This is a genomic window from Nocardia albiluteola (genome assembly GCF_018860155.1).
GTDB lineage: Bacteria > Actinomycetota > Actinomycetes > Mycobacteriales > Mycobacteriaceae > Nocardia > Nocardia albiluteola.
On sequence record NZ_JAHKNI010000016.1, the window covers coordinates 113,948 to 171,618 of the forward strand.

A 57,671-nucleotide genomic window follows, 5' to 3' on the forward strand; every position below is an offset into this window, starting at 1 on the left:
GCCGAGCCGCCCGAGGCCGAACCGGCGGCCGTCCACGCCGTCGTCGAGATGCTGAGCCGGTGGTGCGCCGAGGGCCCGATGGTGGTGCTCCTGGACGATATTCAGTGGGCCGATGCCGCAAGTCTGTCGGTGCTGCGGCGCCTCGGGGAGCTCGTCGATGCGCTGCCGATCATGGTCATGGTCACCTTGCGGCCGTACCCGGTCCGCGAGGGGTTGCCGCGGCTGCTGGAGGAATTCGAGGCCCGGGGCGCGCAGCGATTCGTCCTGGACCGCTTGACGGATGCCGAGGTGGAGTTGCTGATCGAGCGCTCGATCGGAGCGCCGCCCCCGGTAGAGCTGGCGGCGGTGGCGGCCGAGGCCGGTGGTAATCCGCTGTACGTCATCGAGTTGGTGACCGGATTGCTGGCGTCCGGCGCGCTCACCGTCGACCGCGCCGACGATCGGGCGGCATCGGCGCGGCTCAGTGCCGCCGGTGCGACCGAATTGCCGGCGCGCCTGATCGAGACGGTGACCCAGCGGCTGGACGGGCTGCCGGAATCGGCCGCGCACGTGCTCGCGGTCGCGGCGGCGCTGATTCCGCAGGTCGAAACCGCCGACCTGGCCCTGGTCCTGGGCACCTCGCCCGCCGAGGTGCTGACCGCGGTGCGCGCCGCGCAGCAGGCCCGGCTGCTGACATACCAGGACGGTGAGCTGACCTTCCGGTACGGCATCGTGCGCCGGGTGCTCGGCAGAACCGTGTCGGCCTCGGTCCGGACCGCACTGCTGCGCCATACGGCGACCCAGCTCATCGCGCGCAGCGCGTCGGTGGTCCGGATCGCGCGGTATGTGTACGCCGATCTCGGGCCGCCGAGTCAGTGGATGATCGACTGGCTCGCGTCCTCGGCCCCGGCCCTGATCGCTCTCGAGCCCGCCCTGGCGGCGGACCTGATCGGCCGGTCCGTCACCGCGCCCAGCGTCGCGATGGCGGATCGAGATCGGCTGCGGCCGCATCTGATTCGAGCACTGATGCGAAGCGGGCGGTCGGATGCGGCCGCGCTCATGCTCGCAACGGCCCGGGCGGAGGCAGGCGGCCGCGCGGTCGATGACGAGCTGCAGACGCTGGCGATCCAGCTCAGCTGTGTGCGTGGCCGGTGGGACCAGGTGCTCGAAGATATCCGAGAGGCCCTGGCGCGCAACGAGTTGCCGCCCGAGGTCGGGCGCCGGTATAGCTGCCTGGCCGCCGCCGCGCTGTTCTATCTGGGGCGGTACGACGATGCCCGGCGAGAGGCCGAGCGCGTCATGGAACTCGGTGCGGCAGCACAGGATTACCTGACCGTGCGCAGCGGCAGGCTGGTGCTGGGCATGCTGTACTACGCCGAAGGACAGGTCGATCTGGCGCTACGGGAGAGCGAGCAGCTCATCGAGGCGGCCAACAGCGGCTTTGCGGTCCCGGAGCAGTGGGATATGCACGTCGACGCGCAGCTCCTGCGGGCCTTCAGCCTGGTCGACGCGGATCGGCTGGCCGAGGCCGACGCGGCGTTCGAGAATGTCGTGCTGCGTGCCGGGCGAAGCTACGGCGTGTACCAGGCGATCAGTCTGCTGACGCAGGCCCGCGTGCACTTCCTCGCGGGACGCTGGGACGCCGCGCTGGATACCGCTCAGGAATGTCTGAAGATCCCGGATTCTCGCGGTCTGGACGTGTCCGCGCGTGGCCTGATCGCCGTCATTGCCATCATGCGCGGTGCGGCCCCGGCCGATGTCGTCACGGACGAGATTCGCGAGAAGACGGGAGTCCGTGGATACCAGCAGTATCGAGCCTGGGCGATCGCCTTCGAACACGAGTCCCGCGGAGATCTGCACGAGGCGCTGCGCGTGCTGGTGCACGCTCTCGACACGGCCGCCGCCGACCCCACGTCCGTGACGCTGTCCGACCTGTATCCCAGCGTGGCGCGGTTGGCCATGCAGACGGGCGATGCGCAGGCCGCCGCGACGATTGCCGCCCGGGCGGAGAAGATGGTCGCCATCCAGCCCACGACCGGCAGGCAGGCTGTTGCCTGGCTGTGCCGGGGGCTGGCGGAGGGCTGCGCCGATCTGGTGGAGCAGTCGGTCGAGGCCTTCACCGCGGCGGGCCGCCCGGCGTATGCCGCCGAGGCGCAGGAATGCCTCGCGGTCATGCTGATCGGCGCCGACCGCAAGGACGAGGCGAAGGCGGCCGGGAGTGCGGCCCTCGAGCGCTTCGCGGCCGTGGGCGCCCAATGGTCGGTCGCTCGGGCGCAGGCGCGGATGCGCGCCAGTGGGCTGCGGCCCGGTCGCCGCGGGCCGCGTCGGCGGCCCAAGAGCGGCTGGGAGGCGCTGACCGTCACCGAACAGCGGGTGGCGGTTCAGGTGGCGGAGGGATGCAGCAATGCCGAGATCGCCGAGCAGATGTTCCTGTCGCGGCGGACGGTGCAGACCCACGTATCGAGCATCCTGTCGAAACTGGGCCTGCATTCGCGTGTGCACGTGGCGGTGGCCTATGCGCAGCGATCGTGACGGCCGGGCGGCGAGCCTGACATCGCGTCAATGTTGATGGAACGTTAGGTAACGGGACGATACTTCATGACTCATATGTCGACTCTTAGATCAACGTGCCGTTACATGGCGGCACAAGCCCTTGATCCTTACGGGATCCTGAGCTAGCGTTCGAGTACAGCGAATTCGCTGCATTCCGGGGACTGTTGAGCAGCCCTGATGACGTCCGACCAATGGGCACGCACCTGTTCGGCGTGGCCTCGGCATTCCCGGAGACGGCTATGAACATCCTCACCACACCCGCATCGATCGCGGGATCGCATGTACCGGCCCATCATTCGGCCACACCCACCTCTGCGCCGGCGCACCGGCGTCCGCCGTGCGCCGAGGTGCCCAACGACTGGGACCTCGATGTGGGCACCCCCGACTCGTGGCGCACGGCGGTCATGACCTGCCAGCGCTGCCCCCTGTTCGCGCAGTGCGAGGACATGGCGAAAGGCCTGATCGAGCGTGGCCTGGGTCCGCGCGCGATGATCTGGGCCGGAGTGGCCTATGACGGCGCCGGCCGGGTCGTGGAGAACCTCGATCGGCACCGCGTCGCCGCTCTCGATCACAAGCGCCCGTTGCGCATCATCCGCAACGGTGAGCGCCCGCAGACCTCGGAGTCCGCGCCGGCGGTGCCGCGGCGGCGGCTGGTGCTGGGGCGGCGCGTGCGGCCGACCGCGGCCGCGGTCTGAGTCGCGTCGGTTGATGTTGAGAATCGTTGTGATGGTGGATATTCGATGACAGTGCTGGCGTTGGCGATCGGTCCGGCGGAGCTCGTGGCGGCCCAGGTGGCCGAAGACGTCGACGACGAGGACATCCGGCGTGTTCCCGTAACGGACCGAACCTCTTGGGAGACTTGCCGGGACCTGTTGTACGAGGTTGCCCAGGGCGCCAATGTCGCATCCGTGGGCATCGGATCCGTGGGGCCGGTCGATATGGCTGCGGGAGTGGTCGCGCCGTCCGGAATTGCGCAGTGGCGTGCGGGATTCGGCATCGTCGATGCGGCGCGCAAGGCATTTCCGGGCGCCGAGGTGAACCTGGCGGTGGACGGTGTCTGTGTGGCGCAGGCGGAGCGGGCCTTCGGTGCGACACGTGGTGTGATGGATGCGGTGTCGCTCTCGGTGTCGGGGCATATCGCCGGCGGCGTCATGATGGGCGGGTTCGTGGCCGTGGGGCGCACCGGAAACGCCGGGCATATAGGCCATCTGCTCGTCCCGGGCTTCGATGAACGCTGCGCGTGTGGGGGCCACGGCTGCCTCGAGGCGGTCGCGAGCGGGTCCGCCATGCTCGGCTGGGCGCGGGCGCACGGTTGGGGTGGAACCACGTTGACCGAGCTGATCGCGGCCGCGGACCTCGGCGAGGAGGCCGCGGCCGCGGCGGCTGGTCGTGCGGGTGTCGCGCTGGGGCGAGCCATCGCGTCGGTGGCCGCGCTGTTGGACATCGATCTGGTTGTGCTGGGCGGCGCCGTGGCCGAATGCGGTCCGGCACTGTGGAAGCCGCTGGGTGAAGCTGTCGCCGAACATGCCCGCCTGAGCTATCTTCCCGGGCTGCGGGTGGTGCCCTCGCCGTTGGGGGAGCTCGGTGTGCTCGCGGGTGCCGGTGTGTTGGCCATGGCCGGGTCTTCGGCCGGCAGCCAATGACCGAATTGAATGTACCGCTATTTGACGGTACATTGAATGGGTCATGTGAATCTCGTCGGGTCGTCGGATCCGACCGGACGGCTGAGAGTGCGATGCGTAGCGGCGCAGTGACCCCCTGGGTGACCCTCGAAACCCTGGCACCGAATGCCCTCTCGGTCGCCTCGGTCGGGGAGGCGCCGCGCGAATTCGCCGCCTGGGAGCGGGTGGTGCAGCGGCTGCTCGGGAAGATGCCCGCGGTATACGACGGCATGTCCACCCACCAGATCGCGGAGGCGATCGGGGTCGTGCGCGATCGGGCGCACGCCCTCGATCGCCGGATTCGCACCAATTCGGGGCCGTATCTACTTCGGCTGCGACCGGTGTTCGGCCCGGCCGGTGATGTGCATGCGATTCAGCTGTGGTTGGGGCCTGATACGGGGTCCACGCCCGAGCCGCCTGTCGCGGTGGGCGCGGTGTGGGATCTGGACGCGCAGACCGTGCGGCTGCCCAGTGGTGCCGCGGCCCTGCCAGGCATGTCGCCGCAGGACTTCGTTCCGGGGATGTCGATTGCGGAGATCTTTCACCGCATGAGTGCTTTCGATCTGCACGCCGAGGTGCTCGATCTGCTCTACGAGCCGAAGCCGGGCGACAAAATGCAGTTCGATGTCACCGTTCCCGCCAGGTCGGGGCCTACCGGACGTTGGCGGGTCACCATCCGCGCGCGCGACGACCGGTCCACCCGGGGCGCCTGGTGGTTGATCGAGGACGTCTCCGCGGGCAGGCCCGCCGTGCGCTGGCCGACGCTGGAGAATGTCGGCCTGCGCGAGGCGCATCGCCGGGCCGGCAACCATTTGGCCGTCCTGCAGCTCGAATACACCAGCATCTCGCACTGGCTGACCGATCCCGCACCCTGGATCCGCTGGGATTACCTGTTCCGCGCGGTCGACGTGTTCCACCCGGACGACCGCGGTGCTCTTGCCGGGCTCGGCGATCAGCTGCGCACCGGCGGCACCGCCGGCATGACGCTTCGCGTCCTCAACTACAGCGGCGGGTACACCCCGACCTCGGTGCTGCTGTATCCCTATCCCGGATATTCCGCGCGGCAGCTGGCCATTGCGCAACTGGTGCGCGTGGCCGACGGCCAGCCGATGCTGGAAACGCACCGGAGTGGGCCGTCGGCGCCGGTCGGATACGACGATCAACTGCGGTACCGGCTGAGTCGCGCCGCCGGTCGGTTAGCCGATCTCCCCAATAATGGGAACAGTGGAGTAATGGACGACACGTCATTCTCCTTACCATTTATAGAGTGCGGACTCTGACGACTCGGACGACTGATTCCGGCGATGAATTACTTCGCCGAATGGTTGTACGACGACGTCGGGATAATGCGGTGATGGCCGTGCTCGCGGTCCTTGCCGTGCTGGGTGGGGTGAATGCCGTCGCCGGCTTTTTCTCCACGCCGCCGAAGGGGCCGTCGGACGATTCCACCACGCTGCTCATCGGGCACGCCCAACTGGCCGGGTCGTTCGCCCGGGATTTCGTGGTGGCCTACGTGGGCGCGTCGTCGGGGCAGCAGGGGCAGTTGGATCGGTACGTCAGCACCGGCCAGCAGCTCACCCTCCCGTCCGCCGGGCTGCGGGTGACCGACCCCTCGGTCGTGCATATCGCACGAGACAAATCCGTTGGGAGCATGGATATCTGGGCCGTGACGGTGTCGGTGCGCGTGGGTGCCGCGACCGTCGGCGCCGCCACCCCGACGGCGTCAGGCGATCGGCAGTACTACCGCGTCGCGGTGGCCGAATCAGAGGGTTCGCTGCGGGCGCTGTCGCCGCCCGCGGTGGTCCAGCCGCCCGCGAAGGGCTCGGACCTGGCCCTCGGATATACCGGATCCTGCACTGCCGACACGCCGCTGGCCAAGGTCTCCTCCGAATTTCTCACCGCATTCCTGACCGGCTCCGGGGATATCACCCGATATGTCAGCCTGAATTCCGGGATCGCGGCGCTGCAGCCCGCACCATTTTCGTCCCTGGATTCGGTCTCGGTGCAATCCGATGACCGTGGTTGCGGGACGGGTGGATCTGCCGCGCGGGTGGAGATTCTGGTGAATCCCAAATCGGCTGCCGGAGCGGCACCGACGCTCGCGTATTCGCTGAGCATGGTGCTCACAGCTGGGCAGTGGCAGGTGCAGTCGATCGATCCACTGCCGCAATTGCGTACGCCCGTGGCTGTTATCGGCGCGCAGCAGCCCGGCTCCGGCCCGGGAACGGCTCCGACGAGCGCCGCCACCACCACATCCTCGGCACCGACGGCACAGATCCCGCCGGCGACACAGAACTGACCGGAAAGGCAGCCCCATGCTCAGTACCGAAATAGCCAATCTCCTCGAGCGTGTGCTCTACGCGTTGCGGTGGGGCGGATTGATCATCATCGCAATCGTCGGCATGGGCCTGCTGATCAGCGAAGGCACCAAGAACAAGCTCGCGCCCGGCAAGATCCTCACCATCGTCGGATCGGCGCTGCTCGCGGCGGTGCTCTTCTATATTCTGCCGACACTGATCAATTACGCCCGGATCGACGGGGCGACCGTGCTGCCCGACCATCCCATCGGCGGTTACTGATGCCCCAGGCGATCAAGGTCTTCACGCCGATCAAACGGGTGCCGACCATGATCGGCAAGGCTCAGAACGGGCAGAAGCTGCCCTTTGGCCCTTACACATTGCCGCAGGTGGTCGCGGCGATCGTCATGATCCTGATCACCTCCGTGCTGGCCATGTCGCTGCCGGTCAACCCGGCGATCACATTCATCGGCGGGCTGGTGCTGACCATCGGTGTGGTGTTCGCGATCGGGCTGGTGCCCTATACCGGGGTCCGGATGACCTCGCGGATCCTGTGGATTGCTCGGTTGATCCTGGTGCGCAAACCGATTTCGGCGTCGGGAATGCCGATCACCGGGGATTCGGCGCGGGATGCGGTGTTCGTTGAGGAGAGTGTCGTGGTGATCTTCCCTGATGTCCGTCCCGCGCAACGCGGTCCGGCCAGAACGCCGCTGATCGTGCTGCCCGAGACGTGGGTCGAAACGGCGATTCAGGGCGGCACCGCGCTTCCACAAGGGGGATACTGATGGCATTCGAGCGCGATCTGCAGCCCACCGCCGCCATTCGCGGGAATTTGCAATTCACGCACAGTGGGCTGGTCACCGCGACCTACTTCGTCAACCCGCTCGGCTACGGATTGCGCAAGTCCAGCGATAAGTACGACGTCAAGGCCGCGCATCACTCGCTTGTCACCAATCTTCCGAACGGCTCTCTGCTGCTGGGAATTCAGGCCAGGCTCAACACCCTCGACGTGCTCGGTAAGATGGTCGAGGGCGTGGATCTGGACGACTGCGAGGACTATGCGCTCGAGGTCGTCGCCTCCTACGAGCGGATTCGCGCGATCTCCCCCCACACGCGGCTGTACCTGCTGTCCATTCCGGTCGGGGCCGGCAATCAGGCGACATCGGCGCTCTCGCGGATGTGGCGCGGCAGCACCACCACGATCGACGCGACCGCGTTGTCCGCCGCGGATCTGCAGCAGTACGACGACAAGGCCGCCGAGATCCTCTCGCGCATCGGCGACGATTTCGAACCGGTTCCCGTCCCGGCGGCGTTGTTCCAATGGCTGTGGGAGCACTATCTGTCGCGGGGAGCCATCGGTGATCCCGACGCGCCGACCCGGGCGGGAGTGCTGGACGACGTCACAGCGGCGGTATTCCGTTCCGCGGCTCTGGACGAGGGCGCGCAGACCGATAACGGCCGCCGCATCCGGCCCTCGTTCGTTCCGGTGGTCAAGGTGGCTCAGTCCGAATTCGACTGGCCCTCCTATCAGACGATGCTCACCCCGCGCTCATTCCCGTACTCGGGCATGAGTTTTCCCGGCGGCAGCGAATTCCTCGCCGTGCTCGAGGGCCTGACCGACGTGACCGTCGACTGGGGCATCCGGATATCCACCAAACCGGCCGAGCAGGTGCTCAAGGACAACGAGCTGAATCTGCGCCGCCTGGGCGAGCAGATGGACCAGCGCGACCAGGAGATCTCCTTCGCCCAGAACACGCTGATGTCCAAGGCCCGGATGCTGGGGGAATATCAGAACCATTTCGAGGCCAACGGTGGCGAATCGGAGGTCAGTTTCACCACCGTCATCGCGGTCGGCGGGCACACCCGCGAGGAGACCCTGGATGCGGTCAATACGCTGAAGCGGCGCTACAAGCGGTTTCAGGTCGATATGACCGCACCGGTGGGCGCGCAGGTGGATCTGTGGTCGATGCTGATTCCGGGCAGCTCGCCGCGGCGCGCCTACGACGATTTTGCGCACATCGTGCCCTCGGACATGTGGGCCGGTTTTGTGCCGTTCACCTCGAGTCAGGTCGGTGACGACAGCGGTCCCGTGATCGGGGTCAACCTGATGTCGGGCAATTTCGAGCCGATCCATTTCAGCATCATGGAGGCCGCGCTGCACGATTTGTCGGCCTCGTTCGCGGTGACCGGCGAGCTCGGGTCCGGGAAGTCGTATCTGCTGAAGCTGATCGCGGTGCTGGTGCACGATATGGGCGGGCAGTTTCTCGCCATCGACCGCAGTCAGGTGGGGGAGTGGGCGTACTTCGCGGATTCGATCGACGATGCGGTCGTCATCGATCTGAGTAATCCGACCGTGTCGCTGGATCCGCTGCGACTGTTCAATCCCCGCATTGCCGGGGAGCGGGCGATGGATTCGGTGCTGCCGCTGTTGGATCTGTCGCCGACGAGCGGTGCGGGCGCGGCATTCGGGAATCTGCTGACGCCGAAAAGCATTGTCCAGTACAACATCCGGTCGATGCACGATCTGCTCCAGGTGGTGCTGCGGCTGCGCGCGGAGGGGATCGGGGACGAGTATTCCGACCTGGCCGCGCGGCTGGGCACCATCGTGGACCGGGTGCCGGTGCTGTTCGATCCCGATCTGCCCGTATTGCGACTGGACGCGGCTGCGACCGTCATTCGCAGCCACGGCCTGTCGCTGCCCACGGCCGAGGAGCTCACCACCCCGCACCTGTACAACCGGTTGCCGCTGACCAAGCGCCTGGGTACCGCCCTGTACGAACTGGTGGGTGTGACCGCGCGCGAGGCCTTCCTGACCGACAACGGGCGATTCGGACTGCTGATCGGCGACGAGGCTCATCACTTCACCCAGACGCAAGTGGGTGCGTCGGTCACCTCCGATTTCAGTCGCGACGGCCGAAAGCATTTGGCCGCAATAGGTTTGGCGTCACATGACCCGGCCACCGACTTTCAGGGAGCGGCGCACAATCTGATTCCGAACCGATTCGTGTTCCGTCAGCGTGACGAGACTCTGGCCCGGAACAGCCTGGAGTGGCTGGGTGTGGATCTGGAGGAGGCGCCTTTCCTGCTGCAAGTTTTACGGGAGGAGACCTCGCCGCCGGTCGGGCAGGGGCGGCAGGTACCAGAGGAACGGCGCGGGGAGATGTTCATGCGGGATGCGCTCAACCGGATCGGGCGCGGCAAGGTGTTGGGTCCTGCGCGCCAGGATCGTGCGGCGGCGATCGGTAGTACACCGACCTCGCCGGAACAGCTCCGCGGATTGACCGAACGACGGGCATTGCCGTGAAAACCGGTGTTGTCCAGTGGATTCTGAGCTATCTGAAGCCGCCACGACCGGCGTCCGATGCGGACTTCCTGCGGTGGGAGCAGGAGCTGTTCGATTCCGGGCGCTGGCAACCGCGGGCGTTATTGCGGCGGTGCCGGGGCTGGGTCACCGCGACCCGGCGGCGCAAGTGGCTGGCCGGGCTGTTCGCGGCGGTGATGCTGCTGCTCGTGTTGCCGATGGGCTTGGGCGCGGTGGCGACGGCACAGACCACGGCGACCACGCCGAGCTCGGTATCGAGCGTGAACAGCGCCCTGAGCTGGACGGGGGTCACCGACACTTCCGGCGTTCCCCTGACGAGTTACGTCTTCGCCTCGGCCGGCGACAGCATATTCCACCCGAAGAACACGGCGATGGCCTTCATGCTGGGGCTGGAATACGCGGGCTGGATGGTCATCGTGATCACGGCGATCTGGCTGATCGGCTACGCGTTGAGTTTCAAGTGGCTCAACCTGTTCGGCACGGCGCTCGTGGATGTCTCCGAGAAATTTTCGAGCCAGCTGGCGACCACGATCGTCCTGGTCACCTGTGCGACCATCGGCGCATTCATCGTGGCGTACTTCGTGGTCCGCGGATTCCATGCCAAGGCCACGGCGCAGATAGCGACCATGCTGCTGGTCGGGGTGATCGGGCCGCTGTACCTGGCGCATCCGATGTCGGATGCGATGTCCTCGAACGGCCTGCTGGCCCAGGGGCGGGATCTGGGAATTTCGGTGGCCGCGGGTTTGAACGGCACCGACACCACCGACCCGGCCAGACTGGTGGCGACGATGCAGACCGACCTGGCGGACAATTTCGCGCGACATCCCCTGCAGGTGTGGAATTTCGGGCACGAGATCGATACCGAGCCGGGATGCGCACAGGCCTGGACGTCCGCCGTGGCCACCGGGAACGAGGGCACGGTCAAGAGCGCCATGCAATCGTGCGGGGACGGTTCCGCGTACAACGCCGCCAATAATCCCAGTGTCGGCCAGATCGGCGCGGGGATTCTGCTGTTGTTCGCCGGGGCAATTCTGCTGCTGTTCGGCGCGTATCTGGCAATCAAGGTGATCAAGTCGGCGCTGGGCGTTATCTGGGCCGGATTTCAGTCGATCATCGGATTTGCCGGGAGCGGGTTCATCTATGGGCCGCCGCAGATATTTCTGGTTCGGAGTGTCGTAGACGGATTCATCGCCGCCGGGGAGATGGCGATGTATGTCATCTTCACCGGGATCTATGTGCTGTTCATGGGTGACCTGTTCTCGGTGGCGGGCGGGCAGGTGATGTCCGTATTCGTCATCGGGGCGATTGTGGAGATCGTCGCGATAGTCCAGCTGCGGCATGTGGGGGCGAGCATGCAGCGGGCCCGTCAGTGGACGACCAATCGGCTGGGGCTGGCGATCCAGGGCGCCGGAGGCGGAGGCGGAGGCGGCGGTGGCGGGGGAGCGGGGTTCGGCACGGGGGGCGCGGGTTCGATGACCGCGATGGGCGCACTCGGGAATATTAGTGCTCTGAATGGTAATCCGTTGGTGGCATGGGCAGCGCTCGGAACGCCGAATCCGATCAGCCCCCTTTCTCGGGTGAACAAGAAGATGACCCAGTTGAATAAGAGAATGCTCCTGGATGATCGGTTCAAAGACCCCAAGGGTGTCGGGCTACAGGGGATGATGCAGGCGGTGCAACTTGGGGCCGCAGCAAAGCGGGGTGCCAGGGCGTACGGTGGGATCAATACGTTCCTCGGTGGTGGTGCTGCGTTCAATGAAATGAAGACGATGGGAGGTGGATTATCCGATTTTGCCGGTGCCTTGATGGCTGCTGGATTCAAAGATGACAGGATTATCTATCATCTTCAGCGGTCGTTTGGTAAAGTCGAACAGAACGCTGCGAATTACATACTATCCGATCAACTGCTCGCTAACGCGGTCGCGGCCATGCAGCGGGCGCAGTCGTCGGCGGTTCGATTCGTTGATGGCGATCCGAATCAGAGCCCATTCGAGGTGGCAGCGGACTACGCTGCGCTGGAGTCGGCAGTGTTCATGTATCGCGGCGCGCTCCGCAATGGTATTACGCTTGACGGTGGGGCAGCGAGTGGTCCGGAGCGCGACTTTGCCGACCTCTATATGAGGAATCCCGATATGGCTTTGTGGAAGGAGCTGAACAAATTGGCAGAGGGGGATGAGCTGGCAATGGGTACCGGCAACCTGGCCGGAATCGACTCGATTGGTGCACAGCGGCTGAAAACGTGGATCGGCAGCGCGCACTCCGAACGAGTTTCCGATGCTATGCAGAGGGTGATAGGGGACCCTGAAAATTATGACAGGATGCGAGAACTGCGTACGGAGTTGTCGTATGCTCAGCGGACCGACAGCTTTGCGTCAGGGGTCTCCTTGACCGAGAAGAATACATTGCATCCGCCAGACCAGAGAAAGATGGGAGCACCTACGAACTGGGGCAGAATGAGCGGGGTGACGCGTCATCTTCAGAGGAGAGCTTGATGGTGAGTTTGTCGCACTCGAAATCTGCCTAGCGCTATGACCACAGACGATACGGAGAACGATGCGGGTCGTGTGATGTACAGGATGAATAGTAATGCCGCAAAGAATTTTATCGATTCCGCCATCACGTGGGCAGGGATACCAATTCGGCCAGTAAGTCGAAAAGATGACGCAAGACTATGATGGCAAAACGCAAACTCGGAAATCTTGACGGTATCAAATGGACGGATACGAGTGGCTGAGTGACGCGGCATTGCTCGGGTTGGAGAGTAGAGCATCGTGACGACACCTGGTATGCAGGACGATGTCGGCGCCGAGGAAGAAGGGCGGCCCCGGCACCGCTCTCGGCGCATCGTTACGGCCGCGAGAGCCCGTCGCGTGATCTACTGGGTCGGCCGGGTTCTTCCGGAGATCGGTCCGGTCGGGTGGTTGGTCGTGGCCGTCATCATCGTGGTGGTCCTCTTTGGTGTGGTGCTCCTGATGACGGTGGTCATACTCGACAGTCAGTCCTCGTCGGTGGCACAGGACTGGTTCTACCAGTGCGACAGCGCAATCGGGCCCGAAACTGCGGCGACCTCGACGGATACGCCCGAAACAACCGCTCCCGCGTCCGAATCCCTGTCACCGTTGGATATTCCGACCACCAACCCCTATGCCGGGCTCACTTTCTCGCCCGGTGACAATCCCTCCTCGTGGGATCTGGCCTGTGCCACCGCAATGGCGTCGGCCCCCTATCAGCTGCCCCCGCTGCAGACCATCGCGTCGGGGATTGATGTCGACTGCATCCGTCAGGTGGCGCTGGCCGCTCTGGGCACGCCTTCTGTGGACCCCGCCGGGCTGGCTCAGGGGATGATCAGTCAAGCGTCACAGATCAATTCGACCGGACGATGCCAGCTTCCGGCGGCGGCGTACCCGATGAGTGGGCCGCCCGCGCCGACCGCGGTTACCCTGCCGCCGGCGCCCATCGTCACCAGCGCCTGTCCCAAATCGGGATCCGCCACCATCCTGCTGCCTGGAACCCTTGCCGCACAGGGGTTGTGCGGCCAGCGTGTTGCCGCTGCCGCGATCTCGCCCGGCGATCTGGTGTTCTGGGCGTTCAGCAACAACGCGCCCACCCACGTCGGCGTCGCGGTGTCACCCTCGCAGATCGTCACCTCGGATCCGGCCAGCGGTCGGGTGGTCGAGCAGGCGATGCCGAATGGGCGGGACGTGCGGGTCAAGCGGGTACTGGCGGGGTCTTCGTGAGTGGCGGGTGTGGACGACGGGCCGTGTGGGGATGACCGGTTGGCGTGAGGTTTTCGCGCGCGGCGGTGGACGGTGACGAGTCCGCCCGGAGATACCGTCGTGGTCGACGGGGCCGGTGGATCGGTCGATGGTCACGTGGAAGCGCCTGGGGCGAACGGGGATCCGGCGTCCGCGGCCGCCACGCCCTGGTCGGGACAGGCCGTACCGCAGCAACGCCGACAGCGAACCGCACATGGCGCGGATACTCCCTGGTCCGCGGGGCCGGGTGGGCCGAGCGCCGCGGGATCGAATGGCGCCACGCAGGATTCGGCTGGCGCGGCGGCTGCGGGCGGGGCGGCGTCGGCCGCCCCGCCCCCGGCCGGGCCGAGCGGCCCGGTAACGGCGGGCACCGGTGTAACCCCCGGAACTGCCGCAGGTGCGAGCGGTTCAGCTGTCGGATCGACATCCGCGTCGGGCGGCGATCAGAGTCTCTCGCCGTCCACCGCCGTTGCCCAGGGCGCGCCGCAACCGGGCGCGACAGGTTCCCCGTGGTCGGGGGCTACCGGTGCGGGTTCGGCTGGACCGCAGGTGGATATGGGCAAGCTTGCCGAGGCCGTGCCGGCACTGGTGTCGGCGGCGACGCCCATGCTGATGATGCTGCCGCTGCTCGCATCTTCCCTCCTGGGGAGCGGTGGCGGATCGGGAAGTGGTTCCGGCGCTTCGGGTTCGAGTCCGGCCCAGCAGGCGCGCGATGCGCTCGGTTCGCTGCGGAATGCGTACGGATCGGGCAACGGCGGCGGCACCGGATCGGGGAGTACGGGTTTGCAGGGCGCCGGCAACGGATCGGGGAGTACGGGTTCGCAAGGCTCCGGTAACGGCTCCGGAAGTAGTGGCGGCTCCGGGGCGACCGCCGCCGCGATCGAGGCCACCCGGATCTATCAGGCCCACGCCGCGAGTGCGTTCAGCGCATTGGACAACACTCTCGCCACCGAGATTCAACGCTTCGCGGGGTCGCACTCCGTTGACAAGGCCAGGATGGACGCCCTCATGACGGCGCTGGATACCGCTCTGGCCCAGGTGGGGCCGAACGCTCTCATCGGCGCGGCGGGCCAGCAACAGGTCACCCATGTCATCGATCAGGCCGTGGCCTACGCCGAAAAGCTCGCTGGGAAGACCAGTCTCGGGGCTCAGGCCACCGCCCAGGTCGTCGAAATGCTCGCGAACGAGTACCTGGTGGTCCTCTCCGGCCAGGGCACCGCGCCCGTCATCACGAGCGCCGCGACGTACGCGGCCACCGGTGAATCCGCCGCCGTCCAGTCGGCGATCTCGGTCGCGCTGTCCGAGGTCGGTAAGCCGTACGTCTACGGCGCCGAGGGGCCGGATTCCTTCGACTGCTCCGGCCTGACGCAGTACTCTGCCGCGGCGGCGGGCGTGAGCATTCCCCGCACCGCGGCCGAGCAGTACCAGAGCCTCCCGCACGTCAACCCCTCGGATATCAAGCCAGGCGACCTGATATTCCCGGCCGCCGAATTCAACGGGGGCAGTCCCGATCACGTGATCATGTACATCGGGAACGGCGAATGCGTCGAGGCTCCGCATACGGGCGCGTACGTCAGAGTCGTCCCGCTGCCCAGCAGTTATGCGGCCAGCCGGTGGGCATAGTGACAGCACCGTCACGGTCCGCCCGCGATGGTCTCCAAGGTCGGGAATACCGCATATTCATCGATAGCAGGGAATGCGAGGGAGGAAGGCAATGGCACCATGACCGACTATGTCACTGACGCCGAATCCGCAGCCCGGAATCTCCAGGCGCAGCAGAATGCGTCGAACGGCCTCAAGGGAGTGGTTGCGGCCGTGCGGGACTACCTCGTCGTGTCGGTGGAGCTACTGGGTAGCGGTCGGCCGCAGGATGCTCCCAACTTCTCCGCACAGATCAGCGCGACGGAGGCTGGAAAGAACTACAAGGCCCTGACCGATACCACTGATAAATCGACGCTGGCCACCGCGTACAACGCGAATGTCGGGCATGTCGCGGAGATCGCCCAGCAATTGGTCGACCGGCAGAGCCATGTAGGCGGCCGGGTGTCCGACGTCGCCACCATCGCCCAGGGCACATCGCATACGATCGAGGGACGAATCGCGACATTGCAGGGCGCCCTGGACAATCCGCGGCTTCCGGCCCCGCCTCGCCACGATTATTCGTCGGAGGGGGGGATGATCGATGCCTGCCTCGCGGCGGTCGACAATGTCTACTCCGACCTGCAGGATGCGACTTCCGCAATCCAGGTTCGCGCCGATTCCATCGCCAATCAGGCGCGTCCCGTGGTTCCGGCCGGTGGCACGGTGACCCAGCCTGTTTCTAGCTATGGGCCGGTGTCCTATGGCTCACAGTTGCCTGCGTCCACCGTGGCGGCCATGGTCAGCGGTGTGACCGATACGACGAAGAAGAATTTCCTCGCGGCGGCGCTGGGCAAGATAGGTGATCCGTACGTCTGGGGCGCCGAGGGGCCGAATGCCTTCGACTGTTCCGGGCTCGTGCAGTATTCCGCCGAACAGGCCGGGGTCAAGAATATGCCGCGCACATCGGAGGAACAATATGCCGCGACCGCGTCGCATCCGGTCAGCCCGCAAAATCTGCAGAAGGGTGATCTGGTCTTCTCGGAATTCGGTCCCGGCGGGCCTGGTCACGTCATGATCTACGCCGGTAATGGCTATGTGGTCGAGGCGCCCCACACCGGCGACGTCGTCAAGCTCTACCCTCTCTCGCAGGTGGGCGCCTTCCAAGCCACTCGCTTCTGAAAGGCGACGAGGACCGTGGCGGAAATCTCGCCACGGTCCTCGTCTATTCGAAGGGTCTCTGGGGTGTCGGGAACTACGCCGGGGCAGCGGGAAGCGAGTCCGAGGGGGCTTTGGACAGCGGGTCGGCGATGTCCTCGAGTGACTGCCCTTCGGCGTTGACACCGAAGAACCACGCGACCAACCCGCCCCCGATCATGGCCGCCGCCCCGATGATATAGCCGATGGTGAGCGGGAACCGGTCCGGATTCGGGTTGTCCGAGCCGCCGATCAGGTGGCCGAACAGCCACGGCGCCACGACGCCGCCCGCGCCCTGCGAGATGGCGAAGAAGAACGAAATCGCCTGTCCGCGAAGCTCGAGCGGGAAGATCTCGCTGACCGTGAGATAGGCCGAGGAGGCGCCCGCCGAGGCGAAGAAGAAGATGACGCACCAGAAGATCGTCTGGGTGGTGGCGTTGAGTATCCCCGCGTGGAAGGCCCACGCCGAAGCCAGAAGCAGCGCACCGGATACCACGTAGGTGGAACAGATCATCACCCGGCGGCCGATGCTGTCGAACAGCGGGCCGAGCAGGAGCGGGCCGATCAGGTTACCGACCGCGAAGGGGAAGAAGTAGTACCCGGTGTGGTCGGCCGGCACGTGATAGAAGTGGATCAGGACCAGGCCCTCGGTGAAGAAGATCGCGTTGTAGAGGAAGGCCTGCGTGACCATCATCGTGAAGCCGAGGAACGACCGAGAGGGATAGCGGCCGAAGAAGATTCGTGCCATCTGCAGATAGGACAACTGGTCGGTGTCGACGATGTCCAACGCCTTGCTCGGGTCGACCGGCGGCAGCTCCACGCCGCCCTGGCGGAGCCGCTCTTCGATCTCGTCGACGGTTCGCTCGGCCTCCTCCGCACGGCCGTGGGTCAAGAGCCAGCGCGGGCTCTCGGGAATGGCCTTGCGCAGGAAGATGATGATGAAACCGAGCACCGGGCCGATGAAGAAGCCGATGCGCCAACCCCATTGGATCGGCACGTAGTGCTCGTTGAACAGGGCGAGGCTCGCCGCCGCGCCCAAAGCCGCACCGCACCAGTAGGTTCCGTTGACCGCGATATCCACCCGGCCGCGGTAACGCGAGGGCATGATCTCGTCGATCGCCGAGTTGATCGCGGTGTATTCGCCCCCGATGCCGAGGCCGGCGATGAAGCGGAAGAAGTAGAGCGAGAACGCACCCCAGGACAGCCCGGCCAGGCCGCTACCGATCAGATAGATGGCCAGGGTCAGGATGAACAGCTTCTTGCGGCCGAGCTTGTCGGTGATGCGGCCGAACACGAGCGCGCCGACGACCTGCCCGGCGAGATACCACGATGCCGTCGCGCCGACCTGGCCGCTGGTCATGTGCAGGGTGTGCGGGCTCTGCAGCAATCCGCCCATGCTGCTGACGATTTGGATCTCTAGGCCGTCCAGAATCCACGAGACCCCGAGGCCGACGACGATCAGCCAGTGAAAGCTGGTCCAGGGGAGTCTATCCATTCGTGCCGGGACCAAACTTCGGATGACCTGTGGTGGGGCAATCGACATATGTACTCACCTTTTTGTGTTGTGCAGTGGTCTCGACCGGAGTCCGGGCTCGACGTACTGTGTGACGCGGCCGAGACCCGAGGCTCGCCCCTGTGGAGCCCCGGGTGGCGACCGCCCTCAGGTGAGGATCCTAACATTATCGGGCGTCCCGCTATATAACGGTTCATTGAACGTGTCTGCTTGGGCGAGTCCGCAATGTATGCTCGAATGTCGCTGGGGGCCAACGGTAGCCGATGATCAGTACCCGATGTAGGAACGACCCTCGTGCAATCGGATGATGCCCGGAACGTTGTCGAGGGACCCGTATCGGGCGATGGCGTACCTGACCCCGGCGACGATGTTGTCCACCGGATTCCAGATGTTGGTGTGCCCCGGCAGCGCATGCGCGTAGAAGGTCGAGTCGATGGTCTGCATCAGCCCCTTGGACGGATGTCCCGCTGCGGCATTGCTGTCCCAGCCGTTGATCGCGTTGGGATTGCCGCCGGACTCGTGCTGCACGATCGCCGCGATGTCGGCGGGATCGATATGGCTCACGTCGTACCCATTCTGCGCCAGCAGTCCCAGCGCCGAGCCGATCCACTGCGCCTCGGTCCCACTGGGCCGCGCCAACGGTGGACCCGACTCGAAACCGGAGGCGCCGACCGCAGGCTGATACCGCGACTCGCGCAGGTACCGATCGGCCAGTGCCGAGATCCGTGCCGCGGTCAGCCGCGTGGCCGATTGTCCATGCCCCACAACGACTCCCGCGCGCTGCAGCGCCGCATCCAGCGTGTTGATCAACAGCTGGTGCCCCGCGGCTGAGTCCGGGACGTTGCCCAGCGCCGTCACGGAGGCATCCGCATCGGCGATAATCGCCGCCAGCTCCGCCCGCCCTCGGACGGTGGTACCCGCGGCCTCCGAAAGCAGCTGCTCCAGTTCGGCATTCAGATCGCCCATCGCATCCGCCGCCCGCGATGCGGTGCCGGCCGCGGTGGAGTATCCCGAATTCATATGCCCGTCCCAGACGATGGGTCCGGAAGGCATTTGTGTGGCAGCGAGATTCGGGGGGATGAACGACTGGCCGGCGGAGGGTAGCGGGTTACCACTCCCGTAGCTGGCCGCGATGGAGCCCAGCGCACCCAGTGCCGCCGTCGCCATCGGCGGCGCGGTCGGCAGGCCGCCGAGAGCGGCCGGAGCGGATATCGGCGCTGGAGCGACCTTTCCGGTGCGGACTTCGATCGCCGGTGGATTATCCTGTGCGGCAGTTATTGTGGATGTCGCCCGCAGGGGGGTGATACGCGGCTGTCTCCGGGGGCGGTGCGAGGGTGGGGGAGCGGTGGTGACTTCGGGCTGTACGTCCTGGAGCCCGGGTTCCGGAGTTTGCCGCGGGGAGGACATCAGCGCCCCGGCGGCAACGCGCGCGCGACGACTGCATGCGCAGTGTGTGATCGCAGGCGGTGCACGCTCATCGTGTACTTCCTCCCGGTCCGATGACCTGCACCGAAACGTCTCGTCGGCGATGTGTGGGACGTGCGTGTTGTTCACCATCGTGACCGGCCAGTCTCCCGGCGCGCTTCCCATTGGTGGGGATCTCGGAGAATGAAGCGAGTCGAAGGGAAGGCTTGCGCGATGGTCGGATCACTGCCGCCGGGAATGGGGATTCCGGCTGTTGCCTGTGTTTCGAATTCGATGATTCGATTCGGGAGGTGATCTCATGAGCGGGCTTTTCGGTATGTCGTGGGGCACCATTGCTTCGATGGCGGTCACTGGTATTATCGCCGTATCAACCGATGGTATCGGTCTTGCCTTTGCGCCTGCCATAGGCGGCTTGGTCGGCGGTGCGGTCGACGGTGCTACAACCGGCAATTGGATGAACGGGATCAAATCGGGACTCATAAACACTGGTGCAGGCTACTTGGGCGAAGGGGCCGGCGCGCTGATTGCGAGAGGGGTGGGTCGGGTAGCCGACGGCCTTGCGTCCAATCTCGGACAGCGGCTGGGGACCCTAGCTTATACAGTCGGGGGCCTCGGCGAGCGCGGTGGGATGCAGGCAGCCGCCAAGGTCGGCGGTGTTATCGCTGAGGGTATATCCAATCATGAGACGCAGAAGATCGGCCCTCTTCCGATAATTGACATCGGTAACGGGAAAGTAAAAGCAACTATGATATAATGATTTCATATGGGCTGCGTGGTTGATAATCGAGTCAATTGGGGTATAGATGGCATCTGATGCTGTCCAGATGAGTGACGTGTTTATGCCCTATCAGCATGCGTCTGGCTATCCGCAGCAGTGTAAGTTTCCACAGGCGCTCGAGCAGGCCTATCTCGATTTTCCGATGAAGATCCGCAAAATTTTCGACACCTGTGGTAACGGCACGAAGACGGATCCGCCCAGTGTTGCCGACATAGCTCAGGTGCCGACCCTTCCTACGGCCGATACGCCAAACGCCTCGACTCTTCAAACGTATTCTTACATGGCCACTACGCTTGCGAACGCGTACATTGCACTTCGCGCCGAGGATGTGAAGGTATACAAGAACATCCAGGCCTCTGCCGATATCAGTATGCAGTGTCAATTGAGTATCAACGGTGCAATAGCGGCACTCAACGCTGCGGCCCCGACAGTTTCTCCGGATCCGAGTAAGAGTCAGGCCGAATTCATCCAGGAAAACCTGACCACGACGCTGGGCAACATTACGCAACAGGTCAAGACCGCGGGAAACGACCAGGGTGGCCCCAGTACCGATCCGGGCCCCTCGACCGATGCCATGCAGAAGCTCCAGGCCCAGCTCGACAGCATCAATACGAAGTACAGCGCGCTGCAGACGAATTACGACAACCTCAACTCCAACTACAAGGCCCTGCAGGATAAGTTGAACTCCACCCCGCCCCCGGTCTCGCAGGTGCCTCCCCCGGGCACGCCGGCAGCCTCCGGCCCGTTCGACCCCGGTCTGGGTGCCTCCGGTGCGTACCAGATCAGCGTGGGCGCCTCGGGGCCCGGCGACGTGGGCGCCTCAGGGCCCGGCGACGTGGGCGCCTCGGGGGCGGGCATCGGCTCCGGAGGAGGCTCCGGGTCGGGCTCGTACGGGGGGACCGGCTATCCCGGTAACGGGTCGGGGGGTGCGGGTGCCGGTGCGGGTGCGTCCGGCGGCGGTATGGACATGTCCTCGCTGCTGGGCAGCATCCTGCCCATGATGATGATGAGCCAGGCCATGAACCCCAACCGAGACCTCAACAACCAGAACAACCCGCAGAATATGCAGCCGCAGGCACCACAGCAGGTGGTCCCACAGGCCCCGCCCAGTCAGGCGCCGGCTCAGCCGGGCACCGCGCAGCCCGCACCCAACGGCTCGTCCTCGTCGCAGCCGCCGCTCCCCCCGCAGGGGCGCACCCCCGGTGGGGACGGCAGCGTGCTCTACACCTTCGACGACGGTCGCACGCAAAAGGTTTCGGTGGTGGTCGCGCAGGCGCTCGACGCCGCGCGGGCGAACAAGGACGGCACCAGCGCCAAGGACGCGTACGCCAAGACCGCGGCGAAGTGGTCGGACGACAAGAAGATCGGCGACGCCATCGATCCGTCCCAGCTGATGACGGGCGACGTCGCCACCTGGGACAACCACAATGCGATCGTGGTGGTCTTCCCGCCGGGCCAGGGCGGTGGCACCGGCACGCTGGAGGTCATCGTGGAGGGCAAGCTGCAGCCGTTCAGTGCCCAGATGTCCGACAAGTCGGGCGATTTCGGCGAGTTCGCCGGATTCGAGCATCCGCACGGCATCGAGATGACGGGCTCCTCGGACCCCAACGCAGCTGGGGGTGGCGTCGTGCCCGTCGCGGCCGACTCGTCCTCGGGGACCCCGGATCCGTCGTCGGCCGTGCCGTCGAGCTGATCGTCCGGTGGCTCCGGCGTGGGGCGGTGCCGCTCGCCCACCCACGGGTCTTCCCGTCGGTGGGAAGAAAACAGAATGATGACGGAAGCGCCGCGGCAGGAAAGGACTTGATTCGGCATGGAGATCGAACTGGACCTGCTACGGCATCAAGCCGACATGCACGATCAAGCTGGCAACGCCTTGCACGACGGAGCCCCGGTGCCGAATCCGTGGCTCGGCAAGTTTATCGAAACGTATGGCATCATTGCGAGTCCGGTCTACGAGAAACTCCAGACGTACTATGCGGCCCGCCAGAATGCCTACCAGGCACTGGGCGATGCGCACCACAAGACGGCGCAGATGCTGCGCGATTCGGCGGACTCCCTCGCACAGGCGGACCAGCAGGGTGGTTCCCATGTCGGCAAGGCCGGTGATGCTTTCGAGCACCTGGGCGCGGGGCATACTGGCACCGGGCCGATGGGCCCGACGGGCCCGATGGGCTCGATGGGCTCGATGGGCCCCTCGCATCCGGTTCTGCCGCAGATGAATCCGGATCACCTCACCGCACGGGGGGTCCATCAGGACACCACCCCCTACCAGGATCCGGGTGCCCCACCGGCTGGCGGCCCGGGCTCGCCGACCGGACAGCGCCCCGACGGTCCTCTGACGGCTCTCCCCGCTGCCTTCGCCCCGGCCCAGCACGACGGCCCCAATCCCCTGGGCCTCGTCGGTGTCGGCGGCATGGGGCCGGATTCGGTGTACAACCCCGCGGGTATCGGGTTCGGTTCGGACAGCGGCGGCGGGCTGACGCCGCCGGGGGGCGGCCGCACTCCGCCGCCGGGTGGACCGAGTGCCGCGGACGCGACCGCGCCGATCATGCCGACCCCGTTCGCCGCCGCGGTGGCGGCGGCCAAGGAACGCGCGGAGGCGACCGGTCATGCGGTCAACGGCGCGGCCGACAACGACCTCATGATCGCTCGGACGCTGCTGGCCGCGGTGCTTGCGGTAGTGGAGGATTCGGTCGCGGGCACGACGTGGGCGGTATCGGTGATGCGGGGTCCCGCCGGCGCCGGCGTGTTCATCACCTCCAACGAGGGCCGCGGCTGGCTGCCCGCTGGGCTGTTCCTGCCGCGCGAGGTCTCCACGCCGTGGCTGTGGGACGACACGCTCGACGGTGCGGGATCGTCGTGGGAAGGTGTCTCCGACCCGGCCCGGGTGCTCGTCGAATTCGGCCTGGCCTGGGGGCCGAAGGCCGGCGCTCAGCTCTCGGCACTGGTCTCCTCGGGGCCCATCGATCCTGAGCTGCGCGTACGCATGAACGACGTGCCGATGCAGGGGCTCGTCGGTCCCGCCTACGACGTGGATCTGCGGGTGCCCACTCCCGACACCGTCGATCGGCTCTCCCTCGCCGGTTCGCCCGCGGCACTGGAACGCATTGCTGCGGTCGATGATTCGTCGGTCCGTAGGCGCAGCATCGAGCTGGCCGCGGATGCGCACGCCCGGGTGATCCGGTCGGTCCCCTCCACACCCGAGCTTGCCACGGCGCGCCGCCTGCGCGAGAACATCCTCGCCGCGGTGCGGGCGGGCGTTCCGGTTTCGCGCGTGCAGTGGGACGAGTTGCGCGCCGCGGACGATCTCCTCGGGGCCGCCCTGATAACCCGCCGCGTCGACCCGGGCCGGGTCGAAGTCGGCGCGCTGCGTGTGGAGGACGAGGCCGGGCAGTTGCGCGCCATCGTTTTCGAGCGCCGCTGTAACGAGTTGGTGCTGCTGCTCGCCGCCGAGGACGTCACCCCGCAGACCTTGCGCGACGCTGCGTATGCGCACGGGCAGGTCGCGGAGCACCCGCAGTTCGTCGAAGCCCCCGCCGCGGTGTTCGCGCCCACGCCGGAGCGGGTCGCCCGCCCGGCGACCGGCACCGTCGTGGCTCCGGCGGTGAGCGCCGGGCCGCCGCGGGGTGCCGTCGGACCGGTTCCCCCGGTGACGACGTCCGGCGTCGTACCGGCGCGGGACTGAGCGGACGCCTGGGTGCTCAGCATGCTTCCTGTCTACATGCCGAACCAAAAGCAATGGTCGGGGTGTATGCGCCGTACACCTTCTCCGACCAGACCCCGGATCCGTCGTCGGCCGTGCCGTCGAGCTGATCGGGTGGCGGTGAGGAGGAAGCGATGGTGCTGAATGTCGATCCCGCGGAGCTGGCTTCGGTGGCCTCCGGGCTCGCGAACATGGCCACCGGGACGGCCGCGGCGCTACCTCGGGGCTGGGTAGCGCCGGGAGGTGCGGATCCGGTGTCCGCCCAGGCCGTTCCGGTGCTCAACCTGGCGAAGGCGGAGTTGGCCAACAAGGTCACCGACGTGCTGCAGCACGGAGTGCACGGCACGGCGGCGAATATCGGTGCGTCGGCGGCGGATTACTCGACGGCCGACGCCGAGGGTGGTAGCAGGTTCGGCGGCTCGAGCGGTGGCACGGTGGCCAATCCCGTGACGGTGCAGGGCAGTTACGTTCGGCACGTTCCGCCGGCGCCGACGACGTCCGGCGTCGAGCCGGTCGACCCCTTGACCCTGGCCGAGCAGTTCCACTCCGGCCCCGGCGTCACCCAGGCCGGCAGCTTCGCCGACGAGGTCCGCAACTACCTCGGTGGCGCGCACGCCGCCGCGCACTCCCACGTCACCGCCGCTGCTCAGACGGTTCAGGGCTGGCAGCCGGTGGGCGAGCAGGTCGCCAGATCCCTTATCGGACACGCCGATTCGCTGGACCAGCTGGGCGGCGGCCTGCAGTCGCTGATCGATGGAATCGACACGTACAGAAATGCCTTCACCACGGCCAAGGCCGCGCACCCCACACCCGCGGAGATCCTGGCGACCCGCAGAGAACTGCTCACCGCGATGCGGTCGAAGAACCCGGCCGCGCTCGCCGAGGCGATGGCGAAATTCGAAGAGCAGAACGCCTTGTCGGCCGGCGTGCTCGCCAACTATGCCACGGCCGTCGGCGTAGAACTCGGCACTACCACGGCCGCAGCCGGCGCGGCCGGCTCCGACTGTGGCCAGGGCTCGGGTAGTGGCGATACCGGAAGTGGCAGCGGGGCAGGCGCATCCGGTGGCTCCGGTTCGGGCGGCGGCACGCCCGCAGGGTCGGGTTCGGGTGCCGGAACAACCTCCCGCGCCGGAACATCCCCCGGGTCGGGAACGAGCGCTGCGGCATCCTCGGGCGACTCGAGCCTGATGACCTCGCTGATGACCATGCTGCCCTCGCTGTTGAGCATGGGACAATCTGCTATACAGCAAGCGACACAACAGAACTCCGGCGCAGATTCCTCCGATCCGATGACCGCGAGCGGTCCGACCATCCCCGACCTGAACAGCCTGGGCGCCCCGGCGGCGCTCGGCGGCGGCGGGGGCTCGATCGGTGACGCCACCGCCGGGGCGGAGAACATCGCCCTGGGTGGCCTGCCGATGGTCGGCGCGGCGTCCGCGATGGATTCCTTCGCGCTGCCCGCGGCCGCGGTCACCGAGCCGGTGACCTCCGCAATCACCGCTGCCGAGGGCATCGCGTCCGGGGGCGCGGGCGGTGCCGGCGGCATGCCGTACATGCCGATGATGCCCGGCATGGGCAACCAATCCGGCGGCGCGGGCGGCGAGCGGAACCGGGTGGTGGCCTGGCATCCCGACCGGCTCATGTACGTCGACGACACGCCGCACACCGAGCAGGTCATCGGTGAGAAGCCCAAGATCGCCCCCACGGTCACCCCGGCGACACCGGTCAATCAGATTCCCCCCCAAGGAGGTTCGACGTGAACGACATCCATCCCGATGTGCAGGCGGCCCTGGATGCCGCCCGCGAGTTGCGCAATCGCATCGCCGATCTGCGCGAGCGGATGGACGCGATCAAGGCACGCCGCCCCTCGCCCAGCGGCCTGGTGGTGCCGGAGGTGGACGCGATGGGACGGCTCACCACCCTCTATCTCGCGCCCGGCACCGCCGCGCGATTCGACAACGACGAGCTCACGGCGGAGATCATGGCCGCGATCCGGGAGAGCACCGCCGACGCGGCACGCCAGTACCGCACCCTCATGGACGCCGATCCCTGGGCCGAACCGGACACCGCGGAGCCCGAATCCGCTGACGGGACAACCACCCCCGCGGAGGTGTCATGACATCGGCGGAGGTCACCGCCGCCGACGCGGTGAGGTGGCTGCACGACGAGGGCCTGGCGCGCCTGGCCACGGTCGGTGCGCGCATGCCGAATCCGGTCGTGGCCTATGCCGTCGACATCGGAACCGGCACCGTGACAGCGCATCCGGCGACGAGCCCCGGCAAGGGCACCGACGTGGTGACCGTGGCCGCCGACGACCTGCCGGGCCCCGACGGCACCACGCGCCGGCTGCTGGTCACCGGAATCACCACGGCCGATGCGGTTCTCGTGCTCGATCTCGCCGTGGCGGATCGAATCACGATCAACGGTGAGCGCCCGGAGGCCGCGGCCCGCTCCTGGACGATGCAGCTGCTGCTCAACAGCGAGATCACCATCACCACCAACAGCATCGAGCTGGCGATCGCCGACAGCCCGCGCTGCCGCCACGGGTTCATTCCCGGTGCGGGAGCGACGATTCTGAACATCGATGACAAGCGGCCCCCGATCAGCACCGTCACCCTGAACGCGTCCGACGAGCGGCCCGATCACCTGGACATCGCCGACGACGGTTCGGCCGAACTGTATCTGGGCTCGCGCTTCTGGGCCCTGCGGCAGGTGATGCAGATCGACGACGGCGCCTGGGCGGAACTCGCCGCCCGCCTGGCCATGCCGGACGCCCCGGCCCCCACCGAGACGGAGAACAGCCTGTGACCGATGTGACCGATGTGTACGACGCGGATTCCGAAGACGCAGCAGCGCAGCCGGACTGGCCGAGCAAGATCTACGAGGTCTTCAACCCCGAGGGCACCGTGGGCGTTGCGTGCAACCGCGACGGCGAGATCGTCGGGCTGCACCTCACCGACGACGCCCGCGACGAGGGCGACACCTGGCTGGCCGGGGAGATCGTGCGCCTGGGCAAGCTCGCGCACCTCAAGTCGCGGGTGGGGTTGCGCGCGGAGATGATGGACAACGGCACCGGTGCGCACACCATCGACGCGTTCGACCTGCCCACCGAGAATTCCTACCGGCAGGCGGAGCGGTCCGAATTCGGCCAGTGAACCAGCCATGGACCTGCACGATATGGACTCCTCGGCGGAGGTGCTAGCCGCCGCCGGGCGGTACCACACCGCCGCCTCCTCGGTCGCCGAGGGCATTGCCCGCATACTGCGGGAGCTGACCGCGCCCCAGCCCGGGCGGTCCCCCTTGGATCGGGAGTTGCTCGCCAGGCTGGGATGGATCACCGAAACCCTCGCCGAGGCGGCGGACGGGCACGGCGACCGAGTCGCCGATACTCACTCCGCTGCAACAGATTCCGTGCTCGCGCTGGAAGAGGCCGACGCGTCCGGCGCCCGGATTCTCGACCGGGCCGATCCGTATGGCTAGCGCCATGCCTGCTCAGACGCACTATTGGGATGCCATCGTCGGTGACAACTGGCCCGCGATCGGACCGGACCGGTGGGGCACGCTGGAGACGACGCTGCGGGAGGCCGCCTCGGGCGTGGATGTCGACGGTCTCGAATCGGCCCGGCGCGACTTCGACGAGCGGGTGCGGGCCAGTGCCGCCCTGCAACCGGTCAAGGACGCGATGGCCGCCCACCAGGGTGATTCGCGGGAACTGGTGGATGCCGTGGCAGCCGTGGCGGATCTGCTGCGCGACTTCGCGACCGTCACGAATCGGACCCGCAACCGAATACTCGACATCGTCGACGACGCGCTGGCCTCCATCACGGGCGTCACCGAAAAGTCCGTCGGGAAACAGGCGAGGATCGGTCAGGTTCACGACATCGTGACCGCCGCCCGCGAACGCGTGGAGGACGCCGTCTCCGGCGCGCCGCACGAGGTCGATCCGCCCTGGGCAGGGCTCCGTGCAAGGATCACCGAATTGGCTGGCTTGCAACAACTTCCGGCGTTAAATCCGGCGGAAGGCAGCCAGGTAACCGCGATGCACGTCCTGGACCGCCGGGGCGCGGATTTCGCCGCCACCGATCCCGCGGGCGACACGGTGGATGGTTCCGCGGCGGCTGTCGCCACGCTTCCGATCTCGGCGCGGCTCGCGCGTGATCCCGCACTCTCGCAGGGGGGCTCGCACCATCCCACACCCGCGGTGGCCGATCTCGGCGATGCGACGCCCACCTACCCCGGCGTCGCGGAGAATGTGGGGTTGGTCGTCGCCGCTGCCCCCCGGGATGCCCTCCCCGATACCGGCGATCCGAGTTCGGTCACGGCTCCCGATCCGGCCGATGTCGCTCCCGATCCGGCCGAGGTAACCCCTGACACGGGTGATAGGGGAGCGATACCCATGCCGGTCGTGTTCTTGCCGCAGGACCCCACACCGGCGACGACCTCCGAGACGGTGGCGTCCGCGAACAAGAGTGAGGAGGTCTCACCGTATGTGCGATCTCTGGAGCGGGTGACCGCGGACCCGATGGGAGACCAGGGCTCCGCCGCCGAATCGGGTACTGCCGCCGAGCGGCAACGCTGGGTCACCGCCGAGGGCGCGGCGGGGCGGCCACGCCTTTCGGACCATGACAGCACCGCCGCCAAGCCCGGATCCGGTAGCGCGGCGATGATCCGTTCGGTCGTGGGCGACGCGATGGCCGCAGCGGCGGGACCGGTGTTCGAGGTGGGCGGGCGCGGAGTGGACGGGCACCTGATACTCGCGCGAACCATCCTCGCCGGAATTCTGGCCGCGATCGAATCGTCCTGGTATGGCATCGGATTCGCCGTCGCGGTGCTGCGGCGTCCGGGCGGCGGCGTCATCGGCCTGGTGACCTCGAACGAAGGGCGCGGCTGGCTGCCCGCGGGACTGTATCTCCCGCAGGAGCTTTCGACGCCATGGCGCTGGTCCGAGTCGAGGCATTCGGGGTGGGAGGGTATTTCCGATCCGGCGCGGATACTGGCGGAATTCGTGTTGGAGCGGGGCAGTAGGTCCGATGCGCGGCTGGCCGCGCTGGTCTCCTCCGAGCCGATCGATGCCGCAATACGGTGGCAGCTCGGCGAGGTGGCGTTGGAGGGGCGTGTCGCGGCATCGGCCGCCCTGCCGCTGGATGCGCCCGGTCCGGGCCTGGTGGACCGGCTGGGTCTGGTCATCGCACCCGGGAATCAGACACGACTGGACCGAATTCCCTTGCCGGCGATCGCTGCCCGCTGCGCGGACCTCGCCCGGGACGCGCACCAGCGCGCCGCCCGAACGGGCGCGGGTACTGCGGAAACACTCGGTGCGCCCGCCTTGCGACAGCGGCTGCTCGATACTCTCCGGCAGGGCGGGGACATCCCGCCGGCCTGGTGGGACGAACTGCGCGACATCGACGATCTGCTGGCCGCGACCGTTCTCACCAAGCGGATCGACGTGAGCCGAATCCCCCTGGGAGAGCTGCGTTCCGGGCGCCCTGGCGCCGAGGTGTCGACGCTGCGTTCGATGGTCGTGCAGCGTCGCGCCAACGAGTTGGCACTGCTGCTGGCGAATGCGCCGGACCGCCGAATGCTGCGCGATGCCGTCTACGCCCACGGCCAGCTGACCGCGCAGCTGAGCGGCTTTGCGCGCCCGCCGGTCGTTCCCGTCGCTGGGAAGAAAACACAATAAAGGAGATTCCGCGGGAAAGGATGTGGCATGGAGACCGACCCTGATCATCTGCGGTTCCTGCGCGATCAACACATGACGGCCCACGACCAGGCCGTCGAGGGGTCCAAGCAGCCGACCGAGTGGCTCGGGACATTCCTCCAGCAGTACGGCACCATCGCCCATCCCGTCCATCAGGCTCTGACCCGGTACTACCAGGCGCGCGAGGCGGCCTGGCTGCAGCACGCCGCCGACCACGCCAGCGTTGCGAAGGCGCTGGACGATTCGGCCAACGCCTACGAACAGGCCGACCAGCAGGGCGGATCCCGCGTCGGCGATATCGGTAACCAGTTCAGCAACCATCCAGGTGGAAGTTCCCACACTGGACAGATAGGTCCGGATGGGCCGACTGGTCCCGCCGTGCCCGTGCCTCCGGCCACCACGCCCACCGGCACCACGACTTCCGGTTCAGCTGCCCCGAACGGGGCACAAGCAGGCTCGCAGACCGACCATCGCCCGGACGATACGACGACCGGAATCCCCGGTGTCTTCGCTACGGCCGGGGGCGGCCAGGGACCGGCGACCAACGGCTTCGGGTTGAACTCCGGTGGCGGCGGGACGCCAACGGCGCACGACCCCGGAGGAATGGGGTTCTATCCGCTCGGTTTCGGCGACGACGCCTGGACCGGGCGCGGGCCCACCCCACCGCCCGGCCCGCCGAGTGCGGGTGCGCCCGACATGGGGCCGGTCATCATGCCGACCCCGTTCGCCGCCGCGGTGGCCAAGGCGAAGGAGCGCGAGCGGGAACCCGACTTCGTGGTCAATGGCGACGCCGACAACGACCTGCTGATCGCCCGCACGTTGCTGGCCGCGGTGCTGGCTGTCGTGGAGGATTCGGTGGTGGGCACCGGCTGGGCGGTGTCCGTGATGCGCGGCCCCGTGGGCGCCGGCGTGTTCATCACCTCCAACGAGGGCCGAGGCTGGTTGCCGCCGGGGCTGTTCCTGCCGCGCGAGGTATCCACACCGTGGCTGTGGGACGAGGTCCTCGCGGATGACGGCCAGGGTTCCCCGTGGGAGGGCGTGTCCGATCCGGCCCGGGTGCTCGTCGAATTCGGGTTGGTCTGGGGACGGAGGGTCGGTGCGGAGCTCTCGGCGCTGGCCTCCTCGGGCCCGATCGATCCGGGCCTGCGCGCGCGGCTGAACAATGTGCCGATGCAGGGTCTCGTCGGCCCCGCCTACGATGTCGACCTTCGGGTACCCACTCCCGACACCGCCGACCGCCTCACCCTCACCGGGTCGGAGGGCGCGCAGGCACGCGTTGCCGCCGTGGATGATTCGATGGTGCGAGCACAGAGCGTGGAACTGGCGGCCGATACGCACGCCCGGCTGCTCCGTTCGGTTCCCTCAACGTCCGAGGTGGCCGCGGCCCGCCGTCTGCGCGACAACATCCTCGTTGCGCTTCGATCCGGGATCCCGGTGCAGCGCCCGCAGTGGGATGCACTGCGCGACGCCGACGATCTGCTCGCGGCCGCGCTCATGTCCCGCCGAGTAGACCCGGGCCGGGTCGAACTGGGTGCGCTGCGCGTCGACAACGAGGCCGAGGGGCTGCGAAACATCGTCTACGAGCGCCGTTGCAACGAACTGGTGCTGCTGTTGGCCAATGAGGACTCCACCCACCAGACGCTCCGCGACGCGGTTTACGCGCAGGAGCAGGTCGTGGAGCATCCGCAGTTCGTCGAGGCGCCCGTCGCGGTCACCGCGCCGGAACCGCAGCGCATCGACCGCCCGGCACCCACCGGCGCGGTGTCGGCTCCGGCGGTGTCGGGGCCGCCGCCCGGGGCCGTCGCGCCGATCTCGCCGCCGCCTCCGGTCAGCCCGCCCGATGTCCGGAACTGAGCGGGATCGCACGCGATCCCGCTGGTCCGGATCCTTCATTGCCGTTGCATGGAGTAGGTAATGGGCGGCGCCAAAGGCCGCTCAGGATCCGGCTCGAGCGGCGTGTCCAATCCGGACTGGTGGGCCGACCCGACCGGACCCTCGTCGGATGGCGCCCAGACGATGGGGCCCAGCGGGTATTTGCTGGCTGGGCAGCAGCTGCGGAACAACGGCAATACGCTGACTTACCAGTCGGATGGGCAGCTTGTACTCGCTGACAAGAATGGTCTTGTACTGAAAACATGGGATCCGACGCTGGCAGCAGGCGTCGATCCCTCCGAACTGGCCGGCACTGCCCTGAGAATGGGCACCGATGGTTCCCTGTACATAACGTGGGCGTTGAGCAAGTCGGTGCTGGCGACGGTGCCGGACGTCGGCACGGTGAAGGGCGGTACACCGCTCCTATCACTCGGCAAGGACGGTAGCCTCGGCATCGATTTCAAGGAGACCGGCGCATCATCCACGCTCTACTCGCCGTTCGCCTTTCCGCTCGATCACCCGCCGCAGGCGTCGAAGGCGCTTGCGGCGGTTATCACCGCCGGCGAGCAAGCGATAGCGGATCTGGCCGATCCGCTGCGACTGAATGATCCCAAAGCCGCGCCGGACGTCCAGTCCCTGCTGGTGAAAGCGGGGCTGTTCGACGACAAGGATCACTCGGCCATGAACGCCAGTTATGCGAGCAATGTCAAGAGTTTGCAGGACGTGATGGCCCAATTGGCGGGCGACGACGATACGACGAGTTCGGACGTCGGGAAGCTTCCCGACATAATTACCAAGGGGCTCGGGGAAATAAAATCGGCGGTCGACGATCTGAACGACAAGCTGAAGGCGGCCTCGACCGCCTTTGTCAGCGCCGCCAAAAGTCAGCAGCAGTCGAATATGTTCCTCGCGCCGGGGGCGAGTGCGAAACCGAAGACGTACCCCCCATATGTCACCCCGAACTCAGATCCCAACAAGTTTTCCACCTCGGTGCCGTTACCACAGCGACGTCTTTCCCAGTCGTGGGACCAGCCACCGCGCCGACGCTAATACGATTCCCAGTCGCGAGAAGATTCCACACATCCAGGGAGGCGGTGTCCAGGGCATGACGACGGTCGACAACGGAACCGGTGTCGGCGCGCACTACTGGACGGTGACGCTGACGCCACCGGCGCAGGCACCGACAGCGTTGCGTGACTTCGTCGCCATGGCGCAGAACGCCATTCAAATGGCGGTCGACCTGCTCGGCCGCAGAGCTCCCGAACTTCCCCCGGGAGTGGACGATCTGATGACCCCGACGATCTATCAGAGCCTCGGCACAGGCGAGGCCGACAAGAACTACAAGGCGATTCTGGCGGCGGTGGACCAGCGCAGGGATTCGCTGCTGGGCACCGACCAGACGGTCCTGCAGGCCGCCATCACGGTGTCGGCGCGCAGCGACACCGTCCTGCGAACGGCCGAGGGTGTCGTCGATCAGTTGCAGACCGAATTGAAGTCGATCACCGGCAAATTGACCGCCGCGCAGACCGCGGCCCTCATGCAGCAGATCGGCTACGCCGTGGACGTGGTCAACGCCCAGGTCACCTCGGTGTACGAGGCCAATCACGGCACCGCAGGGTCCCACGGTGCGAACGGTGGCGGGACGGGCAGCGGCGCGCCGACGCCTTCGAGTCCCACCGACCCCGGGGGCAGTCCGGCAAATCACAACGCAAATAACAGCACACCCACCAATCCGACTCCCACAACGAACGCCTCGCCCGCTTCGGAAACAGCCGCTACCGCGGACCCCACATCGTCGCTGCTGCAAAACATGGAGATGCAGCAGGCGCTGCAGGGTTTCTCGCAGAAGCCCTCGAACCGCGATCAGTCCGCAGGCGGCGCCACCAACTCCTCTGGTACCCAGCAGGGTTCGCCGTCGACCCCGCAGGATGCCACATATCAGACGGGGGGAAGCCAAACGGGAACGGGCGCACCGGCTTCCGCGACGTCGGCGCAACCGGTGGACGCGAACGGGAATCAGTTCCCCACCAAGACGATCGACGGGGTGTCCGTGCAACTCTCGCCCGTCGTCTGGCACGCCGTGGACAACGCGTTGAACTGGCACAGCGGCTGCGACGGCTACGGCGCCTACGGCAACACCGCGGGCGATCCGTCCACGTGGAGGCCCGTCGACCCGAACGATCTGCATACCGGCGACGTCATCGCATGGGACGACCGCAGCGCGATCATCGTGCGCGACAGCAAGGGGCTCTTCATGATCAACAATGGAAAGCTCGTGCCCTTGGATCCCTCCGCGTCCTTCGGGGAACACCCTCCCGGCTTTCTCCATCCCCCTGTCCCGATTCCGCCCGATGTCACCCAGCCGGTGGTCCAGAACGCCTCGAATCGGCCCGCGAACGTCGTCAGCGCGATCACCTGATCCGATCTCCGGTGTGGCACATCGCCGATTCCTGCCGGGATCGTCCCGGTTTGCCGCAATTCCCCAGGGCCCTTGTGTCGCCCCGTTCCCACGTTAATCCACCACTAGCGGTTGATTAGCTATGCTTGCCCGCGAGGTCGTGCTCAGGCGCACCGGCGGCGCAGTTCCAGCCGCGAATTACTCGTGTCGGGGGTTTCACAGCGCCGGCACAGCCTGCGCACAGTGCAATGCAAGCGCTCCACCGCCTACTGGTAATCACAGCCGGAGCCGTTCCCGGCCGCCACGCCCGTGCACGAACTGACGACAGAAAGGCTTCTCGATGGCGAAGGATCTGACCCAGCTGGAAATCCTGAGGGAATTGGAGCCGGTTGCCGAGCAGAACCTCGAGCGCCACCTGTCGATGGCCAAGGAGTGGCATCCGCACGACTACGTGCCCTGGGACGACGGGCGCAACTTCGCCGCGATGGGCGGGCAGGACTGGGATCCCTCCCAGTCGCAGCTCAGCGAGGTCGCCAAGGCGGCGATGGTGACCAACCTGCTCACCGAGGACAATCTGCCCTCGTACCACCGCGAGATCGCCGAGAACTTCTCCCAGGACGGCGCCTGGGGCACCTGGGTCGGCCGCTGGACCGCCGAGGAAAACCGCCACGGCATCGTCATCCGCGACTACCTGGTGGTGACGCGGGCGGTGGATCCCGTTGCGCTGGAACGAGATCGGATGATCCACATGACGAACGGTGTGCAATCACCGGCCGATTGGGGCGGTTTCCTGCAGAACGTCGCCTATGTCACCTTCCAGGAGCTGGCAACCCGTGTCTCGCACCGCAATACCGGCAAGGCCTGCCAGGATGCGATCGCCGACCGCATGCTGCAGCGCATCGCCGCCGACGAGAACCTGCATATGATCTTCTACCGCAACCTCTGCGGGGCGGCCCTGGACCTGGTCCCCGACCAGCAGATCGAGGCCATCACCCGGATCGTCACCAACTTCGTGATGCCCGGCCACGGCATGCCCAACTTCCGTCGCAACGGCGTCCTGATGGCCAAGCACGGCATCTACGACCTGCGCCAGCACCTCGAGGAGGTCGTCGCGCCGGTGCTGAAGATCTGGAACGTCTTCGGCCGCAACGATTTCACCGCCCGGGGCGAGCGGGCCCGCGACGAGCTCGCGGAATTCCTGGAGAAGCTGGGGAAGGACGTGGTCAAGTTCGAGGAGCAGCGTGACCGCGCCCTTGCTCGCGAGGCGGCCCGGGCCGAGCGAGAAGCGGTCAGCGCCTAGGGAACTCGGCCCACGTGCGCCGCCGGTGATCGCCCGATCCAGGACGGTCCTATCGTCCTCGACCGGGCGGCCGCGAGTTCAGTGTGCCGCTGCCGGAGTGGTGGCTGGGGGGTTCGTTGTGACGGTCGCCGGCGGGGGCTGTTGGGGCGCAGCGGGTGCCGCGGATGGATCCCCGGCCTGTGTTGCGGTGCCGGACTGCGGATTCTGCACGGGCGGCGGGCTCGGTGGTGCCTGCGGTGTCTGTGGTGCCGCGGTCGCCGGTGCCGCGGTGGCCGGCGCCGCGGCGGTGGGCTGGGGCGCGGGGCTGGGTTGCTGCGCCGGACCTTGTTGCTGCGTGGGCGCGTTTCCGTTCTGCGGGCCCGATTGCTTGTGGTCCTGCTGGTCTTGATGCTGACCCAGCCCGAGTGCCTGGAGCACCGGCTGCGCAACCTGCGCCAGCATCGGCAGCGCCATCATCCCCACGATCGGAAGCAGCTCGAGCAGTGACCCCAGCCCCCCGCCCGAGGATCCGGAGCCGCTGCCCTGGCCCGGGGTGCCCGATCCACCACCCCCGTCGCTGCCGCTGCCCGAACCGCTGCCCGATCCACTGCCGCTTCCGTCCGAGCCGGATCCGGATCCGGATCCGCTGCCCGTGCCGCCCCCGTTCGCACCCGAGGACCCCGCGGTGCCGTGATTGGCCTCGTACACGGAGGTGACCCGGGCATTGACAACGTCCACGGCATAGCCGATCTGCTGCATGAGGGCCGCGGTCTGCGCGGTGGTCAATTTGCCGGTGATCGACTTCAATACGGTCTGCAACTGATCGACGACACCCTCGATGTACTGCAGGGAGGCGTCCGTGCGCGCCGACACCGTGATGGCGGCCTTCAAGACCGTCGCGTCGGTCCCCATCAGCGAATCCCTGCGTTTGTCCACCGCCGCGAGCAGGGCCTGATAGTTCTGGTCGGCCGAGCCGGTACCGAGGCTCTGATAGATCGGAGCCCCCAGCAGATCGTCCACTATCGGGGGCAGCTCGGGGGCGCCGCGGCCGAGCAGGTCCACCGCGGTTTGAATGGCGTTCTGCGCCATGGCGACGAAGTCACGCAACGCCGTCGGTGCCTGCGCCGGCGGCGTCAGCGTCACCGTCCAGTAGTGCGCACCGACACCGGTCGTGTCGTTGGCCGTCGACATGCCCTGGACACCGCCTCCCTGGATCTGTTCCCATTGTGGAATCTTCTCGTGACTGGGAATCGTATTCGTGTCGGCGCCGCGCGCCTGGTCCCATGTCTGGGAACGACGTCGCCGCGGTAACGGCACAATGAGGTGACCCGAATCGAGAGGGGGTAACGAGCATATGGGGGCCGGAGGTATGACGTCGTTGGTGACCGACGACCTTCCCCGCGTGCTGCAGTCGCTCTTGAATCTTTATGGCACCGGCACGCCCACGAGCGCCCGTGCCGCCTCGATCCGGGATATCGCCGAAACCGCCCCCGGCCCCGCGAATTCCGGAATGGATGCCTATCACGATACCCGTGGAATGCAGCGGGCGGTGGCTGAATCGCATGCCGGCAGAGACGAACTCGTGCACAAGGCCGTCTCCGAATCCGGCGCGGGGACGATGAACGGGCGCGGCCGGATCACCGATCATATTGCCGACTTCCGAGCCCGTGCACAGGCGATCGCCGCGTGCGGGGATACCCGATTCGGCGGGGCCGCACTGCTGGACGCGGCTCAGCACGCCGTCACCACCGCGACTCGGCAGGTCACTTCGGATGTGAACGCCGCGCGGGAACAGGCATCGCGGATCGCGCCGCCGGTGACCCCGGTGTCGCGGATCGGTGGCCGCAAGGCCGTCACCACCCGTCGGCGGCGTGGCAGTCGTGGTCGCCGCGGAGGCTCCGCTGCCCGGGCGAATCTCGCGCCTGCCTCGGACAGCACGGCGGGCGGCGAGGCGGTCAGGGCGGCGGGGGCCTGGCTCGGCTCGCCTTATGTATGGGGCGGCGGTGGTTTCGAGGGGCCGAGCGACGGCGGCTTCGACTGTTCCGGGCTGACCCAGTACGCGATCGCCCACGCTAGCGGCGGCCACGTCATCCTGCCTCGCACGACCTACGAGCAGATCTACAGCGGTGTCCGGGTGCCACTGCATGATGTGCGCCCCGGAGATCTGGTGTTTCCGGCGAGTTCGTTCAGCGCGCGCGGTCCCGAGCATGTGCAGCTCGCGGCCGGGAACGGAATGGTTATCGAGGCCCCGCATTCCGGTGCGACCGTGACGATGTCGCGGATGCCGAGCCGGGCGGTGGTCGTCCGGGTGCTGTGAGGCCCGCGGCCGACGGTCCGAGAAAGCGGCCGTAGCCGGCGGCCGGGTCTCGGCCGCCGGCTCCTGGAGGTCAGATCGACAGGATGAGGACTGGCGATCTGAGAATTAATATACACCTGACTAGCGGCACAGTCAACAATGGCCCGTCAAATGGCGTGAAGATGCTGCATATCGGCCTTCCCGATATTGGGAATAGGTGGCATCGTCTCGTGATCGCGAGTGTCTATCGTTCGCTGCAGACGGAGTGCGGTGGAAGGGATGTCCGAGTTGTCAGCGGCCGAGGACGCGTTCTATACGGGGGTACAAAGTCTCGGATTGGTCGCCGGGGGTGGCCGAAACGAGCCGCATGCGCTGGCCGCGTTCCGCACGGCCACCGATCTGGATCCGGATATGTGCGATGCCTGGCTGGGCCGGGCCATGGCCGGAGAGGTCACCGACGAGGTGATCTACGGCGCCTACCGATCCATGCACAATCTCTACCGCGATCAGCAGCGCGCGGGCCTGGCCGATCGGTCACTGTGGTGTCAGGTCGAGGTCGGCATGTACGGCCTGCGGGTGGCGATGGCCGACCGCGACCAGATCGCCATCGCGCAGGCGTGTTCCTATGCGATCGGCGGCGAATGGCAGGAGGCCGCGGCCATCCTCGGGCAGGTGCCGCGCGACGAGGTGGCCGACTTCGTGCGCCTCTCGCTGTACTTCCGGACCAAGCGGTGGCACGACGTGCTGTCGGCGCGCTCGGCCCGGCCGATGCTGGACGACGGGCTGCTCGACATCGCCGCCGAGCTGATGACCGCGGAATCCCTTGCACACCTGGACCGCATCGGGGAGGCGTTGCCGCGGGCCCAGCGCATCGTGGAGGACAGTTCCTCGGGCAGCCTGTCCTACATCTGGGCCGACGCGCATTACCTGCTGGGAATGCTGTTGCGGCACAACGGAGACCATGAGCAGGCCGATCGAATCCTGAACGGGCTGCAGGGCTCCGCGCTGTGGCCCGACCGCCCCGACTGGCAGCGTGCGGTGCGGGACAAGACATATCGGCTGGAGATCACCAGCGAGCAGCTGCTGTCCACACGAACCAATCAGTGGGATCCGACCACCGGCGAGGACCCAGCCGCGCATGCCGCCACGGCCGCGCGGGCCGAACGCGACGGCCTGCTGGAGGATGCATCGGATCTGCTGGATGCCCAGATCGGCATGGACTCGGTGAAGGAACAGGTCGATCGGCTCAAATCCGGCGTGCTGATGGACCGGGTGCGGGCGCAGCGAGGCCTGGCGGTGGAGTCCCGCTCGCAGCACCTGATCTTCTCCGGGCCGCCCGGCACGGGCAAGACCACCATCGCCCGCGTGATCGCGAAAATCTTTGCGGGCCTGGGGGTCGTGGAGAATCCGGAGGTGGTGGAGGCCTCCCGCAACGACATGGTCGGCACCCATCTCGGCCACACCGCGCCCAAGACCAACGCGCTGATCGACTCCGCGCTGGGTGGGGTGCTGTTCATCGATGAGGCCTACACCCTCGTGCAGGAGGGGTTGTCCGGCGGCGACGCCTTCGGCAAGGAGGCCGTGGACACCCTGCTCACCCGCATGGAGAACGACCGGGACAAGCTGATCGTGATCATTGCCGGGTACGAGGATCAGATCGACCGCTTCCTGGCCTCCAACGAGGGCCTGTCCTCACGATTCACCAAGCGCATCCGCTTCTCGAGCTACAACGCGGACGAGCTGGTGCAGATCGCCGATCACGTTGCGCACAAGAAGGATACGATCCTGTCCCACGGCGCCCGCGAGGTCCTGCACGACCGCTGCGAGGAGCTGGCCACGCAGAATCGTAACGGCCGCAAGCTGATCGATCTAGTCGGCAACGGCCGCTTCATGCGCAACGTCATCGAGGCCGCCGAGGGGGAGCGCGACTACCGCTTCACCCGCGACAGCCTCGACGTGTCGGCGATGACCAACGAGGAACTGATGACCATCGACGAATCCGATATCACCCGGGCGCTGGCAGGCCTGGCGCCGGCGAGGTAGTCGGGTGCCTCGGTTCCGGGTCGTTACCCGGCATCAGATCTCGGGCTGGCGATTCCTGTTCCGGCGCATCGAACATGCGCTGGTGCGCCGCGATGCCTCGATGGTCGACGATCCGGGGCGCGGCCGCTCCACCGCACTGTCGGTCGGGGTCGCGCTGGCATGCGTGGTCGTCCTTGGTTCGGCGGTGCTGGCCTTCTTCAAGCCCGCCCAGAAGGTGGCGCAGGCGAAGATCGTCTCCGAGCAGAACACCGGCGCGCTCTTCGTGCACATCGGCGATCGGCTCTATCCCGCGGTGAATCTCACCTCGGCGCGACTGATCGTCGGTGAGGCGTCGAATCCGGTGCCGGTCTCGGACGACGAGCTGTCGAAATATCCGCGCGGTCCGCTCGTCGGCATCCCCGGTGCACCCGGCAGCACCGCCGACAACGGCCCCCGCGACTCCACGTGGACCGTCTGCGATTCCGCCCGTACCGGCGCCCAGGCCCCGCTCAACCGGGCCGGGCTGCCCACCACCGCCCAGCGCCCGGTGTGGACGACGGTGATCGGGGGTGCGCTGACCGTGGACGGCGACGCCGATCACGACCTGCCCGATGGCCAGGCCCGGCTGCTGAGCAGTGGTTCGAACACCTGGCTGGTATATCGCGACAACAGCAAACAGGTCGTGCGCGCTCTCATCGGTCTGACGGACTCGGCGGTGATGCTGGCACTGGGCATCGACGCGACCTCCCCGGTGCTGGTCGCCTCCGCGGGTCTGATCAACGCGATCCCGGAGGCGCCCGCGATCAAGGTGCCGCAGATAACGGGCGCGGGGCGCGTGATTACCCTGTCGTCGGGACTGGCCGTCACCGTCGGCTCGGTGCTGACCACGTACACCCCGGATCGCTTCCAGACCTACTACGCCGTCACCGAATCCGGTGTGCTGCAGATCAGTCCGGTGCTCGCGACCATGCTGCGCAGCGGGTACGCACATTCCGGCGCGACGGCGACCACCGTCGGCCCGGACGTGATCGCCGCGAACCTACGTCCCGGCACCTGGCCCGGCACGGAAACCTTTCCGGCGCACCCGATCCAGCTCGTCGACACCGATCGGTTCACCGTGTCCTGCTACCACTGGTACCGGTCCGCGTCGGCGCAGAACGCGGTCGCCGATTTCCTTGTGGGGCAGCGGCTCCCGCTCCCGATCAGCCAGCAGAACAGCCCCGTTGCGCTGGTGACCGCGCCCGCCTCGAACGGCAGTACGGCCGACGCCGCGTACCTGACCGACAGCCTGGGGCGGTTCGTGCAGGTGACCGGCGTAAATCAGGGTTCCGCGCGCCGGGAGTCGCTGTACTGGATCTCCGGCAGCGGGGTGCGATACGGGGTCGACGTCCAGCTCGACCAGAGCTCGGTCGACCCCACCCTGTCGGCGCTCGGATTGCGCGCTCCCGTGCTCGCGCCGTGGAACATCGTCTCGCTGCTGGCGGTCGGACCGACGTTGTCGCAGAAGAACGCCCGGCTCGCGCACGACGGCGTCGCCGCCGACGAGGCCGCGGTGGGACTGGGTGGAGGTAGCTGATGACGACCCGTAGGTTCGTGCGTCCCGCCCGAATGGTCAAGGGGCCCAAGGCTCCCGCGGTCACCGAGTTGCGCCTGCAGCCACCGACCGAGCTCCCCAAGCCGGTGCCGCCGTCCCGGATCAAGACGATCATGCCCGTGGTCATGGTGACCTCCATGGTCGGCATGATGGTGATGATGTTCCGCGGTGGCGGCACACTCTCTCCGACCATGCTGATGTTCCCGATGATGATGCTCACCTCCGTATTCGGCATGGTCGGTGGCGCATTCGGCGGCGGAGCCGGCTCCGCCGGGCTCAACGAGGAACGCAAGGACTATCTGCGCAGTATCGGCGAGCACCGAAAGATGGTGCGCGACGCCGAGATCGAGCTGTCCACCTATCTGCGCTACACCCATCCCGGGCCCGCCGCGCTCGCCCCGATCATCGGCGGCACGCGCATGTGGGAGGTCCAGATGTCCAGCCCGCAGTTCCTGCGCGTACGGATGGGCCGGGGCCGGATCACCAACCAGGTCAGGGTGATCGTGCCCGAGGCCGCGCCCACCTCCGACCTGGATCCGGTCGGCGTGGTCGAGCTCACCCGGTTCGCCAAGGCGTATTCGACCGTCGGGGGGATGCCGATCGCGATCAACCTGCTCTCCGCGCCCCTGATCGGCCTGGATGGCGATCGGGGCGCCCTGGTCGCGCTGGTGCGTGCGATGATAGCCGAGCTCGTCGTGCTGCACGGACCCGACCAGGTCGCCGTCGCCGCCGTGCTGCCCGATCCGGATGCGCCCGGCTGGGACTGGCTCAAATGGCTTCCGCACGTGCAGCATCCGTCCGAGACGGATGCGCTCGGGCCGAGCCGGATGGTGTATCAGTCCGTCAGTGAGCTGCGAGTCAAGGTGTTGTCCGGACTCAACCGGGGTCCGTTCACCGCCAACGCCGATCCCAGCCTGGAACGTAAGCACTACGTACTGATCGTCGACGTCGGGGGTCCCGCCACCGACCGCGACATCTCCGGCATCGACGGCTGCACCTGGATACGCGTAAGTCCCGGCGAACAATCCCTGCCGCGTGCACTGCGGTTCACGGTGGACCCGGACCGTTCACTGCACGAGGTGAATTCGCGTGGCATGCGGCGCATCGGGGTGGCCGACGCCATGTCCGCGGGATCGGCCCTGTCGCTGGCGCGTTCGCTGTCGCCGTATCGCCTCTCCACGGTGGTGGAGGCGGTCGCTGCCGAACAGGCCACGGTGGGGACCACCTGGCCCGAGATGATGCGCATCGCCGACGCGGGTGCGATCCGGGTGGAACGCCAGTGGCCCCGGCGGCGCGACGCCGACCGCTCCCGGCTCAATATCCCGTTCGGATACGACCCGGCGGGCGGCATCGTGCACCTGGACATCAAGGAATCCGCCGAGGACGGCATGGGCCCGCACGGCATGTGCATCGGCGCCACCGGCTCGGGCAAGTCGGAATTCCTTCGGACCCTGGTGCTTTCGGCCGTCGCAACGCATTCACCCGACACGCTGAACATGCTGCTGGTCGACTTCAAGGGCGGTGCGACCTTCCTCGGCTTCGATCGCCTGTCCCACGTCACCGCGGTCGTGACCAACATGGAGGAGGAGGCGGACCTCGTCACCCGCATGGAGGACGTGATCAACGGCGAAATGGCCAGGCGCCAGCGCATTCTGCGCGACGCGGGAAACTTCGCCAGCGTCGCGGACTACGAGCGGGCCCGCGAGCAGGGCGCGAAACTCCCGCCCATGCCGACGCTGCTGATCGTTCTCGACGAATTCGCCGAACTGCTGGAGCAGCATCCGAATTTCACCAAGCTGTTCGTCGCGATCGGCCGCCTGGGCCGCTCGCTGCGCATCCACCTGCTGCTGGCCTCCCAGAAAGTCCCCGCCAGCCGCATGGGTGAACTCGAGGCGCACCTGTCCTACCGAATCGCGTTGCGCACCAACCAGACCAGTGATTCCCGGGACGTCATCGGCACCGCCGATGCCTACCATCTGCCCAAGAAGCCGGGCGCGGGCTACCTGCGTGTCGGCTCGGGAGACCTGCAGCGTTTCCAAGCGGCCTATGTCGGCGAGCCCTATGCCGCCCCCGCGCAGGCCAGCGTCGGCGGCGGAAAGCGCCAGAACCGCTCCGCCGGGGGATACCGTCCGCCGCAACTGTTTCTGGCCGCCCACATCACCGAGACCAAGCCGGCCCCGGTCGCCGCTTCGGTTGTGGCCCCCGCGCCCGCCGCCGACGAGGGCGAGCCGATCACCGTGATGGAGATTGTGCTGCAGCAGCTTTCCGGGCACGGACGCCCGGCCCATGTGATGTGGTTGCCGCCGTTGGGCATTCCGGCGACCGTGGACCAACTCGTCACCGCGGTACAGCCCGGCATGCTGCAGGTTCCGCTCGCCATCATCGACAAGCCGCGCCAGCAGCGCCAGGACGTCTGGTCGATGGACCTGTCGGGGGCCGGTGGTCACGTGGCCGTCGTCGGCGGTCCGCAGTCGGGCAAATCGACTGCGCTGCAGACGCTCGTCATGGCCGCCGCGGCCACCCACACCCCGGAGCAGGTCCAGTTCTACTGCCTGGACTTCGCCGGCGGTCTGGCCGGTCTGCGCAATCTCCCGCACGTCGGCTCCGTCGCGTCGGCTCGTGACGGCGACCGAATCCGCCGGACGTTCGCGCTGATCAACAACCTGATCGCCGCACGCCAGGCACTGTTCGCGGAGCTCGGCATCGACGGCATGCGCGAATTCCGCCGCCGCCGGAACTCGCCGCAGGAGTCCGCCGAACTGACCGCGCGCGGCGACCTGCACGGCGACGTGTTCTTCGTAGTCGACGGCTGGGACATCGGATTCGCGGTCACCGGGCCGTATTTCGACGAATACCTGTCCGTGATGGAGGCAATCGCGGTCCAGGGCCTGAATTACGGTGTGCACCTGGTGATCAGCAGTTCGCGCTGGGCGGCGGTCCGATCCTCGATCAAGGATCTGCTGCAGACCCGCGTGGAGATGCGCCTGGGCGACCTCACCGACACCGCCTTCATGGCCCAGCGGGCCCTGGTCGCCTCGGTTCCGCCGGATCGCCCCGGACGCTGTATCTCCGCCGACGCCCTGCACATGCTGACCGCGCTCCCGCGGGTCGACGGGGTCGGGGAGGCCGCGACCGTCGGCACCGGAATTGCCTCGGCCATAGAGTATTTCGCCCAGATGTACGGCGGTCGCCGAGCGCCGGAGGTGCGGCTGCTGCCCGCGCAGATCACCCTCGACGAGATCACCGCCGGGCGTCCCCAGCCGGTGTCGCTGGCCCAGCGGCTCGTGCTGCCGTTCGGCGTCCGGGAATCCGATCTCGGCCCTGCCGCAGTCGATTTCGGGGCCTCCACGCACCTGATCGTGCTGGGGTCCTCGGGCAGCGGAAAGTCGACCGTGGTGTCGGCGCTGCTGCGGTCGATCGGCCGCCAGTTCACGCCCGATCAGGCGAAGGTCGTGCTGATCGACTACCGCCGCAGGCATATGGACCTGGTGCCGGAATCGCAGCTCATCGGCTACCTGACCAGCGAACGCGACGTGTTCGACAGCCTGCCGGGTTTCGCCGCGACGATGCGCAACCGCCGCCCGCCGGACGGCGTCACCTCCCAGCAGCTCCGGGATCGCTCGTGGTGGAGCGGGCCGGAGGTCTTCGTCGTGATCGACGACTACCACATGGTGGCCCAGCGCGGTGCGATGAATCCGCTGGATCCGTTGAAGGACATCATCGTCGACGGCCGCGACACCGGACTGCACGTGATCGCGGCCCGCAATATCGCCCAGGCCGACACCGCGATGTACGACAACGTGCTCGGGCAGATGAAGAACCTCAATTCCTCGGGCTTCATCATGGACGGATCGAAGCTGGACGGCACGCTCATCGGTGACGTGAAGGCGAGCAAGCAGCCGGTCGGCCGTGGCATCTTCGTTGAGCCTATGCATTCACGCCGTGACCTGGTGCAATCCGCGTGGACGCCGGATTGATTCCTCGAGTTCCCACAAGTGGGAATGGCTTAGTTTTCTCCTTATACGGCCGGTTCGAGCGGGCCGGCGATGAGGAGGCATTTCAATGACTAGTGTTGAACTCCACGAGGGCCTGACCGGCGTTGCCAGCTCGCACATGCAAATCGCGGCGGGGGTGGGGGCGGCGATTTCCGTGAATAGGGTTCCGGCCAGCCCGAAGCCGGGCGCACTGGATGTCGTGACATGCATGATCTCCCAGGTCATGACGGCATACAACCCCACGTTCTTCACGCCGACCTGCACCGCGGTGGGGTACCAGCAGGCCGGTTCGAGTGCAGTGCACCAGGCGAATTCGACATATCACAGCACAGATGCCTCGGGCGGCGCGGAAGTCGCCTCCCGGGACGTCTTCCTCCGATCCTGACGAGCCGAGGTAGCGGTCGATGACTTCGCCCTATTCATACCTCCAGAATCCGAACCAGCCCCCATCCCACGACGTCAACACCGTCACGACGACGCAGGTCTCCCCGACGGGCGCCACCCAGACGCCCGATGGTTTCCTGCCCGTGGACCGCGCGGATCCTACGCCCGACCAGCCGGGGTACGGCGTCTATGCGCCCATACCCGACGCGGCGAGATATGTGGTGACCCCGCTCACCCACGCCCAGCAGGTGCAGCAGGTGGGTCAGCTGATGGGTTCGCTGTCGAGCTTTGCGCAGACATTCGAATTCATTGCTCTGCCACCGGAAGTCAACGCCGCGCGCCTGACCTTCGGGGCGGGCGAGGTCCCGTTGCAGGGAGCCAACGCCGCCTACACCGCGATGGCGGCTGCATTGCACACCGCGGCGGGTGACTCCGACGGAACCACGGCCACGATGACGGGGATCTGGCCGACGGGCCATACCGCGCAGGCCGCATTCAGCAATCACGCCGGCTGGTTGCACGGGCAGGCCGAAAACGCCGCGCGCAGCGCCCAGGTCGCCTCGGCCGCGGCCGGTGCCTACATGTCGGCGGTCGGCATCATGCCGCCGGTGGCGGAGTGCCTGGCGGCCAAGGCGGCGGCCGCTGCCGCAATGACTGCCGCGGCCACCACGGGAGCGATGACCCCGGCGGCCCTCGGAACGGAGCACTATTACGACGTCGTGCTCCGGGGGCAGGCCGCGACATCGATGACAACGTATTCGGCTGCGGCGAATACCATCGTGGCGGGTCTGCCGACCGTGACTCCGCCGCCGGAGATCACCAGCGGCGGTGGCGGTGGTCCGGGTGGTCCGGGGCTGGGGATGCCGGTCATCGGCGGTGGCGGTGCCCCGCTGTCGCCGCCCACGGCAATCGGTAGCCCGGTCTCGCTGGCCGGCCAGTCGCTCACATCGGCCGGTTCGCAGGCTGTCACCTCGGCCGGTTCGCAGGCTGTCACCTCGGCGGGAACAACGCTCGGCAATCAGGCGGCGAACACGCTGGGACAGGCTGCGGCACAACAGCTTCCGAGTCTCGGCCCCGGCGATTCGGCCCTGGCCGACGCGCTGAATCCGCCCGGCGCGGAGAATCTCCCCGACTACGCCGGCTACGGACAGCACTTCGACCCCTACGGCCTCGCGCCGTATTCCAGCACGCTGGCCGGTCTCAGCGGCGGCGCCGTGAGCATGGTCGCGATGAACATGGTGCAGGGCGGCGTGGGCACGATGTCCGGCGCCGCAACGGGTTTCCGGATGCCCAGCAACTGGGTCGCCCGTACGGCAAAGGTTTTCGGCGCGCTCGACGAGCAGGCCCCCGAATCGGTGGCTCCCTCCGCCGCATCGCGGGGTGCGAGCGCACCGGCCGAGCAGATGCGGCGGGACAAGGAGAAGAAGCGTAAGGCATCCGGAAGGGTCATCGCGCCCGGCGCGGATCCGAACGTGCCGGACCTGGAGGACGCGCCGGTAATCGGCGTTCTCGAATTCCGCGACGACGAGGCCGTCCAGGATGTGGCCGATGATCTCGCGCTCTCGTTCGGGGTTCTGGAAAACGCCGACGAGGATCCCGCGCCGCAATACGTCGCCGGTGATTCCCATCGGGACTGAAAATAAGGACCGATCCGAAAGGAACAGGAAATGACACAACCATTAACCGGTGACAAGGCGCAGCTGCAGACTGCGGCGGACAAGATCCATTCGTGCTGGTTGGACCTGGGAAGCCAGCTGGGAGAGCTTTCCTACGCGCAGGGGGGCCTGCAGGCGGCCGCGCAGAGCGACGGTATCGGGCAAAAGATCTTTTCCGCCCTCGGAAATGCCTGGGAGCAGGGGAAGGCCCTGGAAGGCACCATGGGCGACGTTATGGAAGCACTGTCCAATGCTGGCGCGCACATCGATGCAACGGATTTGGCAGGCGCGGAGCAGCTTGCCCGTGAGGTCGCATCCGGGGCTGCGACCCCGGAAATGGGTAACTGGAGCGGCAAGATCGATACCAGCGCTTTGAGTTCGTTGACATAGTTGCTCCCAATTCGATAACAGATACGGAAGGAAACAGGCATCATGAAGTTCGAATTCGCCGCCATCGATGGGCACACCGATCACTTGCGGCAGATCATTACGAAAATGGAGAATACTCTGGCAGACATGCAGGCTGCGCAGAAAGGCCTGATGGCAGTGGCGTCCGGTGCGGGAATGGACGCGCTCAAGCAGGTAGCGGCGAGCTATGGAACCAAGCTCGATAATTACAACGCGGCCATGAGGAAGCTGGAGATCGCCATCGGCGACGTCGCCGGCAGTCAAGGTGCGATGTCGCAAACCGACCGGAACAACGCCAACCGCTTCATGGCCATCAAGGTTTAGTGGGGCTACCGCACTTGTCCGAGATGTCGTCCGCGTCACCACGTGACCAGCCCGCGCCGGGCTGGGAACTCGGCAATGACGCGGACACCGACCCGGTCTCGATCGAGGTGAATGTCGATGCCGCCCTCTTCCTGAAGGATCTGGTCGGCATCGACTCCTATCCGTGGGTGCTGGCGCTGCGGCCGAATATCTTCCTCATCGCCGAGCGCAACCGGGTGCGCGAGGTCATCAGGCCACAACTCGCCCACGCGGGAATTCTGGTCGACGGGAAGGTGCATCCGGTGGTCGAGCACTGGCTGGAATGCCTCTATCGGCCCGACGTCGAAATGCTCGCGCGAATCGCCGACACCGGCCTGGAGGGAGAGGAGGCCGACAAGGGCGCGCTACGCATGTCGCTGGTGCGCCGCGGTACGGATCATGTGCTTGCCATCCGCAACGGCGATCACGTGGTGATCCAGTCGGTGTTCTGTCGTCCGGGCGGGTTCGAGACGGTCTGTGAGGCCCTGCTCGCGGCGTTGGGTCCCTCTCCTGCGCTGAATTTCGCCCCGATGACCGCGACACTCGAGCAGTTCGCGGAAGTGCCGCCGGGGCAGGAGCGGCGCAGGGCACTACAGGAGCTGGGTGCGCAGGCGCATACCGCGGCCGTACTGAGCCGCGCCATAGATCAGGTCATGCGGCGTACGGAGGTGGCGATGATCGAGCATCACGATGGCGCGGAGACGATTCCGGAGATCGTGTTGACCGTGCAGGACACCCTGTCGGGACGCATCGTCGTGACGCCCCGGGCGGCGATGGACGGGCAGATACGGTACACCTTCGCGCCCGGTGACGACGCCGCCGTGCTGTCCGGAATGCGGGCCCTGGTCGATCTGATGCCCGGCCACAGCTGGTTCGACACCAGCCGGAGCGATTGATCGTGTGTCGCTACGGCTTTCGAGAGGGTGAGGAAATATGAGCCGGACGAATACGAATGGCGACACGGCGCGGACCGTCCGCACGCGCGGCGGGTACGACGCCTACTTCACCCAGAATGCCGTGGCGATCGACGGCGTGGAGGCCCGCGGGGCGTATCCCGCCGTGCCCCTCGGTGAGCACGGAACCGGCGCGGTCGAACCCGCGTCCGGATCGGTCGCCGACAGGCCGGATGATCAAGTGCAACCGGACTTTTCGGAGTCCGGGCGGACTCGGAAGATCGATCGTCCCTGGCCTACCCAACAGGTTTCGGCCGGTCCGCAGGAGGGCGGCGCCGGCGAGCCCGGTCCGATTCCGGCGCAGCCCGTCGCACCGCCCGCAACATTCGCTTCGTCCGCCGTGTCCGAGCCGTTCGCTCCGTCCGCCGTGTCCGAGCCGTTCGCCCCGCCCAGTGTGTCCGAACCGTTCGCTCAGCCCGCAATGTCGGAACCGCTGAGCCCGCAGGCCGCACCGGTGGGTGAGGTTTCGACGCCATCCGGCGATATCTCCGCACGGCACAACATCTCCGCACGGCACAACCTCGTACCGGGCTCGAACCAGGCATCCGTCAGGCCCGACGAGGTCACGGCGCAACCCGGCGAGGGCACCGCACGCCCACCCGAGGCTGCCGTGCAGCCACCCGAGACTTCCGCTCAGCCACCCGCGGCCGCCCAGCCACCCGAGGTCGAGATCCCCTACTCGCAGGCCGCCTCGCTGGCGCGTCGCGATGTCACCACCACGGGACCGCACGCCACCCACATGCCCGGAAGCCAGTGGGCGGCAACATCGGCGGCTCCGCCGTGGGCGCAGGGTCCCACCGCCTACACCACCGCCCACCCCGAGGTCCATCGCCCCGAGGTCATGCCGGCCACCCTGTCCTCGCAGGATCTGCTGAGCCAGATCGCCGCGATGAAGCAGGCCAAGCTGCGCTCCAACGCCGGTATGCGCGGCGCGCTGAACAAGGTCGGATTCAACCTCGGCCTGTCCCCGGCCGAGCGGCGGTTCGAGGACCGGCGGTCGCGCATTCGCCGCCCGCTCAGCAGGACCTATCAGATCGCTGTGCTGAGCGTGAAGGGCGGCGTGGGCCGGACCACGATCACCGCGACGCTCGGATCCACCTTCTCGCACCTGCGCCCGGACCGGGTGGTCGCGGTCGATGCGAATCCGGATTTCGGGGACCTTGCCACCCGCACCAGTCGCCACCCATATGGGCTGACGCTGCGCGACCTGGCGTATGCCCAGAACCTGGACGCGTTTTCGGCAGTGCACTCGTATACCGCGATCAACTCCGCGGACCTGGCGGTCGTCGCCTCGCCATGGACGACGGAATCCGTCGAGGCGCTGTCCGGGCCCGAATTCGCCGCGGCCACCGATACTCTGCGCCGCCACTACAACCTCATGCTCGTCGACTGCGGCACCGGAGTGCTGACCTCGGCGACGAATACTGTGATGCGATCCAGCGATTCGGTGGTCGTGGTTACTCCCGCCACGGTCGGTGGCGTGAAAGGCGCTGTGGCGACCCTCAATTGGCTCAATATGCACGGATTCCCGCATCTGGTCGAGAATTCCATCGTGGCGATCGTGCATCAGCGGCCGGACAAGCCGATCGTGGAGGTGGCCGAGATCGAGAAGCTGTTCGCCACCGTCTCCCGTCCGACCTGCGTGGTGCCCTACGACCAGCACCTGGCCGAGGGCGGCGAGATCGACCTGCGCCTGGTGGACAAGGAGACCGCGGTGGTGTTCGAGGAGCTGGCCGCGGCGCTGGCGGACAACTTTTCGGGATTCACCGACGGCCGCCATGCCGAATCGGGAGGCTACCGATGACCAGCACCGCCGTCGCGCCGGCGCCCGCCGCGCCGTCGCAGCCGTCAGCGGAGGTGGCGCGCGCCCGGATCGCGGTCATGGTGGCGACCTATCAGGTCGACGTGGCGCTGCCCACGAAGTTCACGATCGAGACGTTCATCGACGATTTGCTGGGCGTGCTGTCCGACGCGATCGACGACGACACAGTCGATTTCACACCCGCGGCCGGGCAGTGGAGCCTGGCCCGCCCCGGTGAGGCGCCGATTCCCCGGTGGCGCAGCCTCTCCGACTACCACGTCGTCGACGGCACGGTGATGATGCTGTCGGTCGTGGAATCGGCCGAGTCGTTCACCCCGATCGTCGAGGACGTCACCGACGCCCTGGCGATGATCAACGAACGCGAATTCGCCGAATACGACGCGGACGCCTCGGTTGTCGCGGGCGTGAGCATGGTCGGCGCGGCCGCGCTGGCGATCGCGGTGATGCTGTCGTGGATCTGGACGGACACCGGGTCGGCGCTGTGGTGCGCGGTGCCCGCGCTGCTGCTGGGCGCGACGAGCTGGCTGGCGGCCATGGGGATTCGGCGGCGACCGGGAGCCGCGCGCATCGCCCTGGGCCTGACGATCGCATCGATTCCGCTGCTGTTCGCGGGCGGGGCGATGCTGGTGCCGCCCGCCTACGGACATCCGGGCCCGTTCGCGGCCGCGAATCTGGCCGCCGGCGCGGTGGTGGCCGCGGTGGCATCGGCTGCGATGCTGCGGATTTCGGGCCACGGGGTGACGGTGCTGTTGGCGGTGACGGTGCTCGGCGCGGCTCTCGCGATCGCTGTGCTGCCCGCGACCTATCTGGATATTTCGGCGAAACAGGTTGCCGGAGGCGTGGTTCTCGCGGGTCTGGTGCTGCTGACCTCCGGGCCGCGACTGGCGGTGCTGGCCGCGCGAATTCGGCCGCCGGACCTGCCCGACCCGGGCACCGAGGTCGCGCCCACCACCCTTGCCGACATCTTCGACGCCGAGTCCGGTCGTGAGGACGAGTTCACCGAGGAGGCCGGCGACCCCTGGGTGGCTCGGTCCGACGGCATCGAGGCCCGTGCCCGGCTGGCCGTGCTGAGCCTGCGCGGACTGATCGTGGCGATCACGATCCTGTTGTCCGGAGCCACGATCTGCGCCGCGGCGGTGAGCCCGGGCGGTATCCGGGAGATCGTGCTGGCCGTCGCGGTTGCCGGCATCCTGGGTATGCGCGCGCGCTGGTATCCGGACCGCGTGCAGGCCGTTGCGCTGGTCGCCGCGGCGGCGACCACGGTGATCGGTGTGGCCTTCGTCGAGGTCGGCGCGTATCACACCCCCTATGCCCGGCTCGCGGTGCCGCTCGTGGTGGCCGCCATAGCGACACTGGGTTGTGTTGCGGCCGTCCGTCTTCCGGGAGTGCGGCTGTCGCCGGTGACCCGGCGGCTGACGGATCTGGCGGAGTATGCGCTGATCCTGGCCGTCCCCGTGCTGTCCTGCTGGATCATGGGGATCTACACCGCGATGCGTGCGATCTGATGGTCCGTGGGTTCGACGGTGTGAGCGTGCGGCCCCGCAGGGGTGGTGCGGGATCGCTCCGGGGCACCGTGTCGTGCATGCTGGTCGCCGCCGGGTGTTTCGCGATGTCCGCCGCGCCCGCGGCGGCGATGGCCCCGCCACAGGTGATCGTGGGGGCCCCGATGGTGGACGGCCCGCCCGGCCCGGAGCTGCCCGTCCAACAGGACAAGGGCTGTCTGGGGACCGGTGTGCTACCGCAGAGCGATCTGTCGCGGGTTCCGCCGCCGGAGCAGATGCTGAATCTGGACAAGGCACGCACCCTCAGCCGCGGTGCGGGGGTCACCGTTGCGGTGCTCGACACCGGGGTGAGCCCGGATGCGCGGCTGCCGCATCTCCTGGGCGGCGGGGACTACGTGACCAGCGGCGGGAACGGGTTGTCCGACTGCGACGCGCACGGCACGCTGGTGGCCGGAATCATCGGCGCCGCCGCGGATCAGGCGGACGGATTCACCGGCGTCGCACCGGATGCAAACATCCTGTCCATCCGCTACCGCTCGGATGCGTTCAGCGTCAGGGCCAACGGCAATTTCGATCAGGCGCAACAACTTGCGCTGCAGGTGCGCACACTCGCCCGCGCGATCGTCCATGCGGCGAACATGGGCGCGGGGGTGATCGTGGTCTCGGTGCCGATCTGCATGCCCGCGGCTTCGGGCGTGGATCAGTCGATACTGGCCGCCGCGGTCGGTTACGCGTCGCGCGCGCGCGACGCGGTGATCATCGCGGGGGCCGGGACGGCCGGGGAGAACGGCTGCGACAAGAATCCCGACGTCGATCCCAGCCAACCAGGCGATGTGCGCAATTGGCGTGATGTGCAGACCATTTCGACGCCGGGTTGCTTCAGCACGGACGTGGTCGCCGTCGGATTCACCACGGCCGCCGGCGTCCCGGTGGGGAATTCGATGCTGGGACCGTGGGTTTCGCTCGGCGCGCCCGGAACCGGCATCGAATCCCTCGGCCCCGGTGGGGGTGCCCTGATCAACGGTGTCGCGTCGGGTAGCTCGCTGACCCCGGTCGGTGGTTCCTCGTTCGCCGCCGCCTATGTCGCCGGGGCGGCCGCGCTGCTGCGTTCCCGCTTCCCGCGCGAGAACTCGCAGGACATCATCGACCGACTCGCGGCCAGCGCCCACGAACCGGCGTGGGGCGTGGACGACGCGATCGGAGTCGGGGTCATCGACCCGGTCGCGGCGCTGGGGTATCGCACGCCGCCGCGTGCGCCGGCCGGGGTGAATCAGGCTGCGCGGCTGACGATGCCGCCGCCTCCGCGCCCGGCCGATCTGCGCCCGGGCATCGCGACGGCGGCGGTGATCGCGGCGGTTCTGGTGCTGGGTGCGGTGGTACTGGGCGCGAACAGGTTCCGGAGGCGTGAATGAGCTTGGTGCGGGTTCGGATCGGCGGCGTGGAGCGCGGTCCGTTCGCCGTTGTCGCGGTAGGGGGTTCGCTGGCGGTGACCGGTCTGATCGGGCGCACGCCGTGGTGGGTGAGCGCGGTGGTGGTGACGACCCTGCTGTTTTCGGTCGCGGTACAGGTGGGGGCCCGGACGCCGGCTCGGGCGATGATCGACTGGAGCACTTATCGTTTCGGCCTGGCGGCGCGGGCCCGGCTACGGGCGAATCTGCCACCGGCGTGGGATGTCGAGGTTTCCGCCGGAGTATGCGGGGTCAGCGGGAACGAGGTCACCCTGCTGTCGATGATTCAGCTCGCCCCCGACCTGGATCTGCCGACCATCATTTCGGACAAACTGATCTACACCGAGGACACGGTCTCGGTTGCGGGGCTGCTGCCGATGCTGGATCAGTTCGGCATCGCCGTCGACATCGACATCGTGACGACCGGGCAGCGCCTGCGCCCGACCGGCAGCTACAGCATGCTGTACGACCAGTTGATCGGCTCGCAGCCGGTGGTCGGGCACCGGCTGACGTGGCTGGTGGTGCGGCTGGATCAGGAGCGGAATCTGCCCGCGCTGTCCCGGCGCGGGCCGTGCGAGACGGTCGCGCCGAAGGCACTGGCCATCGCGACGCATCGCATCGCGCAGCGGCTGCGCGAACAGGGCCTCTCCGCCCACGCGCTGCCGGCCGATGCCTTGGTCGAGGCGACCCTGCTGCTGCACGCCGGGGTGGAACCGGCCGAATTGCGGGAAACCTGGCGGCATCTGCAGTCCTCGGTGCCCGGCCGCTGTGTGACCAGCTATCTGGTCGACTGGACCCGGATGAACGGCGCGAGCCTGGACGACTGCTGGACCTGGAATCGCGGCCACACCACAGTGGTGGTGAGCCTGAGCGCCGACACCGTGGGCCCGCGCGCGCTGGTGCGTTATGTCGGGCCGCCCACCCGGCGGGCGCCGGCCGGCTACCTGCGTTCGCTGGGCGGTTTGCAGTCCACCGCGCTGCTGGCCTCGCTGCCCACGGCCACCTCGATACGTGCGCTGCCGCAGGCCGATTCGGGAATCGACACCGCGCCTGAAGAGGTGCTGGAGGAGCTCGCCGTGGCGATCGGGCCCAACGGGCAGATCCTGGGCGCGATCAGCGGGCAGCCCCGGCATACCCTGGCGCTGCCGCTGTACGACCCGGCCCGGTACAACCCGCAGCGCCGCACGATCGACGTGCACGCCGTGCTCCCGGTGGCGCAGCAGATCGTGTTGCGCGCCATGGCCGTCGGGGCCGACGTGGAGGTCCATTCGGCGCGGCCGGATCGCTGGCAGCAACTGGTCGCCGCGATCGGCGACACTCACTCGCTGCGCCTGGCTACCTCGGCAACCGATACGGAAGACAGTGTCGGAGAGGATGATTCGGCATCGGTGACGATTGCCGTCTTCGATCAGGTGCCGCCGCGGGCCTCCGCCGCGCACACCACGGTGACGATCAGCGATCCGGGTGCCCCGCACCGCCGGAATGCGGACCTGACCATCGAACAGGTCGGCCACGCGACTGTCGACGTGAGCATTCCGATGCGCACGGTGCGGGTGGATCTGATCGAGCCGCACGGCGAGACGCGGTATTTGCAACCACCCGGCTATGTTGCGGCACCGCCCGCCTCGGCCGTGCCGGTCTCGGCGGCGCCCGCATTTGCCAGCGGCTCGGGTCCGGTGTCGGTCCCCGATACGCGACACATCACATAGGCGAATCCGATGGCGCTACCTGGGAAACAGCAATCCGCGGTGGAATGCCCACGGCATATTCGAGAGGATGGGAACGGTAATGTTGGTCGGTGTGGCAAGTGACGCGCAGCCCGAGGTGGGCGAAGTCCAATCCGGTGGTGAGGGGGAGGCAACCCCCAGGCAGGCGGCCGCGGCAATCTTCTCGCGTCGGCTCTCGCAGTTGATCGAGGAGTCGGTGGTGGCCACCGAGGGCGGTGCGACGCGAGGCCTGACGCTGTATTCGCTGGCGCAGCATCTGGAGCTGGCGTATCCGGACGTGCCGGTATCGCAGTCCGGGCTGTATCGGCTGGTACACGGTGAGTCCATTCCGCGACTGGATCTCATCATCGCGCTGGCTCGCGTATTCGATGTTCCCCCAGAGTATTTCGTGACCGAGGAGAAGTAGGGGAGTCGTCCGGCGGGTATTCCCCGACCCGGGAACATCGCGCCACACGCAGGGCCGTCCGGCCGGGCTAGCATCCGGATCATGGTTGCCCAGGAGCGTGCGGACGTGTTTCTGCGTCATCGCGGCGCCGTCCTGGATACGCTGCTAGCGGACTCCGCTTTCGGGCGGGGCGCAGTGTCCGAGGCGGCAAGCGCGGCGCCCGATCCCCAGCTGGGCGGGCCGGAGGTGGCGGTCGTCGCGGCCGCTTCGCCGCGGGTGTCCGTCGGATCCGCAGCGATGACACCCGGGGCTTCTCCGGGCGAGTTCATGGCCGGCGCACCGTCGTCCGGCGAGGTCTATCGCGGCGATCCGAGCGTGCCCGGGCCGCGCCGCACTGCCGCGGGGCCCAAGGCCAGCGAGCGAATCCTGGCCCTGCTCAACGGCGAGACCAGCCCGGCCGCCGCGGGACTCGAGTACTCCGGGGAGTTCTCCGAGGTCGCCTCGAAGCTGACCGCCCCGTCGACGTCCGCGCCCGAGGCGGCGGCCCCGCCCCGCCCGATCTCCGCTCCGCGCACGAGTGCCGCGCCCACGCTGCAGGGCCTGCTGGTTCAGGTCAAGAAGCCGAAGGTGGCGCTGATTCTGGCGGCCGTGCTGGTGGTCCTGCTGGTCGTCGTGCTCATGACGACCTCGGGCGGCGACCGGCAGTCGAGCCAGATCGCGGTGCTCACGCCCGCGCCCGCGCCGGCGTCCACGAGCCCCCAGGCCGCTGCGCCGACCACCCCGGCGGATGCGCCCATTCAGGTGAAATCCGCTGCGTCGCACTGTCCCCCGGGAGGAACGCCGGGGATGGACGCCTTCTCCGGCGACGGCAAGGCATGGTCCTGCTCCCGCGCGTACAGCGTCGACGGCCAGGTGCTCACGATCGATCTGGGCCGCACCTACGCGGTGGCCTCGATCGGCATCGTGCCCGGCTGGGACCACGTCGGCACCGACGGTACCGACGAATGGGCGAAATACCGTACGGTCAGCCGGATTTCGTATCGGTTCAACGACCAGGACATCACCACCTACACCCAGCAGACCATGGATCAGCGGATGCTGGTGGTGACGAAGATGAATCCGTCCGTACGGGCCTCGAAGGTGATTCTGACGGTGCTGGCCTCCAAGGGGGACCCATCGGTGAACACCACCGCCATCTCCTCGATTGTGATCACCGGACATTGACTATCCCGCATCTGATCTGCCAGTTCTGCGCGCACCACAACAACGCGGCGCAGTCCCAGTGCGCGCACTGTGGCGGGCCTCTGGCCGCCAAGGCCGGAAAGCTCGTCAGCGGCGCAGAGGCCGGTAAGCTCGTCACCGCGGCCGAGGAGATCGCGATGCCGCTGGTCGCCAAGGCCCTGCCCGCGGCCGGAAAGGCCCTGCCGGGGCTGCTGGACAAGTTCCGGGGCGCCATGCAGTGGCAGGCGGTGGTCGCGGCACTGGGGATCCTCGGTCTGCTGGCCGTCGCCGCACTGCACTCGTGTACCGCCTCGCCGCTGCTGGGCAGGAGCGCCCCGACCAGCGCCGAGCAGGCACTGCCCGACACCTTGCGCACCGAATCCTCGTGCACGCCTTTCGATACCGCCAAGAAGGTCGACAAATGCGTGGTGGCGGCGAACGAGCCGCTGCTGTCGGGCCTGACCGCCGGACAGGCGCTGAGCTACTACCTGCAGACCGACACACCCGATCAGCTCACCGCCACCATCGCGCGGTGGCGGGCGACGGGCGGCACGATTCTCGCGGACGGACCCCGGTTCGTCGCGATCAATCCCTCGGACAGCGTCTGGTTCGCGGACCGGCAGTCCGGGTTGCATCTGGAGACCGGAAACTTCGCCGATCGGGTGGCCGCACAGACATTTTTGCTGCGTTCGGGGCTGGACTGAGGTTTTCAGTGCGAAGTCTTCAATATTAGACCGTTATATAACGGCACGATATATAGTGAGTCGTAACATGAGTAGCGCTGGTTTCGAAAGGTGATCACATGGCGTTCCAGCCGACGGTGACGTATCTGTCGGCGCACCGTCGCCACGGTGAGGATGACGAATCGTCCAGGGTTGCAGCCGAAAACGCGTTGCAGGCGGTCTTGGC

General features: G+C 67.3%; 45 protein-coding genes (2 of these 45 running past the window's edge). 42 read left to right on the forward strand and 3 right to left on the reverse strand.

What is annotated here, in order from left to right:
• The 12 genes from KO481_RS35390 to KO481_RS43625 form a co-directional block, all read left to right on the forward strand.
• On the forward strand, nucleotides 1–2,511 hold the 3' portion of the coding sequence (locus KO481_RS35390) for an AAA family ATPase (protein WP_215922859.1). The gene continues 291 nt to the left of window position 1, outside the view; the window shows 2,511 of its 2,802 coding nt (coding positions 292–2,802); its start codon lies off the left edge, out of view; it ends in the stop codon at nucleotides 2,509–2,511.
• A gap of 212 nt (nucleotides 2,512–2,723) precedes the next feature.
• Nucleotides 2,724–3,227, forward strand: coding sequence for a hypothetical protein (locus KO481_RS35395; RefSeq protein WP_215922860.1), 504 nt, complete (start codon nucleotides 2,724–2,726; stop codon nucleotides 3,225–3,227).
• Nucleotides 3,228–3,272: 45 nt separating this feature from the next.
• Complete coding sequence (locus tag KO481_RS35400) at nucleotides 3,273–4,175, forward strand: ROK family protein (RefSeq protein ID WP_215922861.1); 903 nt, start codon at nucleotides 3,273–3,275, stop codon at nucleotides 4,173–4,175.
• 92 nt (nucleotides 4,176–4,267) lie between these two features.
• On the forward strand, nucleotides 4,268–5,473 hold the full coding sequence (locus KO481_RS35405; RefSeq protein ID WP_245401981.1) for a GAF domain-containing protein: 1,206 nt from the start codon (nucleotides 4,268–4,270) through the stop codon (nucleotides 5,471–5,473).
• 74 nt (nucleotides 5,474–5,547) lie between these two features.
• Nucleotides 5,548–6,492 (forward strand): conjugal transfer protein, encoded by a 945-nt coding sequence (locus tag KO481_RS35410; RefSeq protein WP_245401982.1) that lies wholly within the window; start codon nucleotides 5,548–5,550, stop codon nucleotides 6,490–6,492.
• A gap of 16 nt (nucleotides 6,493–6,508) precedes the next feature.
• Nucleotides 6,509–6,772, forward strand: coding sequence for a hypothetical protein (locus KO481_RS35415; protein ID WP_215922863.1), 264 nt, complete (start codon nucleotides 6,509–6,511; stop codon nucleotides 6,770–6,772).
• Nucleotides 6,772–7,275: a hypothetical protein gene (locus KO481_RS35420; RefSeq protein WP_215922864.1), complete on the forward strand. Its 504-nt coding sequence runs from the start codon at nucleotides 6,772–6,774 to the stop codon at nucleotides 7,273–7,275. Before KO481_RS35415 ends, KO481_RS35420 begins: the two co-directional genes overlap by 1 nt.
• Nucleotides 7,275–9,794: an ATP-binding protein gene (locus tag KO481_RS35425; protein WP_215922865.1), complete on the forward strand. Its 2,520-nt coding sequence runs from the start codon at nucleotides 7,275–7,277 to the stop codon at nucleotides 9,792–9,794. The genes KO481_RS35420 and KO481_RS35425 overlap by 1 nt, the downstream gene beginning before the upstream one ends.
• On the forward strand, nucleotides 9,791–12,304 hold the full coding sequence (locus KO481_RS35430) for a hypothetical protein (protein ID WP_215922866.1): 2,514 nt from the start codon (nucleotides 9,791–9,793) through the stop codon (nucleotides 12,302–12,304). The genes KO481_RS35425 and KO481_RS35430 overlap by 4 nt, the downstream gene beginning before the upstream one ends.
• Nucleotides 12,305–12,583: 279 nt before the next feature.
• A complete protein-coding gene (locus KO481_RS35435; RefSeq protein ID WP_215922867.1) occupies nucleotides 12,584–13,549 on the forward strand; it encodes an NlpC/P60 family protein in 966 nt (321 codons plus the stop codon).
• 573 nt (nucleotides 13,550–14,122) lie between these two features.
• Nucleotides 14,123–15,190, forward strand: coding sequence for a C40 family peptidase (locus KO481_RS35440; protein ID WP_215922868.1), 1,068 nt, complete (start codon nucleotides 14,123–14,125; stop codon nucleotides 15,188–15,190).
• A gap of 99 nt (nucleotides 15,191–15,289) precedes the next feature.
• Nucleotides 15,290–16,327, forward strand: a complete 1,038-nt coding sequence (locus KO481_RS43625) for a C40 family peptidase (RefSeq protein ID WP_245401983.1) — start codon at nucleotides 15,290–15,292, stop codon at nucleotides 16,325–16,327.
• 73 nt (nucleotides 16,328–16,400) lie between these two features.
• Here KO481_RS43625 and KO481_RS35450 read toward each other — a convergent pair whose 3' ends face one another.
• Together KO481_RS35450 and KO481_RS35455 are read right to left on the reverse strand one after the other, a co-directional pair.
• A complete protein-coding gene (locus tag KO481_RS35450) occupies nucleotides 16,401–17,837 on the reverse strand; it encodes an MFS transporter (protein WP_215922869.1) in 1,437 nt (478 codons plus the stop codon).
• Between the two features lie 285 nt (nucleotides 17,838–18,122).
• Nucleotides 18,123–19,022 (reverse strand): transglycosylase SLT domain-containing protein, encoded by a 900-nt coding sequence (locus KO481_RS35455; protein WP_215922870.1) that lies wholly within the window; start codon nucleotides 19,020–19,022, stop codon nucleotides 18,123–18,125.
• Nucleotides 19,023–19,578: 556 nt separating this feature from the next.
• On the opposite strand from KO481_RS35455, the gene KO481_RS35460 reads away from it, so the two are divergent.
• The 13 genes from KO481_RS35460 (at nucleotide 19,579) to KO481_RS35520 (ending at nucleotide 35,029) form a co-directional block, all read left to right on the forward strand.
• A complete protein-coding gene (locus tag KO481_RS35460) occupies nucleotides 19,579–20,034 on the forward strand; it encodes a hypothetical protein (protein WP_215922871.1) in 456 nt (151 codons plus the stop codon).
• 406 nt (nucleotides 20,035–20,440) lie between these two features.
• Nucleotides 20,441–21,751, forward strand: coding sequence for a hypothetical protein (locus KO481_RS35465; RefSeq protein ID WP_215922872.1), 1,311 nt, complete (start codon nucleotides 20,441–20,443; stop codon nucleotides 21,749–21,751).
• A gap of 117 nt (nucleotides 21,752–21,868) precedes the next feature.
• Nucleotides 21,869–23,743 (forward strand): type VII secretion target, encoded by a 1,875-nt coding sequence (locus KO481_RS35470; protein WP_215922873.1) that lies wholly within the window; start codon nucleotides 21,869–21,871, stop codon nucleotides 23,741–23,743.
• A gap of 152 nt (nucleotides 23,744–23,895) precedes the next feature.
• Nucleotides 23,896–25,521 (forward strand): hypothetical protein, encoded by a 1,626-nt coding sequence (locus KO481_RS35475; protein ID WP_215922874.1) that lies wholly within the window; start codon nucleotides 23,896–23,898, stop codon nucleotides 25,519–25,521.
• A complete protein-coding gene (locus KO481_RS35480; protein WP_215922875.1) occupies nucleotides 25,518–25,880 on the forward strand; it encodes a YbaB/EbfC family nucleoid-associated protein in 363 nt (120 codons plus the stop codon). The genes KO481_RS35475 and KO481_RS35480 overlap by 4 nt, the downstream gene beginning before the upstream one ends.
• Nucleotides 25,877–26,569, forward strand: coding sequence for a hypothetical protein (locus tag KO481_RS35485; protein ID WP_215922876.1), 693 nt, complete (start codon nucleotides 25,877–25,879; stop codon nucleotides 26,567–26,569). The genes KO481_RS35480 and KO481_RS35485 overlap by 4 nt, the downstream gene beginning before the upstream one ends.
• Complete coding sequence (locus KO481_RS35490; RefSeq protein ID WP_245401984.1) at nucleotides 26,566–26,916, forward strand: hypothetical protein; 351 nt, start codon at nucleotides 26,566–26,568, stop codon at nucleotides 26,914–26,916. The genes KO481_RS35485 and KO481_RS35490 overlap by 4 nt, the downstream gene beginning before the upstream one ends.
• Before the next feature lie 7 nt (nucleotides 26,917–26,923).
• Nucleotides 26,924–27,241, forward strand: coding sequence for a hypothetical protein (locus KO481_RS35495; protein WP_215922877.1), 318 nt, complete (start codon nucleotides 26,924–26,926; stop codon nucleotides 27,239–27,241).
• Between the two features lie 4 nt (nucleotides 27,242–27,245).
• On the forward strand, nucleotides 27,246–29,441 hold the full coding sequence (locus tag KO481_RS35500; protein WP_215922878.1) for a hypothetical protein: 2,196 nt from the start codon (nucleotides 27,246–27,248) through the stop codon (nucleotides 29,439–29,441).
• Between the two features lie 27 nt (nucleotides 29,442–29,468).
• Nucleotides 29,469–31,313, forward strand: coding sequence for a type VII secretion target (locus tag KO481_RS35505; RefSeq protein ID WP_215922879.1), 1,845 nt, complete (start codon nucleotides 29,469–29,471; stop codon nucleotides 31,311–31,313).
• A gap of 60 nt (nucleotides 31,314–31,373) precedes the next feature.
• Nucleotides 31,374–32,381, forward strand: coding sequence for a hypothetical protein (locus tag KO481_RS35510; RefSeq protein WP_215922880.1), 1,008 nt, complete (start codon nucleotides 31,374–31,376; stop codon nucleotides 32,379–32,381).
• Between the two features lie 55 nt (nucleotides 32,382–32,436).
• On the forward strand, nucleotides 32,437–33,750 hold the full coding sequence (locus KO481_RS35515) for a hypothetical protein (protein WP_215922881.1): 1,314 nt from the start codon (nucleotides 32,437–32,439) through the stop codon (nucleotides 33,748–33,750).
• Between the two features lie 319 nt (nucleotides 33,751–34,069).
• Nucleotides 34,070–35,029 carry an acyl-ACP desaturase gene (locus KO481_RS35520; RefSeq protein ID WP_215922882.1) on the forward strand — a complete coding sequence of 320 codons (960 nt, stop codon included), beginning with the start codon at nucleotides 34,070–34,072 and terminating at the stop codon, nucleotides 35,027–35,029.
• A 78-nt stretch (nucleotides 35,030–35,107) separates the two neighbouring features.
• Here KO481_RS35520 and KO481_RS35525 read toward each other — a convergent pair whose 3' ends face one another.
• On the reverse strand, nucleotides 35,108–36,199 hold the full coding sequence (locus KO481_RS35525) for a hypothetical protein (protein ID WP_215922883.1): 1,092 nt from the start codon (nucleotides 36,197–36,199) through the stop codon (nucleotides 35,108–35,110).
• A gap of 178 nt (nucleotides 36,200–36,377) precedes the next feature.
• Here KO481_RS35525 and KO481_RS35530 point away from each other — a divergent pair, with 178 nt between their 5' ends.
• From KO481_RS35530 to KO481_RS35610, 17 genes are all read left to right on the forward strand, one after another.
• Entirely contained in the window at nucleotides 36,378–37,325 is a 948-nt protein-coding gene (locus tag KO481_RS35530) for a C40 family peptidase (RefSeq protein ID WP_215922884.1), read from the forward strand.
• 258 nt (nucleotides 37,326–37,583) lie between these two features.
• Nucleotides 37,584–39,347, forward strand: a complete 1,764-nt coding sequence (gene eccA / locus KO481_RS35535) for a type VII secretion AAA-ATPase EccA (protein ID WP_245401985.1) — start codon at nucleotides 37,584–37,586, stop codon at nucleotides 39,345–39,347.
• A 4-nt stretch (nucleotides 39,348–39,351) separates the two neighbouring features.
• Nucleotides 39,352–40,902, forward strand: a complete 1,551-nt coding sequence (gene eccB, locus KO481_RS35540; RefSeq protein ID WP_215922885.1) for a type VII secretion protein EccB — start codon at nucleotides 39,352–39,354, stop codon at nucleotides 40,900–40,902.
• A complete protein-coding gene (gene eccCa / locus KO481_RS35545; protein ID WP_245401986.1) occupies nucleotides 40,902–44,897 on the forward strand; it encodes a type VII secretion protein EccCa in 3,996 nt (1,331 codons plus the stop codon). The genes eccB and eccCa overlap by 1 nt, the downstream gene beginning before the upstream one ends.
• 85 nt (nucleotides 44,898–44,982) lie before the next feature.
• Complete coding sequence (locus KO481_RS35550; protein ID WP_215922886.1) at nucleotides 44,983–45,300, forward strand: hypothetical protein; 318 nt, start codon at nucleotides 44,983–44,985, stop codon at nucleotides 45,298–45,300.
• Nucleotides 45,301–45,319: 19 nt separating this feature from the next.
• Nucleotides 45,320–46,936: a PPE domain-containing protein gene (locus KO481_RS35555; protein ID WP_215922887.1), complete on the forward strand. Its 1,617-nt coding sequence runs from the start codon at nucleotides 45,320–45,322 to the stop codon at nucleotides 46,934–46,936.
• 30 nt (nucleotides 46,937–46,966) lie between these two features.
• Nucleotides 46,967–47,344, forward strand: coding sequence for a death domain-containing protein (locus KO481_RS35560; protein WP_215922888.1), 378 nt, complete (start codon nucleotides 46,967–46,969; stop codon nucleotides 47,342–47,344).
• A 42-nt stretch (nucleotides 47,345–47,386) separates the two neighbouring features.
• Nucleotides 47,387–47,686 carry a hypothetical protein gene (locus KO481_RS35565; protein ID WP_215922889.1) on the forward strand — a complete coding sequence of 100 codons (300 nt, stop codon included), beginning with the start codon at nucleotides 47,387–47,389 and terminating at the stop codon, nucleotides 47,684–47,686.
• A 23-nt stretch (nucleotides 47,687–47,709) separates the two neighbouring features.
• The gene (locus KO481_RS35570; protein WP_215922890.1) at nucleotides 47,710–48,600 is read left to right on the forward strand and encodes an ESX secretion-associated protein EspG; all 891 of its coding nucleotides are present in this window, start codon (nucleotides 47,710–47,712) and stop codon (nucleotides 48,598–48,600) included.
• Between the two features lie 37 nt (nucleotides 48,601–48,637).
• Complete coding sequence (locus tag KO481_RS43630) at nucleotides 48,638–50,461, forward strand: MinD/ParA family ATP-binding protein (protein ID WP_245401987.1); 1,824 nt, start codon at nucleotides 48,638–48,640, stop codon at nucleotides 50,459–50,461.
• Nucleotides 50,458–51,984, forward strand: a complete 1,527-nt coding sequence (eccD, locus tag KO481_RS35580) for a type VII secretion integral membrane protein EccD (protein ID WP_215922891.1) — start codon at nucleotides 50,458–50,460, stop codon at nucleotides 51,982–51,984. Before KO481_RS43630 ends, eccD begins: the two co-directional genes overlap by 4 nt.
• A 77-nt stretch (nucleotides 51,985–52,061) precedes the next feature.
• Nucleotides 52,062–53,393, forward strand: coding sequence for a type VII secretion-associated serine protease mycosin (gene mycP, locus KO481_RS35585; protein ID WP_215922892.1), 1,332 nt, complete (start codon nucleotides 52,062–52,064; stop codon nucleotides 53,391–53,393).
• The gene (gene eccE / locus KO481_RS35590) at nucleotides 53,390–55,138 is read left to right on the forward strand and encodes a type VII secretion protein EccE (protein ID WP_215922893.1); all 1,749 of its coding nucleotides are present in this window, start codon (nucleotides 53,390–53,392) and stop codon (nucleotides 55,136–55,138) included. Before mycP ends, eccE begins: the two co-directional genes overlap by 4 nt.
• Nucleotides 55,139–55,229: 91 nt before the next feature.
• Nucleotides 55,230–55,562 carry a helix-turn-helix domain-containing protein gene (locus KO481_RS35595; RefSeq protein ID WP_308166901.1) on the forward strand — a complete coding sequence of 111 codons (333 nt, stop codon included), beginning with the start codon at nucleotides 55,230–55,232 and terminating at the stop codon, nucleotides 55,560–55,562.
• Nucleotides 55,563–55,643: 81 nt separating this feature from the next.
• Nucleotides 55,644–56,765, forward strand: a complete 1,122-nt coding sequence (locus KO481_RS35600) for a discoidin domain-containing protein (protein ID WP_215922895.1) — start codon at nucleotides 55,644–55,646, stop codon at nucleotides 56,763–56,765.
• A complete protein-coding gene (locus KO481_RS35605; protein ID WP_215922896.1) occupies nucleotides 56,762–57,466 on the forward strand; it encodes a hypothetical protein in 705 nt (234 codons plus the stop codon). The genes KO481_RS35600 and KO481_RS35605 overlap by 4 nt, the downstream gene beginning before the upstream one ends.
• Nucleotides 57,467–57,564: 98 nt before the next feature.
• Nucleotides 57,565–57,671, forward strand: the start of a protein-coding gene (locus KO481_RS35610; RefSeq protein ID WP_215922897.1) for an NAD-glutamate dehydrogenase domain-containing protein. It continues 760 nt past the right edge of the window; 107 of the gene's 867 nt are visible here — the first part of the coding sequence; it begins with the start codon at nucleotides 57,565–57,567; the stop codon falls past the right edge of the window.

Bases quoted from the DNA above. Each gene is read 5' to 3' on its own strand.
- KO481_RS35395 (WP_215922860.1), top strand. From the start codon at position 2,724: ATGGGCACGCACCTGTTCGGCGTGGCCTCGGCATTCCCGGAGACGGCT.
- KO481_RS35400 (WP_215922861.1), top strand. From the start codon at position 3,273: ATGACAGTGCTGGCGTTGGCGATCGGTCCGGCGGAGCTCGTGGCGGCC.
- KO481_RS35405 (WP_245401981.1), top strand. From the start codon at position 4,268: ATGCGTAGCGGCGCAGTGACCCCCTGGGTGACCCTCGAAACCCTGGCA.
- KO481_RS35410 (WP_245401982.1), top strand. From the start codon at position 5,548: ATGGCCGTGCTCGCGGTCCTTGCCGTGCTGGGTGGGGTGAATGCCGTC.
- KO481_RS35415 (WP_215922863.1), top strand. From the start codon at position 6,509: ATGCTCAGTACCGAAATAGCCAATCTCCTCGAGCGTGTGCTCTACGCG.
- KO481_RS35420 (WP_215922864.1), top strand. From the start codon at position 6,772: ATGCCCCAGGCGATCAAGGTCTTCACGCCGATCAAACGGGTGCCGACC.
- KO481_RS35425 (WP_215922865.1), top strand. From the start codon at position 7,275: ATGGCATTCGAGCGCGATCTGCAGCCCACCGCCGCCATTCGCGGGAAT.
- KO481_RS35440 (WP_215922868.1), top strand. From the start codon at position 14,123: ATGGGCAAGCTTGCCGAGGCCGTGCCGGCACTGGTGTCGGCGGCGACG.
- KO481_RS43625 (WP_245401983.1), top strand. From the start codon at position 15,290: ATGACCGACTATGTCACTGACGCCGAATCCGCAGCCCGGAATCTCCAG.
- KO481_RS35450 (WP_215922869.1), bottom strand. From the start codon at position 17,837: ATGGATAGACTCCCCTGGACCAGCTTTCACTGGCTGATCGTCGTCGGC.
- KO481_RS35455 (WP_215922870.1), bottom strand. From the start codon at position 19,022: ATGGCGACGGCGGCACTGGGTGCGCTGGGCTCCATCGCGGCCAGCTAC.
- KO481_RS35460 (WP_215922871.1), top strand. From the start codon at position 19,579: ATGAGCGGGCTTTTCGGTATGTCGTGGGGCACCATTGCTTCGATGGCG.
- KO481_RS35470 (WP_215922873.1), top strand. From the start codon at position 21,869: ATGGAGATCGAACTGGACCTGCTACGGCATCAAGCCGACATGCACGAT.
- KO481_RS35475 (WP_215922874.1), top strand. From the start codon at position 23,896: ATGGTGCTGAATGTCGATCCCGCGGAGCTGGCTTCGGTGGCCTCCGGG.
- KO481_RS35485 (WP_215922876.1), top strand. From the start codon at position 25,877: ATGACATCGGCGGAGGTCACCGCCGCCGACGCGGTGAGGTGGCTGCAC.
- KO481_RS35495 (WP_215922877.1), top strand. From the start codon at position 26,924: ATGGACCTGCACGATATGGACTCCTCGGCGGAGGTGCTAGCCGCCGCC.
- KO481_RS35500 (WP_215922878.1), top strand. From the start codon at position 27,246: ATGCCTGCTCAGACGCACTATTGGGATGCCATCGTCGGTGACAACTGG.
- KO481_RS35505 (WP_215922879.1), top strand. From the start codon at position 29,469: ATGGAGACCGACCCTGATCATCTGCGGTTCCTGCGCGATCAACACATG.
- KO481_RS35510 (WP_215922880.1), top strand. From the start codon at position 31,374: ATGGGCGGCGCCAAAGGCCGCTCAGGATCCGGCTCGAGCGGCGTGTCC.
- KO481_RS35515 (WP_215922881.1), top strand. From the start codon at position 32,437: ATGACGACGGTCGACAACGGAACCGGTGTCGGCGCGCACTACTGGACG.
- KO481_RS35520 (WP_215922882.1), top strand. From the start codon at position 34,070: ATGGCGAAGGATCTGACCCAGCTGGAAATCCTGAGGGAATTGGAGCCG.
- KO481_RS35525 (WP_215922883.1), bottom strand. From the start codon at position 36,199: ATGTCGACGGCCAACGACACGACCGGTGTCGGTGCGCACTACTGGACG.
- KO481_RS35530 (WP_215922884.1), top strand. From the start codon at position 36,378: ATGACGTCGTTGGTGACCGACGACCTTCCCCGCGTGCTGCAGTCGCTC.
- eccA (WP_245401985.1), top strand. From the start codon at position 37,584: ATGTCCGAGTTGTCAGCGGCCGAGGACGCGTTCTATACGGGGGTACAA.
- eccCa (WP_245401986.1), top strand. From the start codon at position 40,902: ATGACGACCCGTAGGTTCGTGCGTCCCGCCCGAATGGTCAAGGGGCCC.
- KO481_RS35550 (WP_215922886.1), top strand. From the start codon at position 44,983: ATGACTAGTGTTGAACTCCACGAGGGCCTGACCGGCGTTGCCAGCTCG.
- KO481_RS35555 (WP_215922887.1), top strand. From the start codon at position 45,320: ATGACTTCGCCCTATTCATACCTCCAGAATCCGAACCAGCCCCCATCC.
- KO481_RS35560 (WP_215922888.1), top strand. From the start codon at position 46,967: ATGACACAACCATTAACCGGTGACAAGGCGCAGCTGCAGACTGCGGCG.
- KO481_RS35565 (WP_215922889.1), top strand. From the start codon at position 47,387: ATGAAGTTCGAATTCGCCGCCATCGATGGGCACACCGATCACTTGCGG.
- KO481_RS35570 (WP_215922890.1), top strand. From the start codon at position 47,710: ATGTCGTCCGCGTCACCACGTGACCAGCCCGCGCCGGGCTGGGAACTC.
- KO481_RS43630 (WP_245401987.1), top strand. From the start codon at position 48,638: ATGAGCCGGACGAATACGAATGGCGACACGGCGCGGACCGTCCGCACG.
- eccD (WP_215922891.1), top strand. From the start codon at position 50,458: ATGACCAGCACCGCCGTCGCGCCGGCGCCCGCCGCGCCGTCGCAGCCG.
- mycP (WP_215922892.1), top strand. From the start codon at position 52,062: ATGCTGGTCGCCGCCGGGTGTTTCGCGATGTCCGCCGCGCCCGCGGCG.
- eccE (WP_215922893.1), top strand. From the start codon at position 53,390: ATGAGCTTGGTGCGGGTTCGGATCGGCGGCGTGGAGCGCGGTCCGTTC.
- KO481_RS35600 (WP_215922895.1), top strand. From the start codon at position 55,644: ATGGTTGCCCAGGAGCGTGCGGACGTGTTTCTGCGTCATCGCGGCGCC.